The following is a 49,358-nucleotide window of genomic DNA, read 5'->3' as shown; positions in this document are numbered from 1 at the left end:
CGACAAGCCACACCCCACCCGGAGGTTCCCCTCACGTCAACAACCCCACGCTGCTACCAACGTCTTGGCCGGATACATCTAGGCGCTGGGCCCGACGGTTCGGACCCGTCCGGCTGGCGGTGATTGTGTTTCAGTCCTCGCTGGACGCGCGGCCTGCGAGCCAGGCCACCAGCCGAGGATCGGTCGACGTGAGCCGGTCCACTTCCTCATCCCCGGTGCACGTGATCAGCGCAATCGTGATCCGGTCCCCGGAGCGCCGCACGACGCGCCAGTGAGCGCCCGAGTCCGTCCAGCGCTCCAGCTTTTCGATCACGTCCATGTCGCATGACTATCACGGCGTTCTTCGGCTCCGCATCAGGTTCTCGCTCTGGGTTTGCTGTGCTGGCTGCCTCATCACTTGCGGGCGACGGGCTTCGTCGACAGCGCCGGCGCGCGCCCCGACCGTTCGGCGTCACCGGCGATTTGGCAGTGTGGAAGGCATGAGCGAAAAGACTGAGATCGTTGTGACCCGCACCATCGACGCCCCGGCGGAGGATCTGTTCGACGTCCTGACGCTGCCCGCCCGTCACAAGGAATTCGACGGTTCCGGAATGGTCGTCGCCGACGACCGCACCCAGCGACTGCTGGCCGTGGGGGACAAGTTCACGATGAACATGCATCACGAGTCCCAGGGCGGGGACTATCAGATGGAGAACCATGTCATCGCCTATGCGCACAACAAGCTGATCGGCTGGGCGCCGGCGCGACCGGGCGAGGAACCGGCGGGCTGGAAGTGGGTCTACATGCTCGAGGCCCGCGGGTCCGGTGCGACCGACGTGACGCTCACCTATGACTGGACGAACGTCACGGACAAGGAACTCATCCCGCTGTTCCCGGCAGTCCCCGAGAAGGCGCTTGAGGAGTCGCTCAACCTGCTCGCCGCCGCCGTGGCCTGAGTCGCACGCGCCGTCCCGAGGGCGCGCCAGCCTCCCTGATGCGGGGCCGTCGTCAGAAGCCGCATTTTCAGGCGCCCCCGTGACGACTGTTGCGATGAGACCCCTCAGGAATGCGGTTTGTGACGGTGCGCCCGAGCAGCCCGCGGTTCCGGAACGGCGCGGCTAGCCCCGGCGGGCAAGATCGATGAGGGTGTCCAGGTCGACGTGCTCGTTGATCGCCCGGCCGAGCCGATCCAGCATGGCTTCGCGGAGTTCGGCGAAGCCGGGTCCGGGTTGTGGCTGCCAGGCTGAGCCGAGGGTGACGGCGACCTGGGTGAGCCACGCGCGCCGGAAAGAGTCGTGCTCGAGGGCCCCGTGCCACAGGGTGCCCCACACGACGCCATCGGTGGCGCCGTCGAGGAAGGGCTCGGCCGTGGGTCCGAGCTCGACTCGCCCATGGTGGATCACATAGCCGCCGACCGAATGCCCGCGCCAGGTTCCGGTGGGGAGCCCGAGTGTCTTCTCGCTCCGGAACCGCACGACGCCGTCAACCAGGCCGAGGCCGTCGACTGAGCCGGTGCCGGACTCGACCTCGTCGTGGATCTCGCGGCAGAGCATCTGAAATCCGCCGCAGATGCCGAGCACCGGCCGCCCACGCCGGGCTCTCGCCACCAGCGCGTCCGCAAGACCGCGCTCCTGCAGCCACGTGAGATCCGACACGGTCGACCTGCTGCCCGGCACGATCACGAGGTCTGCGGTCGCGACGGCCATCGGGCTCGTCGTCACCGTGATCTCCACCCCCGGTTCGGCGGCCAGGGCGTCGACGTCGGTCGCGTTGGACACCCGGGGCAGCCGGATAACGGCGACGGTGAGCGGGGCGTCGAGACGAGCTGCGCGCTCGTCAGCCATCGGTCCTCCCTCAGCCACCGATCCCCGAGGAGGCCGGAGTCCGTCTCTGGGGGTCGCATCCACCCACCGATCGACCCGCAGGGCGTCCTCGCCGTCGAGCCAGACGTCGTCCAGCCATGGGATCACGCCCAGCCCCCGCATGCCGGTCCTGCGCGTGAGTTCCTCCAGTCCCGGCTCGAGGACCGACACGTCCCCGCGGAACTTGTTGATCACATAGCCCGCCAGCCGCGCCCTGTCGGTTTCGGAGACGATCGCCCACGTGCCGAAGAGCGACGCGAGAATCCCGCCACGGTCGATGTCCCCGACAACCACGACCGGCAGATCGAAACGCTCCGCGAGCCCGAAGTTCACGTAGTCACCGGCCCGCAGATTGATCTCCGCCGGCGAACCCGCGCCTTCACTGACGACGAGATCGAACTCGGCCGCGAGCTCCGAATAGGCAGCGAACGCCGACTGGGCCAGCCCGCGGCGCCCGGTCGCGTACTCCCCGGCCTCCAACGTCCCACCCGGCTGCCCGCGGAGCACCACGAACGACCGCCGGTCCGTCCCGGGCTTGAGCAGGACCGGATTCATCGCGGACGTCGGCGCCACCCGGGCGGCCCGGGCTTGCAGCCACTGAGCGCGCCCGATCTCGGCGAAGGTGCCGTCGGGCTCGGCGACCACCATCGAGTTGTTCGACATGTTCTGTGCCTTGAACGGCGCGACGCGTACACCCCTATCGGCGAGTGCCCGGCAGATTCCGGCCACGACCAGGGACTTGCCGGCATCCGAGGAAGTGCCGGCAAGCAGGATTCCGGTCATTCCGCGACCAACCGACGACGCGAGAGCGGGACCGCCCGAATTCCGTCCAACGTCACACGAGCGATGCTGCGCGCGAAGCAGGTAGCGGTGGGGGGTCGCGACATGCGCTCACGATAGCGAGCCGGCGACGACCTGTTCCCTGCTCTCCCGCCCACCAACTCGTGCAGGAGGTCGCACTCCCGGCTGCCTCCTCATCCGCGGCGTGCAAATGCGAGCCCCCCGTCTCACCGAGCGAGTTAGGGCAGCCTAACTTCTGCGCGAACCGGCGTACTCTGATCCCCAACAGACCAGAAAGGCGCCGTGTCCTTCGATTCGATTCTCGCGTTGCCGCTCGGTTGGGCGTACCTCACCCTCTTCGTCATCGTCATGCTCCGGGCGAACGCGACCTATTGGGTGGGGCGGCTCCTCGTCGCCGGCGGCCGGCGATCGCCCCGGATCGAACGGTTCGTCAACGGCCCGACGATGGCGAAAGCCAAGAAGTTCTCCGACCGCTGGGGTGTGCTCGCCGTGCCGTTGTCGTTCCTCACGATCGGGATCCAGACGGCTGTGAACCTGAGTGCGGGCGCGCTGCGGATGCCGCTCACCCGCTATCTGCCGGCGGTCACGCTCGGGTGCATGATGTGGGCGCTGGTCTATTCCACGATCGGGCTCGCCGCGATCCAGACGGTGTTCTTCGCGCTCGCGAGTTCGCCGTGGGCGTTGGTCGCTCTGGGGGTGACGGTTGCGGGGATTCTGGGCGTACGTGCGTTTCAGCGCCGCGCGGCTCGGGCGCGCACGGAGCGCCCCGAGGTCGAGTCAGTCGGCCACACCGGCGAGAGCTGACTTCAACACCGACGGCAACCCGATCCCGTCGAACGCCGTGCCGACGAGCCGGACCGGGTGCTCCGCGAGGCGCTCCCGGATGCCGGCCATGCGGGCGGCGTGGCCGACTTCTAGCTGCGGGTACGCCCCCGGCCACCGCGTCACCAACGTGTCCACCGGACGGTGGTTGAGCTCGATGATGTCCGCGAGTTCGCGATGCAGGCGCTTGGCGAGCGTCGCGTCGTCGACGAGGTCCAGGGCGTCGCTCCCGGCCCGGCCGGCGGAGGCGCGGACCAGGAACACCTCGTCGCTGTGGAGATGGGCCCACTTGCGGGAGAGAAAGGTGGCCGCTTTGAGAAGCCGCCCCGAGCCGGAGCGCAGGAGGAGGCCGTTGCCGTCGCGCAGTGCCGGGTTGTCGGCGGCCGCCGCGGGATAGGCGAACACGACCGTCGCCACGTCGGCGACCCGGCCGGCGGTGAGGTCCCCGGTGATGCCGGGAAGCGTCGGCTCGAGGAGCGCGGCGGCGACGTTCGCGGGCACGGCGAGCACGAGGCGCTCGGCGGCGAAGGTCCCGGAGTCGGTGGTGATGTCCCAGCCGCAGGGAGTACGCCGGACTCCCCGGACGGGGGCGTTCCGGTGAATCGTCAGGTTGGCGGCCAGGGCGTCGACGAGCGTCTCCAGGCCGGTCGCGAACGACGCGAAGGGCGGCAGCGGGCGGGCGCCGGGTCGGCTGGTTTCCTGGCCGGCGGACGACGGGCCGTGGGTCTTCTTCCTGACCAGCGAGCGGCCCGCCCGTGCCGCGGGCACCAGTTGCGGCGCGGTGGACACCAGGCTGAGCCGGTCGATGTCGCCCGCGTGGAGGTTGCCGAGCATAGGATCGACGAAGGTCTCGGCCACGGCTCGGCCGAAGCGGCGGGTGATGAAGTCGCCGACAGAGAGATCGCCGTCGATCTTCTTCCTGGCCAGCACCGGTTCGAGCCCCGCTCGAGCGAGGGCGAACGGATTGAGCAGCCCGGACTTCATCACCGGTTTGAGCTGCGTGGGGCCGCTGGGGCCGACGCCCGCCGGCAGCGGGACGAGCTTCTTGCCCTTCTGCAGCCAGGACGTCCCGGCCGTGGGGGCCACGAGCTGATCAGTGAGGCCCAGGTCGATGAGCAGGGGCTTCAGGTGCGGGCCGCCGAGGAACATGGCTTCCGCGCCCACGTCGACCGGGAGGCCGTGCCAGCCGATGGTCCGGACCTGGCCGCCGATGCGTTCGGTGGCTTCCAGGATCGTGACGTCGTGCCCCTGTTGGCTCAAGCTGCGGGCCGTTGCCAAACCCGCGAACCCTGCACCCACCACTACGACGTTCGTCACGGGCACCGAGCGTACAGACCTCGGCGGACTCACCGACCGTCGAACCGAAGCGGCGCTGCGCGCCGAGCCGGAAGTTTCCCTTCTTGGTGTCCACGCCGACTTATGGTCAGAAAACTCTGCCATGGTTCTGCCTTGTTAAGGCATGCCTGTGGATAACCGTCCCACGCGAGGTCGCGGACGGATTGACTTGTGGCGTGCGAAGGACATGTGACGGAGGACCCAGATGACGGCGACTGTGACGCGCCCCACCGCGGCCAGACCGGCTGGGGTGTCGGGGAGCGAACCGACTTCCGGGCGCCTGCGCGTGCGCAGGCAACCCAAGTGGATCGCCGCCGGTGTGCTGGCAATGTGCCTGGGCGGACTCGGTGCGGCTGTCCTGTGGGGCGAGGCGTCCGGCTCGGCCGATGTTCTGGTGCTCACCCGTGCGGTGTCGCGCGGTGAGATCGTTGCGGCGAGCGACTTCCGCGTGGCTCAGGTCGGTCAACTCGATGGTGCGTCGTCGGTGCGGGCCGCCGACCTCCCGACGCTCGCGGGGCAACAGGCCCTCGTCGACCTCGCCGAGGGCGCACTGCTGCCGGCAGGAAGCGTGGGACGTGCCGCGTTGGATCCCGGTGGCGTCCAGTTGGGTCTGCGGTTGGTGCCCGGGCGAGTCCCCCTGGGCGATCTTCCGGCCGGGACGGCGGTGCTCCTGGTGCCGCTGGAGGATCCCAGGACCAATCCCGGTGCGGAGACCGAACTGCCCCGCCCTGTCCGGGCGAGTGTCCTGACTCCACCGCGGACGGGGCCGGACGGGGTCGCGCAACTCCTCGACGTCCGGGTCGACACCGCGCAGGCACCGGTGGTTGCCATGCTCGCGGCGACGGATCGCATCGCGCTGGTGAAGGAAGGACGCTGATGCCGATCATCGTGCTGGCGTCGGCCGCGGGCGCGCCGGGAGTCACGACCACCGCGCTCGGGCTGGCGCGGTGCTGGCCGGGCGACACTCTTCTCGTGGACGCCGACAGGCAGCCGACCCAGGCGGTTCTCGCCGGCTTCCTCAACGGGGCCCCGGCGACCGGCCGCGGCCTGACCGGACTCGCCCGTGCCCATCGCGAGCGCCGGGCCATCGCCGAAGAGATTCGGCTCCACTGCGTCCCTCTGGGCGAGCAGGTGGAGGAGCGCAGGCTGTTCCTGCCCGGTTTCAGTCATCCTGGTTCCCCCGCCCTCTTCGGGCCCGTCTGGCAGGATCTGATGCATGCGCTGGCACAACTCCGTGATGCCGGTGTCACCGTCGTCGTCGATGCCGGCCGCATCGGAGAGGGCCTTCCCGCTCCGATGGTGGCGGAGGCCGACGCCGTCCTCGTGATCACCCGGACCAGCCTGCGAGCGCTGGCGGGCGTGCGTCTCCACCTCCCACACCTTCAGCAACGCATCGATTCCCTCGCGACGGGCACCCAGCTGGGCCTGACGCTGATCGGCGATGGTGAGCCGTATGGCGCGAAGGAAATCACCCGCCAGTTCGGCATTCCGGTCTGGGCGAGCGTGGCCAATCATCCACGCGCCGCGCGGGTGTGGTCGGAGGGCCGGTCCGAGGGCCGGGGATTCGCTCATAGTGCTCTGGTGCGCAGCATCCGGGCTGCTGCGATCGCGATCCGCAACCGGGTGAGCAGACCGGAACTCGAGCTCGCTCAACTCCGCCGCACGGAAACGGGCGCGCGATGAGTCGCCGCGGTGCCACCCCGGCGCCTCTCAGCCGGGTTGGGTTGTTCACGGCCCCGGTCGCCGACCGACACGCGGAGACGCCGCGCGCGCCCGGCGCCGCCCACGCCGCGCTCGTGCCGCCAGGCGAGGCCACGCTGTGGGTCGACGGCGTGGTGACCACGTTCTCTCCGGAGGAGTACGCGGCGAACCGGCAGCGCTCGATGGCCGACGCGGTGGCGAAGAACCTCGACTGGGCGCTGGTGGTCACACTGCGCCGCCGGGCCTCCGCCGAGATCAGCGACCGGTCGGAGCAGGCGCGGATCGAGGGCCGGTCCCTGTCCGAACAGGACCGGCGGCTCATGGGCCGGGCTGTGATCCGTCAGATCGTCCGGGCGCACGCTGAGCGTCTCAACGATGAGGGGGCAGAACTCTGGTCGATTGATCACGAAGAGGCATATGCGCGGGCGGTCGAGAACGCCATCTTCGGCTATGGCCGGCTGCAGCCGTTGTTCGAGTTGCCCGACGTGGAAAACATCGAGATCCACGGCTGGGACTCGGTCGTGGTGCAGCACGCTGATGGCACTAGGACCCAGCACGCACCTGTCGCCGATTCCGACGAAGAACTCGTTGAGGCGATCCGCTTCTTCGGCGAACAGGCCCGGCCTACCCGGCCGTTCGACGACGCCCACCCCACGATGACGCTTGCTCTCGGCGACCGCTTCCGGCTGCATGCCATCGGGTTCGGACTGGCCTATCGGCCGTCGGTGACTATCCGTCAGCACACGCTCGTGGATGTGACCCTGCCTGACCTGGTGGCGGGCGGGATGATGTCCGAGGAGGTCGGGCGCTATCTCCATGCCGCGATCAGGGCTCGCAAATCCATGGTCATCTCGGGTGATCAGGGCGCCGGAAAGACCACGCTCCTCCGAGCACTCATCGGGGCGATCCCGGATCATGAGCGCTTCGGGACCATCGAGACGGACTACGAGCTGTTGACCCATCTGCAGCCGAATCGCCGCAACATCCTCGCGTTGCAGGCCAAGGTGGGGTTGGGAGAGCGTCAGGACGGGCGACCGATCGGTGAATACACGGTGGCGGACCTCATCCCCGAGGCGTTGCGGCAGAACCTCACCCGTTTGGTGGTCGGAGAGGTGCGCGGGTCCGAGGCGGCCGCGATGTTCACGGCGATGCAGTCGGGCGCCGGGTCCCTGTCGACCACGCACTCCCATTCCGCATCGTCGACGATGGACCGACTTGCGTCCCGGGTTGCCCAGGACGGGTCGATCGACGTCGAGGAGGCCTATCGTCAGATCGCGCACAACATTGACTACCTCATTCACGTGACGCTCGTGGACGACACTTGGCGCGGTGGGACGCGGCGCCGGTTCATCTCCGAGATTCGACAACTCACAGGCAGCATCGAGAACGACCGACCCGTCACTCACGTCACCTACAGAGCTGAACCCACCGCTGTCGATCCCGCAGGCTTCAGGCCTGACCCACGCTCGTTGGCCGAGTTGACCCCGTTCTTCAGCACCTGGCCGGGACCGGAGCGATCGTGAGCACGCTCATAGCTGTCGCGACGGGGTCCCTGTTCGTCGGTGGGGTGGTGGCGTTCTCGTTCGGGCTGCGGCGCAGGCCGCTCCCTTCCGGCACTCACCGCACCGCCGAGACCCTCTCGGCCCGCTGGTCGCGGCTGACCCGCCGTCCGTCGGGCAGGCGTGGCCGCAACCGCGACCGCCTGCTTGTGCTCGGCGTGGTCATCGGTTTGCTGGGCTATCTGGCGACCGGATGGGCGCTGTTGTTGGCGCTCGCACCCGTGCTCATCCTCGCGTTGCCGTACCTCCTGGGTGACCCACCTAACGCCGAAGCCGACATGCTGTCGAGCCTCGACCGCTGGGTCCGCGCGATGGCGGCCAACCTGCAGACCGGCCAGTCGATCAGCGATGCATTGCGGCTCTCCGCGAAGAACCCGCCGCCGCTGTTGGCGGAGGAGGTACGCCTCCTTGTCGCCCGGATCGAACACCGCTGGCCCCTCCGGGACGCGTTGAAAGCCATGGGTGATGCGCTCGACACTCCGGATGCAGATGCGGTGCTCGCGGCATTGGCACTGGCAGCCCATCGCGGCGGCACCGGTGCGACGGCCACCTTGGACGCGCTCAGTGACTCGGTCCAGGAACGGCTCAGGGCCCTGCGGGAGATCGACGCCGAACGTGCCAAACCGAGGGTGGTCGTCCGGCAGGTCACGGTCATTAGCGTCGTCGTGTTCGGGCTCGCACTGTTGTTCGGTGGGGAGTTCTTCGCCCCCTATCGGAGCGGGATCGGACAGGTGATCCTGGCGGCGCTGCTGTGCATCTATTTCGCATCGCTGCTCGGAATGCGCAGGATCACCGCTCCGCCGCGTCGCCAGCGCATCCTGCAGGAGGCGGGGCGATGACGACTCAACTTCTGACCGGGCTGGTGCTGCTGAGCGGAATGTTCGTGATGGGTGGACTGGTGGCGGCGCTATATGGCGGGACCCGTGCACATCCGCGACTGGCCGACGGCCTCGGCGTCCTGGACGGAGTGGAAATTGACCCCCGCCGGGCCGACCTTCCCGTGGAGGCGACCTCGCGGAGCGAGAGGGCGGGGTTGTGGGCCTATCGTCGAACGCCCATTCCGCTCACTGCAAGCCAATCGCGGGTCCTGGAACTGCAGAACAAATCCATCGCGGAATTCTATGCCGACAAGCTGGTGATCGGACTCCTCGGGCTGCTCGTGCCCGGGCTCCTGGGCGGGGTCTTCCTGCCGATCGTCGGATTGTCTCCCGTGGTGCCCGTGATCGCCGCGCTGGCGGGTGGCGTGGTCGGTTGGTTCGTGCCCGACCTGCTGCTGCGGCGCGGTGAGGATCGAGCCCAAGTTGACGCCGCGGAAGCGATGTTCACCTACTTCGACCTCGTCACGCTCGAACGAATGGCGAACCTGTCTGCGACACAGTCACTGGAATCGGCCGCCTCGACCAGCGATCATCCGTTGTTCCTCAGCATCCGGGCAGCGCTGCTGCGGGCCCGTCTCGAACAGCATCCGCCGTTCGGCGAGTTGCGTGCCCTCGCGGACCGTCTCCGGCTGCCGCAGCTCGCCGATATCGCTGATGTGCTGCAGCTCGACGAAACCGGAGCGGCCGTCACCGGGACACTGCGAGCTCGCGTCCGTGAGCTTCGCGACGCCCACCTCACGGCCGCGCGGATCGCGGCCCACGAGGTGAGCGAGCGCATGACCGTCTTCATGGCTGTGCCAGCAATGGTGTTCGGCCTCATCTTCCTCGCACCGCCACTATTGCGCCTCATTGGTGGTTGAAACCTGTGGATAACCGTCCTGAGGCACCCCTCCGACAGACCAGAATCGAACCAACCCCAAAGGAGACACCGTGACCCGCTCTTTCCAGAATGTCCTTGGCCTGGTGCTGGCCTTCCTCCAGCTGTCCTCACGCCCACGCGACGAGCGGGGACTGAGCCAAAGCACCGAAAACGCGATCTTGCTGGCCGGCGCTGTCGCCGTCGCCGGGATCGTCATCGCCGTTATCACGGCGTTCGTCCAGGCAAACCTGCCCCAGTGATTGGCGGGGTCCGGTGCGGAATCGCGATGAACGCGGGCTGAGCGACTCCGTTCAGTGGGCGGTGCTCGTGCCCCTGACCATGCTGCTGCTCCTGGGGGCGCTCCAGGTCGGCATGCTGTGGCACGGTCGGAACACGGTGCATCACGCGGCGGCCGCCGCGGCTGAGGTCGAGTCGGCTTATCTCGCTGCGCCCGGCACCGGACACCAGTCCGCCGTGCGGATCGCTGCCGCCGGCGGTCTAACCGATGTCGCGGTCAGTGTGACGCGCGGATCCGGGCGCGTCGACGTGGAGGTCAGCGCGACCGTGCCGGTGCTCATCGATCTGGGTATGGGACGAGTCACCCAACGTGCCACCTCGCCGATCGAGGCAGTGCTGTGACCCGCCTGCGCGAGAGGTCCGAGCGCGGTGCGGCCTCGGTCGAGTTGGTTCTGCTCGCTCCCGTGGTGCTGTTGGTCGTGGCGATGATGGTGGGCGGCGCCCGCCTCTGGCTGGCCAGGGCGGCTGTCGCCGACGCGGCGCAAGCGGGATCCCGAGCAGCCACGCTCGAATACGGCGCGGGTCAGGCCAGCGTCAGCGGCGCCGCAGCCGCGCGCGAAGGACTGGTTGATATTCCGTGCGCGACGAATGCGGTCGAGATCGACGCGTCGGGCTTCGCCGTGGCCGTCGGACAGCCGGCCCGAGTGACTGCCACGGTCCGATGCGACGTGCCGCTGGCCGACCTCTTCGGACTGGGGCTGCCAGGAACAATCACCGTCGAGGCCACCACCGCCTCGGCGCTCGATACCTATCGGAGGCGTGAATGAGGGGCGTGTTTCGCTTCGTCCGCGGCCTGCTTGCGCTCGGTGTGTTGGCTGCCGCGGTCGTCGGCGCGCCGCTCCTGCTGCTCCGCATCGGCCAATGGCCGCGTGCCGGTGCTTTCCCGGAGATCTTCTTTTCGCCCGACAACGGGATGGTCCTGGTCTGGCTCCTGACCGCCCTCGGCTGGCTCAGCTGGGTCGGCTTCACGTTATCGGTCGGCCTCGAACTCGTGGGGCTCATCCGTGGCCGTCAACTCGGGCTCCGGGTGCCCGGCCTTTCGGGTCCGCGTGGCCCAGCGGCGGTGCTCCTGGTCTCGATCGCAGCGATGCTTCCCCTGGCTGCTCACGCCGAGCCACAGAATTCCGTTTCCTCACCCGAACCGAGCACGACCGTTGTCGGGAACTCCGCCAAGGACGAGCCAGCGACCGTCGCGGCGGTCGCCGATGGTGAGAGTCCCGAGTCGGGGACGTCCGACCACCGTTACACGGTCCAACGCGGTGATGATCTGTGGACGCTGGCCGAACGGTTCTACGGTGACGGCTTCGCCTGGACAAAGATCGCGGCGGCAAACCCGATCATCACGTCCCCCGATCTCCTTGACGTTGGCTGGGAGCTCTTGCTGCCGGGCATCCCCGATCAGAACCCGATGCCAGCTGATCCGCCGGAGACGGACGTGGAGACCGACGTGCCCGCAGCACCTCGGGATTCCGAAACCGTGGCACTCCACCCTGCTCCGACACCTGTCCCGACAGTTGCACCCGCGACGCCAACCGGGATGGCGCGGGTGGGCACCTCCCAACCCGCTGCCGTCGAGCGGGTGGCTGCCGAAGGCGTCGCGCAGGACATGATGGCACCCACAGACCGGATTGCGTACGCCACTGCTGGCATCTCTGCCCTCACGGCAGCGGCCCTTCTCGCGGTGCTCTCGACGCGGCGCGCCGTTCAACTGACTTCGAGGCCAGAGGGCCGCCGGATCGTCCACCCGACAGCCGCGGGCACGGGTTTCGAGGCAGCGCTCGGGCAGGCGCAGGACCTCGTGTCGTTGCGGACACTCGATCTCGCGCTCCGGGCACTCGGCCGGCACCAGCGGGACGCGGGTGAACCGTTGCCCGCGTTGCACAGTGTTCTTGTCGGTGATGACGGCATCTTGCTAGAAGTCGACCGGCCACTCAGCACTCTGCCAGCAGGATTTCGCAGTGAGGGCAGCTCGCTGCGGATTGCGGCTGCGAATCATGAGCTCCTGCTTGCGCGAGCCGGTTCCCTGCTGTCCGAGCCATCGCCCTATCCCGCGCTTGCGTGTGTGGGGGAGACGCCACGGGGTGAGCTGCACCTCCACGATCTCGAGTCGAGCGGTGTTCTTCTTCTGGAGGGTTCCGCAGAGCTCACCCGTGGCACCTTGAACTCCCTTCTGTTGGAGTTGTCGTGTTCTTGGTGGGGACGTGGGCAGACGGTGATCACGGTGGGATGTGATTCCGAACTCGCCCGAGCACTGGACGATCCTGCTCTCCACGCGTCCGACGACCTCGATGCCGTGCTGGACGACCTGCGCGCGGAATGGGCCTCACGACATCCGGTGCGAACGGACGCCCATCCCAGGGATCTCCGGGTGCGTCCGGAACTGGAGGAGGCGTGGCGACCCCGCATTCTCATGATCGACACGCCGATGACGGACACGCAGCGGACGAACCTGCTCGAACTCGTCGATGCTCAGCAGGTCGTGGCCGTCGTGACCGATTCGGTCATGGCAGGCGATCGTCTGATGCTCTCCGAGGGGCTTTCGCGACTCAGCTATCAGGCGCCTTTTCATGCTCAAGTGATGTCCGGCAGGACGCGCGATCATCTGCTGGATCTGCTGTCCGCGACCTCGTCCTTGCGGACCACATCGGCGCCCTGGTGGGCTGCTGATCCGGAGGCGGCCGAAGCGACTGCGCAGGTCGCCGATGAGGACGACACCCGGCCGCGTCGCGCATTTCCAAAAGAGGCCGTCCCGGCCCGGGCCATCGCGCCAACCCCTTTCCGCGGACCGGACTTCGGTCACGCGACCATCGTGTCCTTGGCAGCCCGGCGGGTCGCCACCAACCCCGAGGAGCCCGCCATGGATGCCTACGAGCCCGTTCTTCACCCCCTGGCCACCGATCAGCCCACCGTTCTCCTCGTCGGTCCCGTGGACCTTGTGGGAGCACGCGGCGAGCGGCCGACGCGCGCTGCGCGGCAGTGCATGGAGTACGCGGCCTGGTTGCTTGAGCACCCCGGCGCCACCGCAGCCATGATGGCCACGGAGCTTTTCGTCGCAGAAAGCACGCGGCGGTCCAACATGAGTCGGCTCCGCAGTTGGCTCGGCGCAGCGGATGACGGTGAGCGCTTCCTGCCGGAGGCCTATTCGGGCCGCATTCAGCTGCATGCCGCCGTGACGTCTGATTGGAACCGGATGCAGCTCCTGACGATCGGTGGCGTGAACCGTGCCGCCGAGGACAATCTGAGAGCCGTCCTGCAGTTGGTCCGTGGCGCCCCGCTCGCGGACGCGGCACCGGGGCAATGGCATTGGGCGGAAGAGCTCCGGACCGATATTTCCTCACTCATCCGTGACGTCGGCCTGGTCCTCAGCGACAGAGCCCTGGAGCGAAACGACCCGGATCTCGCGCGGTGGGCAGTCAACCGCTCGCTCGTGGCTGCGCCCGACGACGAGCGGCTCCTCGCGGCTCGCGTCCGGATCGAGCACCGAGTGGGCAACCGGAGTGAGGTCGAGCGTCTGGCGCTCAGGCTCGTCCGAAGTGCCCGCAAGCTCAATGTGGACCTGTCGGACGACACTGTCACGCTCCTGCAGGAGGTCATGGAGGGCGGGCCGCGTCAGCGACACGGGTGACCGCGCAGGGAGAACCCAGACACCCTCGCCGGGCCGGGGAAGCGCCGCAGTCGCGGTGTGGGTTCGACGCCCCGCGCCGACGCACTCACGCAGCTGTTGCGTCCCAGGCTTTGATGATCGCGATCAACTCCGGATGCCGTTCCTGACTGGGAGGCACGTGACTGTTCGCCACCTCGGCGTCGCGAGCGGGACCCGTCGAGGTCGAGGTGAACACCACCTGCGGATAGCCCGAACCGATCTCGACGCTCATGTCGCTCGCCCACCGCACGGCGCGCACGGCCTCCACCACAGGTCGCCAATCACTGGGATCCTCGACCTCGACGCTCAGCGTGGGGCGCCCAAAATTGTCATGCAGGACGATCGAGGTCCAGGCGATCCCGGAGTCGGTCAGAGCCTGATACTGCCGCGCGCGCTCCGCGAACTCCGCACCGGATGCCCGCACCCAGTTCGCAGGTCGCTCTTCGTGTTGGGTCACCCACCACGTGACGTCCGGGTGGCCGGTGGCCAGTGGGGTGAGTTCCCTGACGCGGTCCAACGCCGCCCACGTGTGGACCTTCCGCTGCCGGGAGTCGACCTCGAGCCTCTCCACGGCGGGGAGTCCGATGGTTTCACGTGCAACAACCCGGAGATCAGCACCCCCGGTGACGAGCACCTCGACCGGCCGGCCCGAATCCACGGTGACGATGGTGAGATCTGCGTCCTGGCGGGCCAGCACGGCCTGCGAAGGCTCGCTCGGGATATCGGCTGTCTCCACCTCGATCCGCAGGGGTCGCCCGGGGTCGTCGGCCGTGGCGATCCACGGCGTACCCGGCGGCAGATGCGACAACACCGCCCGCGCTCGATCCCGCAGTCCCGCCAGCGCCGCTCGACCCGGCGCACTGCGATAGGACAGCCGGACGGTCCCGCCGGGAGCGCCGGCGCAGGTCAACTTCAGGCCGACGAACTCCTTCCGCTCCAGGACCTCCGCGACATCGATCCGCTCGAGTTCGTTCCACGGATCGCAGCGGGCCAACTCCACCTCAGCCGCTGCCCCGATGGGTGCCCCGTCGTCCGGCCCGTGCTCCCCGAGCCGCACCCGTGCCTGTGGCCATGCCTCGTGCAGCCGAGTGAACATCCGCCAGCGCGCCCGGGTCCGCTCCTCCTGGGGCCAGGCGGTGAACACCAGTTCCGGTCCGTCGTCGAGTGGGCGGACCAGCGTCAACCGAGATCCGTTCGAACGCCTGGGCCAGGCCTCCACCAGCGCCGCCATGTCCCCGATCGTCGCTTCCGGCGTGAGCGTGGCGACGACGTGCCAGGTCCTGCGATCCCCCAACTTGCGCAGCGGCAACTCGGTCGAGCTGACCGATGCCACCACGTCCTGCGAGGCCAGCCAGCGCTCGTGGCCGCCGGGCCCACCGCAACCGCTGAACAGCAGAGCGAGTGCGGCGAGGAGAGCGAGCCAGCGGCGCCTGGGACGATTCATGCGGGGACACTAATAGCCCCTCGGCTCAACCGAAGCGGTCACCGGAGCAGCTGTCTCCACCGGCAAGCCGGCTACGGCGACGCGAAGGAGTTGCCCCAGGGCACGCGTCAAGCGCCCTGCCCCGCGGACACCCGCCGAGCGCTATTCCGACGGGTTGAGCAGCACCGACGTGCCCGGATAGTCCGAAGCAAAGGCGCTCGGCAGCGGAGCGACGAACACGTTCTCGGTCCGGGTCCGGGTGATCTTCCAGTCCCCGTCCTCCAACCGGAAGGCGTTGAACAGTCGGCTGGAGCGCAGCAGGCCGGTCCCGTCGGAGAACAGCCACGGCTGCATGTGGATCCACAGGCCCTCGGCCTCGTCGCCGTTGACGAAGATCTGCTCCGAGGTCAGATAGTGCGCGTTCAGCACGAGCGCCGGGTCGGACTTCTCGCCCCAGAAGCGGTTGAAGTGTGCGCGGATCGCCTCGTGTCCGACCGCACGCCCGAACTGGCCGTCGTAGTACTCGCCCACGCCTTCCCAGACCGCGTCTTCGGCATAAAGCTCCATGATCCTGTCGATCCGCTCGGCGTCGTCCTTGACGCCGGGTTCGGGGCAGGGGGTGTCGCACAGCATCATGTACCGCGCCTGCACCCGCCGGATCTCCGCCTCGGCCTCGAGGATTTCGATCCGGCGGATCAGCGCCGCGATATCGCCAGCTTCAGTCATGAAAGCGACGCTAGCCAGCCGGGCCAGGGCCGAACAGTGGAACTTCCCCATCCGGCACTGCGGGATCCCTTAGCTCAGAGGTTCCCCCGCCGCGCCTGGTCGCGCTCGATGGCCTCGAACAACGCCTTGAAGTTGCCCTCACCAAAGCCGGTCGCGCCATGGCGCTGGATGATCTCGAAGAACACCGTCGGACGGTCCATGACGGTCTCGGTGAAGATCTGCAGCAGATAGCCGCGCTCGTCGCGGTCGACCAGAATGTTCAGCCGCTCCAACTCCGCCCACGGCAGCTCGACGTCGGCGAGGCGCTGCTTGGCATCGGTGTAGTACGTCGCCGGCACCGTCATGAACCGCACCCCGCGGTCCCGCAGCGCCTGGACCGTCGCGACGATGTCGTCGGTCGCCATCGCGATGTGCTGGACGCCGGGGCCGTCATAGGCCTCGATGTACTCCTGGATCTGGCTCTTCTTCAAGCCGTCCGCCGGCTCGTTGATCGGCATCACGATGTCGTGGCCGTCCCACACCACGGTCGACATGAGCGCGGAGAACTCGGTCGAGATCTGGTCGTCGTCGAAGTGGGTGAGCTGCCGGAACCCCATGACCTGCTCGTAGAAGTCGACCCAGTCCGCCAGCCGGCCCTGCTCGACGTTGCCGACGACGTGGTCGACGAGCGTCAGCCCCACCTCCGGCCCGACCGGGTTCGGCAGCACGTCCGCGTCCGAATAACCCGGGGCCAGCGACGGCCCGTGATAGCCCGAGCGGTCGACGAACGTGTGCTGGGTTTCGCCATAGGTCGCGACCGTCGCGAGCGACAGGGTCCCGTGCTCGTCGGTCTCGGTCCAGGGTTCGCGGACCGAGCGTGCGCCGCGCGCGATCGCGAGTTCGTACGCCGCAGCGGCGTCGTCCACAAGCCATGCCAGGTCGTGCACACCGTCACCGTGGTGGGCCACGTGCTGGGTGATGGGGGAGTCCGCGGACAGTCCGCCGGTCACCACGAGCCGGATGCCGCCCTGCTCGAGGACGTGGCTCACCGAATCGCGGCGGCCGGTCTCGGGGCCGGCGTACCCGGTCGAACGGAACCCGAACGCCGACATCAGGAAGCCGGCGGTCGCGCGGGCGTTGCCGACCCACAGCTCGATGGAGTCCCAGCCGCGGATGTGGCTGGCCGGGGCGTCGGACAGGTTCTCGGCGGGGCGAGTGGCGAAGGTGGTCATCGGGAGGTCCTTTCCTGGGCGGCCCGGTGGGCGGGCCTCGTGTCGGTGAGCCGGGCGTACGCGTCGTCGTCGTAGCCCGCGAAGAAGCGATGGAGATCGTCGAGCAGCCGCTCGGTGCTGTCGGCGCGGAAGAGCACGGGCTGATAGCGCGTGATGTCGTAGTCGGTCGTCCCCATCTCGGCCAGATCGAACGGCCGGTGCTCGACGAGGTCGGGGTTCGCGTACGTATGCAGCTCCCCGAACGACGAAAGAATCCCGGCGCCGAACGCTTTGGGCACCCGGTCCTCGGTCACGACGCCGAACTCGAGCGTGAACCAGAAGACCTTCGAGAAGAACTGCAGCGCCTCGTCGGTCTCCGCGCGACGGGACGCCTTCCCGGCAGCCTCATAGAGATCGGCCAGCTCGGGATCGGCCAGCATGTTCGCGTGCCCGATGATCTCGTGCACGATGTCCGGCTCGGGGGTGTAGTGGGGGACGGAGTGGTGGCGGATGTACTGCGTCGACAGGAACCGCCGATCCGCCAGCGCGCCATAGAACGTCCGCGTGTCGACCAGCCCCGGCACCGGATCGATGTGGAACCCGGTCAGCGCGTGGACACGCTCGTCGACCTCGCGGAGCTGCGGGACACGGTCGGTGGGGAGGACGAGGGCGCGGGACCCGCGGAGGTACGCCCGGCACGCGCGCGACTCATGCAGCTCGCCCAGCTCGGCCTGGACGCGGGCCCAGACGGCGTGTTCCTCGGCGGTGTACTCGACGTCCGGGATCGCCTGCCCCGGCCGGTGCGCGGCGCCGACCCGGGCGATCGCGTCGCGGCGCGCTCGATAGGCGGGATCGCTGGCACCCGGGTGGTCCTCGGGCAGCGAGACGTCGTACGCCCCAGCAGGCCTGTGATCAGCAACGGTGCTCATGCTTCGAGTGTGACGCGGGCCACACGGAATGTCAGGATGGCAGGGAAAAGTCCGGATCTTTGGCCAGAAGCCCAGCAGAATCGGCCATTTTGTCCGGATCAGTCGAGGAGGAAGCCATGTCGTCCGGACGGATTGCCTTGGATGATGTCGACCGTCGGATCCTGCGCGAGCTGCAGGCCGACGGCCGGCTGTCGGTGAACGAGCTCGCGAGCCGGGCGAACGTCTCGCGGGCGACCGCGTACGCCCGACTCGATCGGTTGCGCCGCGAGGGGGCGATCACGGGCTACACGGTCGTCATCGACCCCGCTGCCGTCGGCCTCGGCGTGGCGGCGATCGTGCTGGTGAACGTCCGCCAGCGGACCTGGGAGGAGAGCGCGGCCGAGCTCGGCGGGCTGCCCGGTGTCGAGCGGGTCCTGCTGACGAGCGGCCAGTTCGACTTCGCGCTGCTGGTCCGAGTCGGGGACATCGCCGACCTGCGCGACGTGCTGCTCGGGCGACTCCAGACGATGCCGTTCGTCACCGGCAGCCAGACGATCTTCGTTCTCGATGAGCACGACAACGGCCTCGACCTGTCGCTCCTGGATTGATCGCCCGCGCACGCCGATCTCACGCCGATCTCACGCCACGCTCACGCCGTGGCGGTCTCCGGCTGCTCATCGTCCGCTGCCCGGTCCTGCTTGCCCGCCAACGGCCACAAGCCGAAGAAATCGCCGAAGAACGCGAGGAACGGGAAGGTCACGGCCAGCAATGCGTTCGCCAACCACAACTCGGCGGCGAAATCGTTCTCCGGCCCGGCCGCCATCGCGCCGCTGAGCACCGGCATCATCGCGCGATAGATGGCCGCGAGCACGAGGCCGACCACCGCGGCGAGGATCGCGTTCAGGACGCCCCTGGCCGGCTGTGCGATCTTGCCGAACAGCGAACCGCCGAGCATCTGCAGCACCACGATCGCGCCGAACAGGAACGGGATGGGCGCCGTGACGAGGAACGTCGGCGCGGGCAGTCCCGCGACGGAGGTCCCGAGCCAGAACACGAGCAACCCGATGCCGAAGCATGCCGCCGTCCAGACGAGGCCAATCACGGGCTGGCTCCGGAACGCCTTGATGCTGGTGATCGGCCACACGTCAAAGCACAGGAACAGGAACATCACGGCCAGTGCGGTGACCATGACGACCACCACGTCCCAGGCGTTGAAGAGCCCACCGGGATCGAGCGCCGCCCGATAGAAGGGCGCCTCGGCGGCGAAGCCGAAGTTGAAGAACACCTGGAAGATCACCGCGTTGATCACATAGGCCGTGATCAACAGGAGCGCACCACCGACGACCTTGTTCTTCATCAACGAGAACGGCCACCCGCCGAAGGCGATCGCGAGGAAAAACATCGTGACCACCGACGTGATGATCGTCATCACCGCCATGGGCACCGGCGGACTCATGCCACCGCCGCGCAGTTGCCAGTGGATCACGGTGACCACCGCGCCGACGAGCGCGGCGAGCACGAGATAGGTCACGCCCTTGCCCGGCTGGCCCAGGCGACCGAGCGCGGGCGGCTGCTCGCTCTGCCAGAACGCCCCGACCAGGATGGCGAACGGAATCGCTCCCATGAGGGCGAAGGACGCCCACCCCATGAACAGATCAGGACCCATCGCCAAAATCACGATCCACGAAACGACAATGATCGCCCCGGTCGCAACGACCCCCAATATCGGTTGCTTCATCCCGACCCCTCCCGCCAACGGCCGCTTCCGTTTCCGGCATCGTGTCAGCAGATGCCGACAATCGGCATGTTCGTTGGCGGCTCCCCCAACCAATCCCCGGCCGATCGGGCGTTGTGCACAGTGGCGTTCGGCCCCCCACCCTGTTTCCGGGGGCGCTTGAACAGGTGTGTTCCCCATCACATAATTGGACGATTGCCGGACATCGGGCAACCGCAGACCGACGATTGCCGGACACCGGACAAGCGCACACGGACAAGGGAGTCTCATGCCGGTCTATGCCCACCCAGGCAGTGACGATGCGATCGTCGAACTGCAGAGCCGATACGACCACTGGATCAACAACGAGTTCGTGCCCCCGGTGAAGGGGCAGTATTTCGAGAATCCCTCACCGGTCACCGGTCAGGTCTATTGCGAGGTCGCCCGCGGCACGGCTGAGGACATCGAGGCCGCTCTCGACGCCGCGCACGCAGCGGCACCGGCGTGGAACTCCACCTCACCCGCGGAACGCGCGGTCATCCTCAACAAGATCGCCGACCGGATCGAGGAGAATCTCGAAAAGATCGCGGTCATCGAGACCTGGGACAACGGCAAGGGCGTTCGTGAGCCGCTGAACGCCGATATCCCCTTGGCCATCGACCATTTCCGCTATTTCGCCGGCGCCATCCGTGCGCAGGAGGGCACGATCTCGCAGATCGACGAGAACACCGTGGCCTATCACTTCAACGAGCCCTTGGGCGTGGTCGGCCAGATCATCCCGTGGAACTTCCCGATCCTCATGGCGGTGTGGAAGCTCGCTCCTGCGCTCGCTGCCGGCAACTGTGTCGTCCTGAAGCCGGCCGAACAGACGCCGGTGTCGATCCTGGAATTGTTCAAGCTCATCGGCGATCTGCTGCCCCCCGGCGTGGTCAACATCGTCAATGGTTTCGGAGCCGAGGCCGGGCGCCCGCTCGCCTCGAGCGACCGGATCCGCAAGATCGCGTTCACCGGGGAAACGACGACGGGTCGCCTGATCATGCAGTACGCGTCGCAGAACCTCATCCCCGTCACGCTCGAACTCGGCGGGAAGAGCCCGAACATCTTCTTCTCCGACGTCATGGACGCGCACGACGACTTCCGCAACAAGGCACTCGAGGGCTTCGCGCTCTTCGCCTTCAACCAGGGCGAGGTGTGCACCTGCCCTTCCCGCGCGCTTGTCGCGACCCGGATCTATGACGAGTTCATGGAGTTGGCTGTCGATCGAGTGCGGAAGATCAAGCAGGGCGATCCCCTGGACACCGACACGCAGGTCGGCGCGCAGGCCAGCAACGACCAACTCCAGAAGATCCTGTCCTATCTCGAGATCGGCAAGGAAGAGGGCGCGAAGGTCCTCATCGGTGGCGAGCAGGCCACCCTCGAGGGCGCGCTGGCGGAGGGCTATTACGTCCAGCCGACCGTCTTCGAGGGCGACAACGCCATGCGCATCTTCCAGGAGGAGATCTTCGGTCCGGTCGTCGCGGTGACCAAGTTCAACGGGTTCGACGACGCGATGAAAATCGCGAACGAAACCTTGTACGGTCTCGGCGCAGGCGTCTGGTCCCGCAACATCAACACCGTCTATCGAGCAGGTCGCACGATCCAGGCCGGTCGAGTGTGGTGCAACAACTACCACGCCTATCCGGCCCACGCGGCCTTCGGCGGCTACAAGCAATCCGGCATCGGGCGCGAGAACCACCACATGATGCTGAGCCACTATCAGCAGACGAAGAACATGCTGGTGTCCTACTCCGAGGATGCGCTGGGGTTCTTCTGATGACCGAGCAGGGTACGCCGCAGCAGCCCGGTTGGGAGGCCCGCGCCTTGGTCACCGTGGCGGCTGCCGAGTTGCTGCGCAGCCTCCACGGCGACCACGGACCCCTGATGTTCCATCAGTCCGGCGGTTGCTGCGACGGGTCGGCGCCCATGTGCTATCCGGACGGGGACTTCATTATCGGCGACCGCGATGTCCTGCTCGGCCGGGTCGACGTGGGCGCCGGCGTCCCGCCGATTCCGGTCTGGATCTCCGGGAGTCAGTACGCGGCCTGGCGGCACACGCAACTCATCGTCGATGTCGTGCCCGGTCGCGGAGCGGGTTTCTCCTTGGAGGCCCCGACCGGACAAAGGTTCCTCACCCGGTCCCGGGTGATCCCGGGGGACCTGCTCCGCGAACTGCCCGAGCCGCTCACCGGCGCCGAGATCGAGGCCGGTGCCGAGCCGCCGGTGGCGTACCCACCCGTCGACCCGACGCAAGTCGCAGACAATGCTTGTGCCGTCCCGGGCGAGAATTGACCCGTGCAGCGATCTTCTGTCCCCAGGTTGGCGTTCTGCGTGACTTCCGGTCAGACCTTCTGCAAAGCACGGCCAGGGCCGACCGTGTGAGCCGGCAGGGCCCGGTCCGGCATCTCCCGGCCAGGCCTTTGTGTCGAGGGGACATACCGGCGTGCGAGCGCGCGCTCACCGCAGCTGCCCTGGTCATCCGGCCATTCCGTGCATTCCGCCGAGGCATTCCGTGCATTCCGCCGAGGCCATTCCGAGCATTCCGCCGAGGCGTTCCGCCCAGCCCCTGAGATGTACCCGTAGCAGCAGGTCCATCGCCACTTGGGGGATGGGCCCGGGCTGACGGGTACATCTCAGGGCGACACGCCCGGCGGCCGTGTGGAATGGCTCGGAACCACCCCGCAAGCCGGGGGTCGCGGACCTGCTCGGCAAGGCGGATCATGGTGTCCATGGATTTTGACGCGTACGCCCTCGCCAAGCCCGGCGCTTGGCCCGACGAACCCTGGGAGGGCGATCGGGTCGCCAAGGTCGGTGACAAGATCTTCGCTTTCCTGCCGGGTGAGCCGGGGAAGGCTGGCCGGACGATCGGCCTCAAGTGTGGGGCCACCCGCGAGGAAGCCGACGAGTGGTTGGCGCGCTATCCGGAGCGGGCGTCGGTGATGGCGTACATCGGTCGCCACGGCTGGAACACGATCGAACTGGACGGCATCCCGGACGACGAGATCAGCGAGGCGATCGACTATTCCTATGACCTCGTCGTCGCGAAACTGCCGAAGTCGAAGCGGCCCGTCACGGGTTGACCTGGCTGCGGAAAAGGTCGGTGGCTCGACCTACGATCGACCCATGAGCCGAATCCGACCGGGAATCGCGGCGGCGACCGCTGCGTTCGCACTCATCCTCACCGGATGTGGAGCACCGGGTCTCGCGCCGGGGCCGACCGAGCAGACGCCCGGTGCGCTGGGCGCGGCACCGACCCCGGACACGACGCGGTCGCCCGAAACACAGACCGCCCGACCCGCCACCGCCGCCGTCCCCGACTGGGCCGAGGTGGCCGCACGCGTTGCCCCCGGCGTGGTCGCGGTGAACGTGCAGGCCGGCAGCGCCGCAGGCCAGGGATCCGGCGTCGTCATCGATGACCAGGGCCACATCGTCACCAACCACCACGTCGTCGCTGCCGGAGGACGGGGCGGCGAGGTGACCGTGACGTTGGCCGACAACCGCGTCTATCCGGCGCGTGTCGTCGGCACCGACCCGGCGAGCGATCTCGCGGTGCTGATCGCCGAGGGCGCGGATCTCACTCCGGTCCCCATTGGGGACGACGACGAACTCCGGGTGGGGGACCCCGTGCTTGCCGTCGGAAATCCGCTCGGCCTGGCCGGGACCGTCACCTCCGGCATGGTGAGCGCGATGGACCGCCCGGTCACCACGACTCAGGGCGGCGGTGCCGGTGGCGGTGAGCCCGTGGTCACGAACGCGATCCAGACCGATGCGGCGATCAACCCCGGCAACTCGGGCGGTGCGCTGGTCAACAGTGCGGGTGAGCTGGTCGGCATCAACTCGTCGATCGCGACCATGGGGCAGCAGTCCGGCAACATCGGCATCGGTTTCGCGATCACCGCCACGCAGGTGCGCAACATCACCGACCAACTCATCGAGAACGGCGAGGCCCGACACTCCTTCCTCGGGGTCGCCGTCACCGACCTCGTTGCCCAGGTGGACGGCGACCGGGTGCGTGCCGCCGGCGTCGCGCGGGTCGACGAGGGTACGCCCGCGGCCCGGGCGGGACTCCAGCGGGGCGACGCGGTCACCGAGATCGACGGCGAGGACATCGACTCGGGGTTGGCGCTGACCGCCCAGGTCCGGGAGCGGCGTCCGGGCACCGAGGTGACTCTCGGTGTCGCCCGCGACGGCTCGCTCACCGAGGTGCGGGTCACCCTGGGCACGCGGCCCTGATCCGTCATGGAGTCGCTGGTTGTTCTGATCGGGGGGCTGTACGTCGTGTACGGCCTCTTCTCGCAACGACTCCAACGGTCGTGGGTGACCGGCCCGATCATTTTCACCACGGCCGGGCTGCTGGCGGGCTCGGTCGGGCTGGGGCTCTTCACCGCCCCGATCGAGAGCGGCGTGATCGGACACATCGCCGAGGTGACCCTGGCCATGGTGCTTTTCGGTGATGCTGCGCGCACCGACCTCACCAGCCTCCGCCACCCCCAGTTGGCGGTCCGGTCGCTCGCGCTGGGCCTGCCGCTGGTCATGGCCCTGGGAACGCTGGTCGCGTGGTTCATCCTCGGTGACGCCACCTGGCTGATCGCCGGACTGATCGCCGTCATCGTCGCCCCGACCGACGCCGCCCTCGGCAAGGCCGTGATCGACAACGAAAGCGTGCCCGGCCCGACGCGCGAGACCCTCAACGTCGAGAGCGGTCTCAACGACGGCCTGGCTGCGCCAATCTTCGCGGTGATGCTGGCGGCCGCGCTGGGTGACGATCCGCCCTCGCTCGCCGGACAACTGGCGATCGACGTCGGGCTCGGCCTGGTCATCGGTGTCACCGTCGGCGCCATCACCTTGTGGGGCATCCGTTGGGCGGACCGGCACGACTGGACGACCGGGGAGTGGGAACGCATCGTCGCCCTGGCGACCGCGCTGCTGTGCTGGGCCGGCGCCGAAGCCGTGGGCAGCAACGGGTTCATTGCCGCGTTCACGGCCGGCCTGGTGTGGGCGCGGCTGTCGAAGCGGTACGCCCGCGACCTCACCGATTTCCTCGAGGCCGAGGGGCAACTCGTGTCGTTGTGGGTCTGGTTCACCTTCGGCGCGCTGCTCGTGGGCCCGCTGCTGAGCGAGCTGACCTGGCGGGTCGTCATGTTCGCGGTGATCTCCCTCCTGGTCGTGCGCCCGCTGGCCTTCGTGGTCGCGAGCGCCTTCATGAAGGTGAGGTGGCCGACGGTCGCCTTCATTGGATGGTTCGGACCGCGGGGCCTCGCCTCGATCGTGTTCGGCATCGAAGCCATCGAGGCGTTGAACGGCCCGGACCGCACGATCGTCGCGTCGACCGTGACGCTGACCGTGCTGCTGAGCGTGTTCCTCCACGGCGTCACCGCGAAACCTCTTGCTGACCTCTACAGCCGCGCGTCGCCCACCGACGAGCAGGCCTCGGCACACCAGGATTAGGACGCCCGCGCGGAGACGGATAAAGTACGTCCTCGGTCCCCGTGTGGACCTGGCCGGACCCGACGATCGGGCCCGGTCGGCATATCGCCCTCCTGCCATGGGACAGACCCATGGCCGCTGAGACCAGAGGAGGTGGAGTACGCGACATGCGCAAGTACGAGATCATGGTCATCGTCACCCCCGAGATGGATGAGCGTCAGGTGACTCCCATGCTGGAGCGCTATCTGAAGATCATCACCGACGGTGGCGGCACCGTTGACGAGTTCGATTTCTGGGGCAAGCGTCGCCTGGCCTATGAGATCCAGAAGAAGCCCGAAGGCATCTACGCCGTCATCAACGTCACCGCGAAGCCCGACGATGTGAAGGAACTGGATCGTCAGTTCGGCATCAACGAGCAGATCATGCGGACCAAGGTCCTGCGTCCCGAGCTGCACGTCTGACGCACGATCCTCAAAGATCCACGCCCGGAAGCTTTTATGTCGGAGGCGGCTGACAGGCTTGTCCCAAGCTGAATCCGACGAAGACGTCAACGCGAACAACGGAGCACCCCATGGCTGGCGAAACCATCATCACCCTGGTCGGCAACCTGACCGGCGACCCCGAGCTGCGCTTCACCCCGTCGGGTGCAGCGGTGGCGAACTTCACCGTGGCGTCCACGCCGCGCAACTTCGATCGTCAGACCAACGAATGGCGCGACGGCGAAGCGATGTTCATCAACTGCTCGGTGTGGCGGCAGGCCGCTGAGAACGTGGCCGAGTCGCTGCAAAAGGGCATGCGGGTCGTCGTCCAGGGGCGCCTCAAGTCCCGGTCCTATGACACTCGCGAGGGCGAGCGCCGCACGGTCTTCGAGATCGATGTCGACGAGGTCGGCCCCTCGCTGAAATATGCGACCGCCAAGGTCACCAAGACCAGCGGTGGCGGCAGCCAGGGCTCCGGTGGGGGCTATGGCGGTGGCCAGCAGCAGGGCGGCGGCTATAGCGGCGGCCAGCAGCAGGGCGGCGGCTATGGCGGCGGCGGTGGCAACCGCGGTGGCCAGCAGCAGTCCGACCCGTGGCAGTCCTCCGGTGGCGGCGGTGGCAACCGCTCCCAGGGCGCGGATCCGTGGGCCCAGCCTCAGACCGACGAACCGCCGTTCTGAGCAGCCCGACAACACTCATTCACTAGGCACATTCCGGCGCAATCGCCGGGCACCTGCGGGGCGCCGCCCCGAGATCAAGGAACAGGAGCACCACAATGGCCGCACCATCGCGCAAGCCGATGAAGCCGAAGAAGGCCGTCCCGGTCAAGTCCACGCGAATCGACAAGGTCGATTACAAGGACATCAACACCCTGCGCAAGTTCATCTCCGAGCGTGGCAAGATCCGCGCTCGTCGCGTCACCGGCCTGTCCGTCCAGGACCAGCGTCGTGTCGCGACCGCGATCAAGAACGCGCGCGAAGTCGCCCTGCTGCCCTACGCCTCCACGGCTCGCTGAGAAAGGACACCGGCATGAAGCTCATTCTCACCGCCGCTGTGGACAACCTCGGCATCGCCGGGGACGTCGTCGAGGTCAAGGACGGCTATGGCCGCAACTATCTCCTGCCCCGCGGTTTCGCCATCCGGTGGACCCGTGGCGCGGAGAAGCAGATCGACGGCATCAAGCGGGCGCGCGACGCCCGTGAGGTGCGCAACCTCGACCACGCCAACGAGCTGCGCGATCAGCTCGAGGGTCTCCAGGTCCAGGTCGCCGTCAACGCCTCCGAGACCGGCAAGCTGTTCGGCGCCGTGACCTCCGCCTCGATCGCCAACGCGATCAAGAAGGCCGGTGGCCCGTCCGTCGACAAGCGTTCGGTCTCCGTGACCAAGCCGATCAAGGCGCTCGGCACCCACACTGTGGGCGTCAAGCTCCATGAGGCCGTCACCGCGCACCTTCCGCTGGAGGTCGTGGCAGAAGCCAAGTGATCGCCTGATCCAGCAACCACGGCGCCGCTCGGTCCCAACAGGGGACCGGGCGGCGCTGTCGTTCTCCGGCGGCCGCCCGCGACGAGATCTCCGCAGGCTTTATTGAGCAAGCGCTCAACAAACGCGCTATATTGAGCACATGCTCAACAATAGGGTGCGGTCATGACAACAACGAGACGGCAGACCAAGGACGCCCGTCGCGCCAGCCTTCTGCAGGCGGCGCTCGCGGAGTTCAACGAACGGGGATTCCACGGCGCATCCACCCGTTCGATCACCTCGGCAGCCGGCATCAGCTCGGGGCTGCTCTTCCACTACTTCGCCTCCAAGGAGGCCCTCTATGAGGAACTCATCGCCCTCGGATTCGCCGAGTTCGAGGCCGACGCGGACGCTGCGGTCGCCGATCCGCTCGGGTTCCTGCGCGGGGTGGCCGAGGGCGTGCTCGGCCTCCTGCGGCTGACCCCCGAAGCCTCGGCGATGTTCACCTTCATGGCACGCGCCGAGCGCCATCCGGGCATCAGCGCCCGCGCGGACGAACTGCTCACCCGGCACGACCTGCTGCCCGTGCTGGTGTCCTGCCTGGCAGCGGGACAGCAGGCGGACCTGATCCGTCCCGGGAATCCGCATGCACTGGCGCTCGCCTTCTGGAGTGCGCTGCAGGGGCTCGCGGAAGCCCTCGGCGCGCACCCCGACGCGCCCCTGCCCGAAGCCGACTGGCTGCTCGCGATCGTCGTCAATCCCGCGACCGAGCCCGACCGCGAACCAGGAGCATGAGATGAGAATCCGTCGCCGCAATCTCGCGATCTTCACCACCGTCACCCTGAGCAGCGGCTGGCTGGGCGTCATCCTCAACCGCGCCATGGGGGTCCCGCACGACCTCGACAGCCCCGGCGCGGGACTGTGGCTCGCCCTGCCCCTGGCCACCACGATCGCGCTGCGGTTCGCCGGCACGGGCTGGCGGCGATCCGGGTTCTCGCCCCGGCTGCCGGCAGCCGCGCGGTGGTACGTCGCCGGCGCCCTCGCTTTCCCCGTCGTCACCGCCGGTGCCATCGCGCTCGGGCGCCTCAGCGGCTGGACCGACACCGGCGCGCTGGACGTGCCCAGGCTCGCCGCTGCCTTCGCCCCGGCGCTGGCGATCAACCTGATCAAGAACGTCTTCGAGGAATCCGTCTGGCGCGGCTATCTGACCGAGGAACTCATCGAGGACGGGCGCAGCGACCTGGGCCTCTATCTGGCCGTCGGTGCGGTGTGGGCCCTGTGGCATCTGCCGTACTATCTGTTCTTCCTCGATGAGCAGACGATGCGAACCGTCATCGATCTGCCGCGCCTGCCCGGAGCGCTGGTCCTCAGCGTGACGATGCTCGGCTGGTCGGTGCTGTTCACCGAGCTCTATCGCCTCAGCGGCTCGATCTGGCCGTGCGTGCTGATGCACGCCGTCGAGGACGCCCTCGTCAATCCGCTCGTCCTGGACGGGCATCTCGCCTTCACCCCCGCGGGGTCGGTCCTGGTCTCGCCGATCAACGGCGTGCTCACGACCGTCGGCTATGTCGGCCTCGGCCTTGCCCTGCGAGCCCTGCGCAGACGAGGATGGGGGCACGGCCGGACCCGGGCCGGGCGCGGAACCCGTCAGCCCGCGAGGCCCTTGCGATAGTCGTCGCGCTCCATGAGGCGTGAGACGATATAACCGATCACGATCCCCCAGAACGCCGCCCCGATGTTGAAGATCGTCAGGCCCGAAATCGTGACGACGAAAGTGATCAGCGCGCTGAGGGTGAACGCTCCGCGGAACGACGTCACGAACGCCTGCTGCAGCGCGCGGAGCATGGCGATGCCGCCGAGCGAGAGGATGTACGCCGGCGGTGCGGCGAGCATCAGCGTCGTGAAACCGGGGGCGAAGAGCGCGAACAGAATCGACAAGATGCCGAAAGCGATCGCGGCGGTGTACTGCCGCCGCTTCTCGCCCGAGGCCGTCAGCAGCGCGTTGGTCGGGCCCGTGAGGCAGGTGGCAACGGCACCGAATGCCGCGGCAACGCCGGACGACACGCCACAGGCGACGGCGGTGACGTTCACCGGTGGCTTGTGGCCGGCCGCTTGCAGCACGGCCACGCCCTGCCCGTTCTGGACGACCAGCACCGTGATCGCCAGTGGCACGACAAGCTCCAGCATCGCCCCGACGGACCAGACCGGGGCCGTCCACACAGGAGCGGCGAACCAGGTCGGCACGCCACCCTCCAGCTGGAACTGTCCGCTCAACGCCACCGCGATCGCGCCCACGACAAGTGCACCGAGCACCGGTGGCAGGAACTTCCCCAAACGCGGGATGGCCGTGAGCAGCACGAAGGTGATGACCATCGGGGCCGCCACGACGGCGTTCTCCTCAACCGAGGTGATCAGGTCGGTACCGAACCTCAGAAAGACGCCGGCGACCATCGCCATGACGATCGGCATGGGGATGGCGGCCATCACCTTGCGGACCAGCCCGGTCACGCCGAGGACCAGGATCAGCAGGGCGGTGACGAAGAACGCGCCGATCACCTCCGGCCACGTCAGATGGCCCAGGGCCGGCCCGACGAGCACGACGCCGGGGATCGTGAACGCGAACCCCAGCGGCTGCCGATAAACGACCGACGCAATGATCGTCAGGATGCCGCCGCAGAGAAAGACGCCGAAGATCCACGACGCCAGCTCCGCAGAGCTCAATCCGCCTTGGGCGCCGACGCCCAGGATGATCGCGACCGGACCGGATGCGGCGAAGATCATGCCGATGAGTCCGTTGCTCGCATAGCCGATGCCGCTGTCGCGGACGATGTCGCGGGGCGACGCCGGCCGGACGCCGGGTCTCTCGAACAGTGGGGTCTTCTCGTCTTTCGCAACCGGTGGGGTCGTGGTCATGGAAGCTCCTTCTCGGGCTGAGAGCAAGCGGACTTCTATGTTTTCATCGTCGGCCAGGCGTACTAATCCATCAGACCTCAGCCCTGCCCAGCTGTCCCTGGGAAGGCCATACCCAGGAACAGCCCAAACAGCCTCCCGGTGTCCACCGTCACGACCGCAGTGGTGTGATGGAGGCAAGCTCGCGAAGGAGGGTCCATGTCCGAACGTCCAGTTGTCGTCGGTTGGGACGATAGCCCGGGAGCGGCGCCCGGGGTGCGGTGGGCCGCACGCACTGCGGCCCGGCTGGGCCGCGAGCTGCGGATCGTGCGCGTGGTCCGGACCGGACCCGATCCCCGCACCGATGCGTTCGCCGCTGCCCGCGAGCTGGTCGCGGAGGTGGCGCCGGGACTCACGATCGACACCAAGGTGATCAATGGTCATCCGATCGAGGCGCTGCGCGATGAGTCGGCGGAGGCGGAGATGGTTGTGGTGGGCACGCGGGGCCACTCGCGTCTCCATTCCACGCTTGTGGGTTCGGTCGGCGAGGGGCTCACCCAGCATGGGCTGGGCCCGATCGTCGTCGTGCGCGGTGACACCGAACGCGACGTCACGGCCCCAGTCGTGGTCGGCGTCGATGGCTCGAAGACCTCGTCGGCAGCGATCGGATTCGCGGCCCGGTTCGCGGAAGCCGTCGGCGCTTCCGTGTTGGGGGTGGCGGCTGCACCTGACCCACTGCGCTCGATCGCCCGCGAGATCGTGGTCAGCGACGAGCATTCCCTGAGCGTTCGGCAGGATGCCGAGCGGTTCCTGCACGAGGCGATGGCCGGCCTGCGGGCGGACCATCCCGATCTGGTGGTGGGCTCGACGGTGCTCGAACACGAGCCGGCGGACGCGCTGGTGCAGGCCGCGGACAACGCCCAGCTCATCGTGGTCGGCAGCCACGGCCGCGGTGGTTTCGCCGGCATGCTGCTGGGGTCGGTCAGCCGAACCGTCCTGCATCACGCCCCGTGCCCAGTCGCGGTGGTCCGACCCGACCGCTGAGCAGTGCAGTGCCATCCCGGAGTTCATCGCCGGCTTCGGCGTACTGACTGCCCGCACGACCTGACACGAAAGGACCGATTTATGGAACTCACTTATGACTCCACCAGCCGAATGGTGGCGACCCGGCGTTGGACCATCCACATCAACGAGGCCGGTCCCGCCGACGCACCTCCCGTGATCCTCCTGCACGGGTCGGGTCCGGGCGCGACCGGCTGGAGCAACTTCTCCAACAACATCCCGGTGCTCGCCGAGCACTATCGCGTGATCGCCGCCGACATGCCCGGCTGGGGCGAATCGGATCCGGTGAGTTGGTCCGAGCGCGACCATCCGGGCGCGGTCGCCGACCTGATGGACGCGCTCGAACTCGACAAGGCGTCGCTGATCGGCAACTCGATGGGCGGCGGCACCACGATCCGGTTCGGCTATGAGCACCCGGACCGCGTGCACAAGCTGATCACGATGGGTTCGTCTCACGGCGGGCCCGCCCTGTTCGGAGCCGGTGGGCTCACCGAGGGTCTGAAGATCCTCCAGAAGGGCTATCGCGAACCCACGTTCGACACGATGAAGCAGCTCGTCGACGTCATGACCTTCGACTCGGCGTTCGCCACCGACGAGCTGATCCAGGCCCGCGCCGACATGGTGGCCGCGCATCCGCAGCACAACGAGAACTTCCTGGCCGGGGTCGGCAAGCGCGCGATCGTCGAGCTCGACCACGCCAAGGTGCCCGGCATCACGGCGCCGACCCTGTTGTTCCACGGCCGTGACGACCGAGTGGTGCACTTCGAGAACAGCCTCCGGCTGGTTCAGCTCATCCCGGACGCCCGGCTGGTGCTCATCAACCGGTGCGGCCACTGGCTGCAGATCGAGCACGCGGACGAGTTCAACCGCCTCGTGCTCGAATTTCTCGCGAACGCCTGAGGGTCGCTCACGAAGTGAGCCGCAGAATCAACTTGCTGATGAACTGCTCACAGGCGACCAGCTGGTCGAGATCGATCCACTCGTTGGCCGCGTGGGCCTGGGCGATGTCGCCCGGCCCGCACACGATCGCCTCCATGCCGGCACCGGCGAACTGACCGGCCTCGGTGCCATAGGTGACCTTGTCGTCGGACGGGAGACCACCGAGCTCGCGGCCGAGGGAGATCGCCTCGGCGTCCCTCGGCGTGTCCAGACCGGGCACGGCCGCGAGCACCTCGAAGTCGACCGAGGCCGACTCGTCCTCGGCTTGCATCTGGGCTTCCAGGTCCCGTGCGTACGCCTCGTATTCCGCCATCGTCACGTGCGCGTTCACCGCTCCGATCGTGCGGAACTCCGAGTGCACGACGCACAGTTCGGGAACGGTGTTGGATGCGATGCCGCCCGACACCATGTTGCTGCCGGTCGTCGAATAGGGCAGCTCATAGGACTCGTCGAACGGTCCTTCGGCTTTCCACTCCTCGGCCCGGATGCGGACATAGCTGATGAACTTCGCCGCGTATTCGACCGCGTTCACTCCGGCTGAGGTGAGCGACGAGTGCGCCGCCTTGCCGTGAAAGGTGACGCGGGCGAGGTTGACCGACTTGTGGCCGGTGATCACCCGCATGCTCGACGGTTCGCCGATGATCGCGGCGCGCGGATTGAGCCCGAGGTTGGCGATGTCCTTGACGATCTGGTCGCCGCCGATGCATCCGATCTCCTCGTCATAGGACAGCGCGAGATGGATCGGCTCGGACAGCTCGGCGGCGAGCATGTCCGGCAGCAGCGCGACGGCCACGCCGATGAAACCCTTCATGTCGCAGGTGCCGCGCCCATAGAGGCGGCCGTCACGCACCTCGGGGGCGAACGGGTCCGAGTCCCACTTCTGCCCGTCGACCGGCACGACGTCGGTGTGCCCCGACAACACCACCCCACCGGAGGTGGAGCCATCGGCTGCCGGCACGGTGATCAACAGGTTCGCCTTTTCGGGATTGTCCGGACGCGGACAGATCTTCGGGTCCAGACCCAGCCGACGGGCTTCGTCCGCGATCAGGTGGATCACCGGCAGGTTCGACAGCCGGCTCGTCGAATCGATCGAGCAGAGGCGGACCACCCAGTCGAGGGAGCGCGGTTCAGTCGTGTGCGAGGTCATGGGTTCTGTTCTACCTCATCGCTCGGGACGGTCCGGGCGTCCCTGCGCCCCGACCTTCGATGGCGCAGCACAACGATCGTTTCGCTGCGCAGCACGAAATGTGACCCTGCGAATCCTGCCCCCTAGAATCGAACACGAGTCGGCGGCCCAGGGCCCGGAACGTCCGGATCGCGGTGAGGCGCCGAATGTGAATGGGAGCCAGCACCAAATGGACAGCACTCTTGCGTGGATCATCGTCCCCTTGATCGTCGGTTTCGGGTGGGTCTTCTTCACCCCGATCATCATGAACCTGACCGAGGATCGCTGACGCGCGACCGCACAGCCAATCCTCACGGCCGACCCTTTGCGGGTCGGCCTTTTTGTTTGTGCGTGACACTTTGCGGGCTTCCGGCTTGAATAGGGGCCAGTCGACAAGGGGGTCGAGCCGTGGGTCACCACATCGCTGTCGTGGGTGCCGGTCCGAGTGGCATCTATGCAGTCCAGGCGCTGTTGAGCTCGGAGAGCGTCGCTCGGGTGGACGTGCTGGAGTCGCTGCCGGCCCCGTACGGTCTGCTGCGTTACGGCGTCGCGCCGGATCACCCCAAGACCAAGACCATTTCCCGGGCGCTGGCGCGGGCGTTCGACGACCCGCGCGTTCGTTTCTTCGGCAACGTTCACGTCGGCCAGGACGTGACCCGCGCGGATCTGCTGGCGCACTACGACGCGATCGTGTACGCAACCGGCGCTCGCTATGACCGCGATCTGGGTATTCCCGGCGAGGAGCTTGCCGGGAGTCTGGGGGCGGCGCACTTCGTGGCGTGGTACACGGGGCATCCCGACGTCCTCAAACCTGCGGAGCTGGATGGCACGGCGACCCTCGTGGTGGTCGGCGCGGGGAATGTTGCCCTCGATGTCTCCCGCATCTCCCTCCAACCCATCAAGCTGCTCGAGGGGACCGACATGCCCCGCGACGTGGTGGAGGAATTCGGCGACGGCGAGGTGGGCGAGGTCCATCTGCTGTGCCGACGGGGGCCGGAGAACGTCAAGTTCACCCGGGTCGAGTTGGCGGAACTGCTGGAACTGCCCGACACCAGGATCGTCATCCATGCGACCGACGACGACCTGGCCGCCGACCCCGACCACCCCCGCGAAGTGGCGACCAACCTCCGTCTGTTCCGGGAGGCGAAGGCCCGCTGGGACAACGTGACGGCCGGAGCCACCGGCGCGCGCAAGACCATGCACTTCCACTTCTGGACGGTCGCGACCCACATCCAGGGCACCGATCAGGTGACAGGGGTCGACACCCGGACCAGTCCACCGGGTCGTGAACCCACCGAGGGACACATCGAGGCCCAAGGGGTGATCCGGGCCATCGGCTATCGGGGCGAGCCCATTCCCGGTCTGCCCTTCGATCCCAACGCGTGTCTCATCCCCAACGACGCCGGCGCGGTGTCCGGCACCGACGGGCGCGAATATGTGACCGGGTGGATCAAGCGGGGTCCGACCGGTGTGATCGGGACCAACAAGGGGGATGCCGCGGAGACCGTGGCGACGCTGTTGGCGACCCTGGCGGACCCGGCCAAGCACGCCGCGCCCGGTGGCCCCAGCACCCGCCCCGACATCTCCGATGCCCTCGCCCGCGCCGAGATGCAACCCGTGGACTGGACCCAGTGGCGCCGCATCCAGGAAGCCGAGGATGCGCTGGGTGCCGAACACGGTGCGGCAACCATCAAGCTGGCCGAGCGCGAGGAGATGCTCCGGGCGGCCTTCGGCGCGGAATAGGTCGCAACCTCCACGCCGATCAGAACGCCGGGTCAGAACGCCGGATCAGACCGTGCCCAGCCGCATCCAGCTTGTTCCCCTCGCCCGCAGCCACAGCGCGATCCCGCGTCCCAACATCGAGATGCCATAGACCGCCCACAGCCACACGAGCGACTTTCCGGTGAGGTCGACCCAGATGGCAAAGGGCAAGTACGCCAGCGTCACGATCGTGCCGGCCACCGCGAGATAGCGGGCGTCCCCGGCGCCGATGAGCACCCCGTCGAGCACGAACACCAGCCCGTTCAGCGGCAGGAGCACAGCGACCACGATCAGCACCGTCGCGACGAGGTCGCGGACCGCCGGATCCGGGGTGAACACCCACGGGATCCACACGCGTGCGACCAGGAAGATCGCGCACAGGATCGCCCCGAACCACACTCCCCAGCGAACCATCATCCCGACGAGTTCCCGCACGGTCCGCGCGTCCCCGGCGCCCAGATAGCGGCCGACGATCGCCTGAGCGGCGATGGCGATCGCATCCAGGGCGAAGGCCAGGAAGAGCCATAGCGAGTTCACCACCTGATGTGCCGCCAGCCCCGTGGGGCCCAAGTGCGTCGCCACTACGGTCGTGGCGGTGATCGAGGCCTGCAGCGCTGCAGTCCGGAGGATCAACCAGACGCCGGACCGGGCAGCGGCGAGGATGCCGCCGGGCGAGAAGCGTACGGCCGCGCCTTCCCGCCGCGCGCCGCGCGCCACCACGGTCACCAGGATCCCGGCCGCACCCGCCTGGGCGACCACCGTGCCGAGCGCGGCGCCGGCGATGCCCAACCCGACGCCATAGACCAGCAGAAAGTTGAGCGCGATATTCGCGAGATTGAGCGCGATCGCCACCTTGAGGGGGGTCTTGGTGTCCTGCAGTCCGCGGAGTACGCCAGTCGATGCGAGCATCACCAACAGGAACGGGAAACCCAGTGACGCGATCCGCAGATACATCGCCGCCTGTGCTGCCACCTCCGGCGTCGGCCCATAGAGTCCGATCACCGGCCCGTGCAGCACCTGCAACAGCACGGTGATCCCGAGCCCGATCAACGCGCCGAGGATGATGCCGTCGATGCCACCGGTCAGCGCCCCGGGTCGATCCCCTGCACCGAGCCGCCGGGCCACGGTCGCGGTGGTGCCATAGGCGAGGAAGATGCACAGTCCGGCGAGGACCCCGATGATGTTCCCGGCGATGCCCAGGCCCGCCAATTGGGTGGTGCCCAGGTGCCCGATGATCGCCGAGTCCGCCATCAGCAGCAGCGGCTCTGACACCAGCGTCGCGAACGCCGGGATCGCCAGCGCCAACACCTCGCGGCGGTGGCTGGCGGGAGTCGGTGGCTGGCTCACGGGGCTCACCCTAGAGCGGCGAGCGCGCGGGAAGGCGACGCGCCTCAATCCTCCTTGGCGATCGCCTCCAGCTGACGCTCCCGCAGCCGCCACACCATGGGCGTGAGGATGAGTTGCATCGCCAACTCCATCTTTCCGCCCGGGCACACGATCGTGTTCGGGCGGGACATGAAGGAGTCGTGGAGCATCGACAACAGATAGGGGAAGTCGATGCCGTGCGGGTTGTTGAACCGGATGACAAGCATCGACTCGTCCGCAGTCGGGACGGTCCGGGCAATGAACGGGTTCGACGTGTCCACCACCGGCACGCGCTGGAAGTTCACATGGGTCTTGGAAAACTGCGGACACATGTAGTGCACGTAGTCGTTCATCCGCCGCAGGATCGTCTCGGTGACGGCTTCGGTCGTGTAGCCCCGCGCCGACCGGTCCCGATGCAGCTTCTGGATCCACTCCAGGTTGATGACCGGCACCACCCCGATGATCAGGTCGGCGTGCCGGGCGAGATCGACACCGTCGGTGACGACCGCGCCGTGCAGGCCCTCATAGAAGAGCAGATCGGTGCCGTCGGGGATGTCCTCCCAGGGCGTGAAGGTGCCGGGCGGCTGGTTGTAGGGCTCGGCCTCGATCTCGTCGTGGAGATATTTGCGGGTCCGCCCGGTGCCCGTCTGCCCATAGCTGTCGAACAGAGCGTCGAGTTCCGGAAAGAGGTTCGCCTCCGGTCCGAAGTGGCTGAGCATCGTGTGCTCGTCGTGCGCGCGGGCCATCTCGGCCTTCATCTCGGCCCTGTCCCACCGGTGGAACGAGTCGCCCTCGACCTGGTGCGCCTTCAGCCCCTCGCGGTGGAAGATCTGCTGGAACGTGCGGCTGACCGTGGTCGTGCCGGCTCCGGACGAACCGGTGGCGACGATGATCGGATGGCGCTGGGACATGGGCGTACTCCTGGGGCAAGGGCTTCGAGACGCGCTGCGCGCTCCTCAGCCGTCGGGGTGTGAAGGAGCCGTGTGCTCCTCAGTCATCGGGATGCGAATCGGGTCAGGCCGAGCGGAAGAGACCGCGGGACCCATACAGGGGGATGTCACGGCCGGAACACTCGTCGTTGCCGGAGCAGGGGTCGTCGCGGTGATATTCCTCGATCCGCTCCACCTCGGCCGCATCACCGAAGATCAACCCCACCCGCTGGTGGATGTCTGTCGGCTCGACGTCGAGGATGCGGCACCGTCCGGTGGACGCGCGCCCGCCCGCCTGCTCGATCAGCCACGCCAGCGGGTTGGCCTCATAGAGGAGCCGCAGGCGCCCGCCCTGGGCGGCGTTCTTGCGGTCCTGGGGATAGAGGTACACCCCACCACGCATCAGGATCCGATGCGCCTCGCCGACGCAGGCGGCGATCCAGCGCATGTTGAAGTTGGCCTTGCGCGGGCCGGTCGTGCCGGCGAGACATTCCTCGACATAGCGCCGCACGCCCGGTTCCCAGTGCCGGCTGTTCGACGCGTTGATCGCGAACTCGTTCGGCGACGCCGGGATGCGAATGTCGGGATGGGTGAGGATGAACTCCCCGAGGGTGGGATCGAGGGTGAACCCGTGCACTCCGGTGCCCACCGAGAGGACGAAAATGGTCGCCGGCCCATAGACCGCATAGCCGGCCGCGATCTGACGCGAACCGGGCTGGAGGAAGTCCTCGGCGGTCGCATGCTCGCCGGGCCGGGGCGCGCGAAGCACTGAGAACACGGTGCCGACGGTCAGGTTGACGTCGATGTTGCCGGACCCGTCGAGGGGGTCGAAGCAGAGCAGATATTTCCCCCGTTGGTAGCTCTCCGGAATCCGATAGGGCTCCGCGAGTTCCTCCGACACGATGCCGGCCGTCTGGCCGCCCCACTCGGTCGAGCGCAACAGGATGTCGTTGGCGTCCGCATCGAGGCGGTGCTGGGGCTCGCCCTGGATGTTGGTCGCGCCATAGCTCGCGCCACCGATGAATTGGTTCTGCGCCACCCGGACGGCGATCCGCTTGACCGCGAGGGCCACCTCGAGGATGAGGCTGTTGAGATCGCCGACAGCCTCAGGGTGGTGACGGCGCGTCTCGATGAGGAACTGCGACAGCGTGGACTTCTCGGGCAACATCGGCCTGCCTCCGTGGGGGATGGACGTGGCGGGGGTTTCAAGGAAAACCGAGGCTCGCGTACTCCCACATCCCCCAGCCGGGTGAATTCCCGGACATGCCCACTCACCCTGACCAGGGGTGATTAGGGTGAGCTCATGACGCCGATTCGGGCCGTCCTGGTCGACGACCACGAAATGGTGCTGTATGGCCTGCAGGCGATGCTGACCCACTTCCCCCAGGACGTGAGCGTGGTCGCGACGGCCACGTCGACCACCGACGCGAAGACGGTCGTGGCCGATCACGAGCCCGACCTGGTGCTGTGTGACGTGCGGATCGGGCGCGGCAGTGGCATTGATCTCGTCGCCGACTGGCACCGGGAACGGCCTGAGCTGAAGGTCGTGCTGCTCACGGCCTATGAGGACGAGCACCACGTGTTCCAGGCGCTGCGGGCGGGTGCGGCGGGATACATCCTCAAGCGCATCGACGCCCACGAGCTCGTCCGCCACCTGCACCGGGTGATGGAGGGCGATGTCGTGATCGACCCGGCGCTGGCGGGACGGGTGGCCATGTCGGCGGCGCGGATCAACGCGGGCGAGGTCTGGCCCGGGGCGGATCGCGGGCTGACGCAACGGGAGTCCGAGGTGCTGACCCTCCTCGTCGACGGATTGTCGAACAAGGCCATCGCCCGCCAACTCGTGATCAGCGACGACACCGTGAAGACCCACATCCGTGGGCTCTATCGGAAACTCGAGGTGTCCGATCGGGGATCGGCGGTGGCCGTTGCGCTGCGCGAAGGTCTGTGTCGATGAGGGTTCGATGAACCAGGCGTTGGTGGGGTTGTTGACGGGCTCGGGTACGCCGGTCTGGTCGGTGGTTGCGCGCGAGTGGGCGCGCGCGTTGTCCGCCGCGGGCGCGATCCTCTTCCTGTTCGACGGCACCGAGTTGCGGGTCGGAGGTGCCTTCCCGGGTCGGGCTGTCGCGGAGAAGCGGCTGATCGTGCCGGCGGGCCAGGGGCTCGTCGGTCAGGTCGCGATCATCGGGCACGCGATCCACATGGCCGCGGACTCTCCGCGGTCGCCGGATCTGCGGTTGCTGCTGGGTCTTGGCGAGACTGGATCGGTCGCGCGGTTGTGCCTGCCGGCGCGGTCGCTGGACGGGCAGACGATGGCGGTCGTCGCGGTGCACCGCGCGGAACCGTTCTCGGGCGAGGACCTCGGGCGGTGGCAGCCGATCGCGGACCTCATGGGCCTGCGACTCGCGGCGGAGAACCTCCGGGATGCGGTCGATGCGCATCACGGTGAACGGGACCGGTTGATCGCCGCAGCGATCTCCGCCCAGGAGGCGGAGCGTCGGCGGATCGCTTTCGATCTGCATGACGGCGTGACCACGGCACTCGCGTCGATGTCGTTCCACCTGAACGCGGCCGAACTGTCCCTGGGGCAGGTCGCCGCGGGTGGCGAGGTGGGCCAGGTGGCCGCACAGATCGCGGCGGCGCGGTCGCTGCTCGACCTTGCGTACGCCCAAACCCGCGCCGCCATCACCGGTCTCCACTCCTTGGTGCTCGACGACCATGGCCTGGTGGCCGCGGTGGAGACGTTGGTGGAGACGGCGCCGGGACTGGAGATCGAGCTCGTCGCCGACGACGAGGAGGCCTTCGCCGATGTGTCGAACCATGCTGCGGCGGCGCTCTTCAGAATCGCGCAGGAGACGATCTCGAACGCCGTGCGGCATGCTCAAGCATCGCGGGTCGAGGTCTCGCTGCTCCGGAGCGAAGGCGCGGTGGTGCTGGCCACCCGCGACGACGGCGTCGGTTTCGATCCCCGTGCCGCCGGGGCGGAGACTTCGCGCGGTATCGCCTCCGCCGAGGTCGACGATGCCGACAGCGGGGAGGACCGGCGGTTCAACCCGGGCCAGGTCGACCATTTCGGGCTGTCCTCGATCGCCGAGCGGTGTGCCCTGATCGGCGCGTCGCTGCAGATCGATTCCAACCCCGGGCGGGGGACCTCGGTCACCGTCGAGCTCCCCATGCCACAGCAGTAGGGCCCGCGGTCGGTCTCGACCGGGAGCCCGGCCAGGAGCTGGACCGGCAGCCCGATCAAGAGGCTGATCACGCCACGCGGGTTCGGCAGCGCCCGGTTGGGCGCGGCCGCGCGGGAGTGGAGGCTGACCACGCGTACGCGAGTTGTTCGGCAGTCGACGTCGCTGCATGGCTTCGCCCCCGTGGTTGCCGTCGAGGTCGCTGCATGGGGCTTTGCCCTGTGGTTGCCGCTGACCTCGCTGCATGGCGCTTTGCCCCTGTGGTTGCCGTCGAGGTCGCTGCATGGGGCTTTGCCCTGTGGTTGCCGTCGAGGTCGCTGCATGGCGCTTTGCCCCTGTGGTTGCCGTCGACGTCGCTGCATGGCGCTTTGCCCCTGTGGCTGCCGCCGACCTCGCTGCATGGCGCTTTGCCCCTGTGGTTGCCGCCGACCTCGCTGCATGGCGCGTCACTCTGCATCCTGACTGCGACTTAGTGACACGCATGCGTGTCGGAGAGTGGACTTGGTGATGCAGGGTGAGATCCCGTGTTGCGAGGTGGAGGGTGACGTCAGCGAGTGGAGAGTGAGGTCAGCGGGCGGAGAATTGTGTCAGCCAGGTGGAGGGCCATGTCACCGAGGTGGGCGTGATGGCAGCCAGTGGAGGGCCCTGTCACCGAGACGGAGGAGGCTGGTACCCATGGGCTCGACCAGTTCCATGCGCGGCCACAGGTCATGGGGGGCATGGGAGCCGATCGGAGTTGTCCGGGACTTGGACGGGCCCGGACAACACGCTGGACCACACTTGGCGGATGCGGACAACATTGCGCCGGTACTTGCCTGTGCATAACCCCGGATGAGCCCCACCCGCGGCGGGCGTACTCCGGTCGACTGTTCGCATGCAGCGGTTTCAGGACTTCTTGGCGAATGGCGTCACGCCCTCCGAGGTGCGGCGACAGGTCAAAGCCGGCGAGCTGATCAAGCTCCGGCGAGGCGCGTTCGCCGACCCCAACCGGCTGGCCACACCTGAGGATCTGCACGTGGAGTTGATTGCAGCAACCCTCTCCGAGGTGTCACCGCATTCGGTGCTCAGCCATACCTCGGCGGCCGTGTTGCACGGTCTCCCGGTGCCTCTCGACCAGCTCAAGAAGGTCCATGTCACCAGAACGGGAACGGGTTGTGGACGGGCGGGCACGCACACGCACCGGCACACGGCGAAGCTCCCCGACGGCGCGACCGTCGAGGTGCGGGGGTGGGCGGCGACGTCGGTTCCCCGCACGGTGGTGGGCGGCGACGTCGGTTCCCCGCACGGTGGTGGATTGTGCACGCCTGCTGCCGTACGCCGACGCCGTCGCAGTCGTCGACGCCGCACTCCGACAGGGCATTGACCGTGATGCGCTGATCGAGGAACTCGACCTCGGCCGTCGGCGCCCGGGGAACGTGCTCGCCCGGCAGGCCGTGAACTTCGGTGATGCCCGCGCCGAAAGTGCAGGGGAATCTCGCTCCCGCGTCGTGATCGCACAGCTCGGTTTGCCCATGCCGGATCTGCAGCGAGAGTTCTTCAACCACAAGGGCGAGGTTGAGGCGCGCGTGGATTTCGACTGGGAGGACTACGGAATGTGTGGGGAGTTCGACGGCGAGGCCAAATACGGCCGGCTGCGCCGCGCCGAGCTCTCCGTCGAAGAGGTGGTGCTCTTCGAGAAGCAGCGGGAGGAGCGTCTGCGTGAGCACGGCCGGTGGACCGTCCGCTGGGTCAACGCCACGGTGAAGCAGCCGGAGCTATTGCGTCGAGTGATCGAGAACGGCTTTCGCAATGCTGCGGCGACGTCGCGACGTCGTTGGCGTTGAGCCGCGACCGTCTGCCTCGCAGGTACTGCGCCGGCTGTCCAGCGTCGTTGGCGTTGAGCCGTGACCGTCTGCCTCGCAGGTACTGCGCCGGGCTGTCCAGCGTCGTTGGCGTTGAGCCGTTGCCGTCCTGTCTCGTTGGCCCGAGCCGCTACCGTCGAACAGCAGCGGCAAATGGGGTGGCGATCAGGTCAAGATTGCCCCACCGGGCCGATTGCGTGCTGCCTTGGCCCGACCTCGCAACATGTTTCATCACTCTGCATCACCAGATGCACTTTCCGACACGCATGCGTGTCACTAGGTCAGGGTCGTGATGCAAGGTCACGACTCAGGTTGCAGGGTCGGTGTACCCCGCGTCGTCGAGTTGTGCTGGGTCGCGCCTGCACGCGCGCGGGGCGCGCCGCGCATCAGGGTGCAGGGTCCGAGTGGCTCCCGCGTTGTCCACCAGCGCCGGGTGGTGCCTCAGGGTGCAGGTCCGAGTGGCTCCCGCGTCGCCCACCAACGCCGGGCCGCGCATCAGGGTGCAGGGTCGGAGTGGCTCCCGCGTTGTCCACCAGCGCCGGGTGGTGCCTCAGGGTGCAGGGTCGGAGTGGCCCCCGCGTTGTCCACCGACGCCGGGCCGCGACCCATGGTGCAGGGTCCGAGTCAACACCGCGTCGCCCACCAACGCCGGGTCGGTGACGTGTCGGATGAACAACTCCGCCGCCCGCGACGCCGTCGCGCCGGTGCACAGGTGCCATGGGCGATCGAGGGGGCTGCCCGGCACATCGAGGACGATCAGGTCACCCGCCGCCAGATCTCGGGCGACCGCGTCCGAATGGACCAGGGTTACGCCCAGCCCCTCCCGGGCTCCCGCGACGCAGGCCCCCTGGGTGCCCAGAGTGAGCGTCGGCGGTGCCGGATCGAACCCCGCCAGCAGCGCCTCGGCGGTCTGCCTGGTTCCTGAACCCCGCTCACGGAGCAGCCAGGTGGTGCCGTTGGTGGATGACTGGCCGGCAGCGATCGGGGCATCAGCCGCGCCGTCGCCATCCGGATGCGCTCCCGTGACGTCGCGCCCGGCGCCGACGACGACCAGGGAGTTCGCCCGCGTTGCGCGGCTCACGAATCCCGATCCCTGCGGCGGTCGTCCGGCGAGGACGACGTCGAGCTCGTGATGCCCCAACGCTGCGAACAGCTCATCTCTCGGTGCCACGGACAACACCAACTCCACCCGTGGGTGTGCCCGTGTGAATGAGGCGATCAAGCGTGGCAACAGCGTCTCGGCCGCGGTCGTCACGATGCCGACCCGCAACCGGCCCCGGTCGGCATCCCGCACCGCAGCCTGCGCCTCGTCGACGAGCCCGAGCAGGGCCCGCGCGTACCCTCCGAAAACCCGTCCCGCCTCCGTCGGCACGATCCCGCGCCCGGCCCGGGTGAAGAGCTTTGTCCCGAGTTCCTGCTCGAGCACGCTGATCGACGCCGAGACCGCAGGCGGACTCACCATCAGCAGATCGGCGGCGGCCGTGATGCTGCCCTCCTCGAGCACGAGGCAGAAAGCGTGGAGGCGCGACCATGTGAGGGCGGAGGGGAGGTCGGCAGGCTTGGGTACGCGATGGTGATGCTCTTCAGCACGCCCGTTCTCCACCATCGTTCCCCCTCGAGACGCTCTCCGCCTTCACCCAATCCACCAGATCACTTAAGCGATCAGTGAATGTTCTGAACTATATCTTCCATTGTCGTTTGATCCGTTGGCCTGCACTCTGATCACGTCTCCCAAACACAGAAGGGCGCGAGGACGATGGCGAACAACGAGAACGGGCCGGGCCGCTGGGATCCGGGTGTGCAGAGCTACGCCGGGATGGGCTATTGGAATCCCGACTATGTGCCGAAGGACACCGACGTGCTCGCGGTGTTCAGGGTCACCCCGCAGGACGGTGTCGATCCCATCGAGGCAGCGGCCGCGGTGGCCGGTGAGTCGTCCACCGCCACGTGGACCGTCGTCTGGACCGACCGGCTGACCGCCAACGATCACTATCAGGCCAAGGCCTATCGCTGCGAGGAAGTCCCGGGGCGACCGGGGGAATACTTCGCGTACATCGCCTATGACATCGACCTCTTCGAAGAGGGCTCGATCGCCAACCTGACCTCCTCGATCATCGGCAACGTGTTCGGGTTCAAGCCGCTGAAGGCGCTGCGCCTGGAGGACATGCGGATCCCCGAGATCTATGTGAAGACCTTCCAGGGTCCGGCGCACGGCATCGTGATGGAGCGCGAGCATCTGAACAAATACGGTCGCCCGCTGCTCGGTGCGACCGTCAAGCCGAAGCTCGGCCTCTCGGCGCGCAACTACGGCCGCGTGATCTACGAGGCCTGCAAGGGCGGCCTCGACTTCACCAAGGACGACGAGAACATCAACTCCCAGCCGTTCATGCGCTGGCGTGATCGCTTCCTGTTCTCGATGGAGGCCGTCAACAAGGCCACGGCGGAGACCGGTGAGCTCAAGGGCCACTACCTGAACATCACCGCGGCGACGATGGAGGACATGTACGAACGCGCGGAGTTCGCCAAGGACCTCGGCAGCTGCATCGTGATGATCGACCTGACGATCGGCTACACCGCGATCCAGTCGATCTGCAAGTGGGCCCGCAACAACGGCGTCCTCATGCATCTGCACCGTGCGGGCCACTCGACCTATACCCGCCAGAAGACGCACGGCGTGAGCTTCCGCGTGATCGCGAAGTGGGTGCGTCTCATGGGTGTCGACCATGTCCACGCCGGCACGGTCGTCGGCAAGCTGGAGGGCGACCCGGCCACCACCCGCGGCTTCTATGACACCCTCCGCCTCGACCGTGTCCCGGCCAACCCCGAGCACGGGATCTTCTTCGACCAGAACTGGGCGTCCATGCCCGGCGTCATGCCGGTCGCGTCGGGCGGCATCCACGCCGGCCAGATGCACCAGCTCCTCGACCTGTTCGGTGACGACGTGATCCTGCAGTTCGGTGGCGGCACGATCGGCCACCCGCTCGGCATCGCCGCCGGTGCCGAGGCCAACCGCGTCGCCGCCGAGGTCATGGTGAAGGCGCGCAATGAGGGCCGGGACATCCTCGCCGAGGGCCCCGAAATCCTGCGCACCGCCGCCAAGTCGAACCGCCCGCTCGACGTGGCGCTGTCCACCTGGGGCGACATCACGTTCGACTACACCTCGACCGACGCCCCCGACGTCCTGCCCACCCCGACCCCGACCGCCTGAGCCGGCCGAGACCCCGAAAGGAACCGACATGGCCACCCTGCGCTATGGAACCTTCGCCCACCTGCCGCCGCTCACCGACGAGGAGATCGCCCTGCAGGTCAAGTACGCCCTCGACAACAAGTGGCCGGTCTCGGTGGAATACACCGACGATCCCCATCCGCGCAATGTCTATTGGGAGATGTGGGGGCTGCCGCTGTTCGATCTCGACGAGCCGGACGGCGTCATGCTCGAGATCAACGAATGCCGCAACGCGTTCCCCAACCACTATGTGCGCGTCAACGCCTATGACGCCTCGCTCGGCCGCCAGACCACTGCGCTGTCCTTCCTCGTGCAGCGCCCGGCAGACGAGCCCGGCTTCGGGCTGACCCGGACCGAGCTCGGCGGCCGCGCCCAGTCCTATGGATTCCATTCGTACGCCACCACCCGACCGGCCGATCACCGCTATGCCGACGGCGGGAACGGCTCCAACGGAGCCGGCGGGTCGTGAGCCAGCGTTCCGGTTTCGGCTTCTATCGGCCGGGCACTCCCTCCGCCGCGTCTCCCACCGCGGCGGAGGGACCGTCCGGCTCCCCGGACAAAGCAGCGGACCCGAGCACCGCCGAACCCGCGTACCTTCCCGACGACGCCCACATCGATCTCGCCCACGACGAGGTCGCCACCCGGGTCCACGAAACCCTCGCCCGGCTGGACGACGAGCTGATCGGGCTGGCGTCGGTGAAGCAGCGGGTGCGCGAGATCGCCTCCCTGCTGCTCGTGGATCGGGCTCGGGAACGCTTCGGGCTGACGACCTCCAAACCGACCCTGCACATGAGCTTCACCGGAGGCCCGGGGACGGGCAAGACGACGGTTGCCCTGCGGATGGCGGAGATCCTGCACGCGCTCGGCTATCTGCGGACACCGAAGGTCCACGCCGTCACCCGTGACGATCTCGTCGGCCAGTTCATCGGCCAGACCGCGCCCAAGACCAAGGAGGCCATCGCGAAGGCCGCGGGCGGGGTGCTGTTCATCGATGAGGCGTACGCGCTGTTCCGCGCGGAGAACGAACGCGACTATGGCCAGGAGGCCATCGAGATCCTCCTGACCGAGATGGAGAACGAGCGGGGGAGTCTGGTGGTGATCTTCGCGGGGTACGCCGACCGCATGGGCGACCTCTTCGCCGCGAATCCGGGCCTGTCCTCCCGGGTGCCCCACCACATCGCGTTCGGGGACTATTCCCAGGACGAGCTCATGCAGATCGCTGAACAGATGGTGACCAAGGAGAATTTCAGCTTCGACGCCGCATCGCGGGAGTCCTTCGCGGACTATTTGACGATCCGCATGACCAAGCCGAACTTCTCCAACGCGCGCAGCGTCCGCAACGCCATCGAGCGCACACGGCTGCGCCAGGCCAGGCGACTTGTCGCCCTGGAGCGCCCACTCACCAAATCGGACCTCACGACGCTGACCGCCGAGGACGTGCGCGGCAGCAGCCACTTCGACGGCGCGGAGAGGGCTGCGGCCGAGAGCTAGGCATGCTGCTTGTCAGCGGAGGCGGCTAGCGTTCGGTCATGGATATCGCAGCGATTGATCGCTCTGCTCTGGCCGATGCTGTCGACACGGCCCGGACCGCCTATGCCGCCTTCGAGGCCGAGGGCCTGAAGCTGGACATCACCCGGGGCAAGCCGTCGGCGGCACAACTCGACCTTTCGGAGCCGATGCTGACAGCGCTCCAGCCGGGCGATCACACCGCCGACGGGGTGGATGTCCGCAACTACGGGCCACCTGCGCCGGGACTGGTGGAACTCCGCGAGATCTTTGCGCCCCTGCTAGGGGTCCCGGTCGATCAACTCGTGGCGCGCGACAACGCGAGCTTGTCGCTCATGCACCAGTGCATGGCGATGTCGTTCTTCCACGCGCTCCCGGGCGGCGCTGCGTCCTGGGCAGGGGAGCAGGTGAAGTTCCTCGCGCCCGCACCCGGCTATGACCGGCACTTCTCCGTGGCGGCCGAGCTCGGGGTTGAGCTCGTCACGGTCCCGATGACCACCGAGGGCCCCGACATGGACGTCGTCGAGGAACTCGTTCGCGCCGACGCCGGCATCAAGGGCATCTGGTGCGTGCCCAAATATTCCAACCCGACCGGAGCCACTTATTCCGACGAGGTCGTCCGGCGTCTGGCCGCGATGCCGAGCGCAGCCGACGACTTCCGGCTCTATTGGGACAACGCCTATGCCATCCACCACCTCGGCGATGAGCGCGATGAACTGCTCGACATCCTCACCGCTTGCGCAGAGGCCGGACATCCCGACCGTCCGTTCGTCTTCGGCTCGACCTCGAAGGTGACCTTCGCCGGCGGCGGAGTGTCGTTCTTCGGCTCCTCGCCGGCCAATGTGGAGTGGTTTCTGGCGCGGGACTTCGTCCGTGCCATCGGCCCCGACAAGGTCAATCAACTCCGGCACGTCCGCTTCTTCGGCGACACCGCCGGTGTGGAGGCCCACATGCGCCGACATGCCGAGATCATCGCCCCCAAGTTCGCTGCGGTCCGGGCGGCGCTCGACGAGGATCTCGGTGGCCTCGGCATCGCGGAATGGACGGACCCCAAGGGCGGTTATTTCGTCTCGCTCGACACCGTGCCGGGCACCGCAAAGCGGATCGTCGAGCTGGCGAAGGCTGTCGGCGTCGCGCTCACGCCGGCGGGCGCGACCTATCCCTACGGCAACGATCCCGAGGACGCGAACCTCCGGATCGCGCCCACGCTCCCGCCGTTGGACGAGGTCCAGCGGGCGATGCATGTGTTGACCACCTGCGTCGTGTTGGCGACGGGGGAGCGGCTGCTCTGATCCGCGCGCGCCAGGACCACGGTTGTCCCCAGCTTGTGGATAACCACGGGGATAACTCACACGCGTGTAACTAACCGTTTCCCGGTCGCGCGTCACCGGTCGTGTTGATAGAGATCGCGCTGGTCCATGATCGCGATGAGGGAGTCGGCGTACGCGGGGTCGGTGGCGTACCCGGCCCGCTGCAGCGCCCGCGCGAACGCAGCCGGGTCGCCGTTGACCGTGAACGCCGGGCGATAACGGGAGTTGGACACCAGGAAGTTCCCGTAGTCGAGGACCGAGTCCCGCATGGATGCGTACGACCGGAAACGGTCTGTGATCTGCACCCTGCGGCCGTTCTCCCACTCCCCGGTCTCCAGGTCCTGACACTCGAACGGGACCGGTCCCGGGGACTGGTTGTGGCACTTCACACCGAAATAGTTGTTGCCCGGCGCTGACCGGCCCCAGCCGGTCTCCTGGACCGCCTGGGCCATCGCGACCGAGGCGGGCACGCCGAAACGCTCCCTGCCCTCCTTGGCGAACGGAGCGATCGTGGCCAGGAACTGGTCGGCCTCCGTCACCGCCGGGCCGTTGTTCGGGCCGACGAACAGTGCCCGCCAGGTTTCCCGGTCGACGATGCCGGTGCCGTCGAGGTCGGCGGACTTCTGGAACCCTGCCACTGCCTCCTCGGTCGCGGTGTCGAAGTTGTCGTGGACCGGGACCCGATTGCCCTGGAGGTGCAGCAGGGTCTGCACGGCGCGCACGCGCAGGCCGCGATCCCCCTCCCGGGCGTCCTCGGCGGCCAGCCGATCGAACGTGCGCTGGTCGACCACGCCGCTGATGTCGATCCCCGACCGTGCCTGGAAGCCCCGCACCGCACCATGGGTCTGGTGGGCGAACGTGCCGGTGACGTTGACGTCGATCCCGTGTGCGTTGAGCAGCCACTGCACGGCCGTGACCCGCAGACCGGTGGCTCCCGGACCGAGTCGCGCAGCATTCTGCTGTTGACAGGAGGCGACATTGAGGGCCAGCGTTAGCAATAGCAGCGCCGAGATCAGCAACAGGGCCAGACGGATCTGGGGTTGACGCATGAGCTGATTGCCTCTCGAAGGAGCGGGGTGCTCA

The 49,358-nt window shown here is 67.8% G+C and carries 49 protein-coding genes; 34 read left to right on the top strand and 15 right to left on the bottom strand.

Annotated elements, in window-relative coordinates; genetic code table 11:
- Positions 1-130: 130 nt before the first annotated feature.
- The gene (locus ACQ260_RS15115) at positions 131-319 is read right to left on the bottom strand and encodes a hypothetical protein (protein WP_432560287.1); all 189 of its coding nucleotides are present in this window, start codon (positions 317-319) and stop codon (positions 131-133) included.
- A gap of 160 nt (positions 320-479) precedes the next feature.
- On the opposite strand from ACQ260_RS15115, the gene ACQ260_RS15110 reads away from it, so the two are divergent.
- Positions 480-935 carry an SRPBCC family protein gene (locus ACQ260_RS15110; protein WP_432560286.1) on the top strand — a complete coding sequence of 152 codons (456 nt, stop codon included), beginning with the start codon at positions 480-482 and terminating at the stop codon, positions 933-935.
- A gap of 162 nt (positions 936-1,097) precedes the next feature.
- On the opposite strand, the gene ACQ260_RS15105 is transcribed toward ACQ260_RS15110, so the two are convergent.
- Entirely contained in the window at positions 1,098-2,624 is a 1,527-nt protein-coding gene (locus ACQ260_RS15105; RefSeq protein WP_432560285.1) for a cobyric acid synthase, read from the bottom strand.
- 300 nt (positions 2,625-2,924) lie between these two features.
- Between ACQ260_RS15105 and ACQ260_RS15100 the strand changes: the two genes are divergently transcribed.
- Positions 2,925-3,446, top strand: a complete 522-nt coding sequence (locus tag ACQ260_RS15100; RefSeq protein WP_432560284.1) for a DedA family protein — start codon at positions 2,925-2,927, stop codon at positions 3,444-3,446.
- On the opposite strand, the gene hemG is transcribed toward ACQ260_RS15100, so the two are convergent.
- On the bottom strand, positions 3,420-4,781 hold the full coding sequence (gene hemG / locus ACQ260_RS15095; protein WP_432560283.1) for a protoporphyrinogen oxidase: 1,362 nt from the start codon (positions 4,779-4,781) through the stop codon (positions 3,420-3,422). The genes ACQ260_RS15100 and hemG overlap by 27 nt on opposite strands.
- A gap of 223 nt (positions 4,782-5,004) precedes the next feature.
- On the opposite strand from hemG, the gene ACQ260_RS15090 reads away from it, so the two are divergent.
- The 9 genes from ACQ260_RS15090 to ACQ260_RS15050 all read left to right on the top strand — a co-directional run bounded on the left by ACQ260_RS15090 (position 5,005) and on the right by ACQ260_RS15050 (position 13,718).
- On the top strand, positions 5,005-5,676 hold the full coding sequence (locus ACQ260_RS15090; RefSeq protein ID WP_432560282.1) for an SAF domain-containing protein: 672 nt from the start codon (positions 5,005-5,007) through the stop codon (positions 5,674-5,676).
- On the top strand, positions 5,676-6,482 hold the full coding sequence (locus tag ACQ260_RS15085; protein WP_432560281.1) for a CpaE/TadZ family protein: 807 nt from the start codon (positions 5,676-5,678) through the stop codon (positions 6,480-6,482). Before ACQ260_RS15090 ends, ACQ260_RS15085 begins: the two co-directional genes overlap by 1 nt.
- Positions 6,479-8,023, top strand: a complete 1,545-nt coding sequence (locus tag ACQ260_RS15080) for a TadA family conjugal transfer-associated ATPase (RefSeq protein WP_432560280.1) — start codon at positions 6,479-6,481, stop codon at positions 8,021-8,023. The genes ACQ260_RS15085 and ACQ260_RS15080 overlap by 4 nt, the downstream gene beginning before the upstream one ends.
- A complete protein-coding gene (locus tag ACQ260_RS15075; RefSeq protein WP_432560279.1) occupies positions 8,020-8,898 on the top strand; it encodes a type II secretion system F family protein in 879 nt (292 codons plus the stop codon). The genes ACQ260_RS15080 and ACQ260_RS15075 overlap by 4 nt, the downstream gene beginning before the upstream one ends.
- The gene (locus tag ACQ260_RS15070; RefSeq protein ID WP_432560278.1) at positions 8,895-9,797 is read left to right on the top strand and encodes a type II secretion system F family protein; all 903 of its coding nucleotides are present in this window, start codon (positions 8,895-8,897) and stop codon (positions 9,795-9,797) included. The genes ACQ260_RS15075 and ACQ260_RS15070 overlap by 4 nt, the downstream gene beginning before the upstream one ends.
- 70 nt (positions 9,798-9,867) lie before the next feature.
- Positions 9,868-10,056: a hypothetical protein gene (locus tag ACQ260_RS15065; protein ID WP_432560295.1), complete on the top strand. Its 189-nt coding sequence runs from the start codon at positions 9,868-9,870 to the stop codon at positions 10,054-10,056.
- A 13-nt stretch (positions 10,057-10,069) separates the two neighbouring features.
- A complete protein-coding gene (locus ACQ260_RS15060) occupies positions 10,070-10,435 on the top strand; it encodes a TadE/TadG family type IV pilus assembly protein (RefSeq protein WP_432560277.1) in 366 nt (121 codons plus the stop codon).
- Positions 10,432-10,860 carry a TadE/TadG family type IV pilus assembly protein gene (locus ACQ260_RS15055; RefSeq protein WP_432560276.1) on the top strand — a complete coding sequence of 143 codons (429 nt, stop codon included), beginning with the start codon at positions 10,432-10,434 and terminating at the stop codon, positions 10,858-10,860. Before ACQ260_RS15060 ends, ACQ260_RS15055 begins: the two co-directional genes overlap by 4 nt.
- 5 nt (positions 10,861-10,865) lie before the next feature.
- Complete coding sequence (locus tag ACQ260_RS15050) at positions 10,866-13,718, top strand: LysM peptidoglycan-binding domain-containing protein (protein ID WP_432560275.1); 2,853 nt, start codon at positions 10,866-10,868, stop codon at positions 13,716-13,718.
- Positions 13,719-13,803: 85 nt separating this feature from the next.
- Here the strand turns inward: ACQ260_RS15050 and ACQ260_RS15045 are convergent, their stop codons facing one another.
- From ACQ260_RS15045 to ACQ260_RS15030, 4 genes are all read right to left on the bottom strand, one after another.
- A complete protein-coding gene (locus ACQ260_RS15045) occupies positions 13,804-15,180 on the bottom strand; it encodes a hypothetical protein (RefSeq protein ID WP_432560274.1) in 1,377 nt (458 codons plus the stop codon).
- Between the two features lie 141 nt (positions 15,181-15,321).
- Positions 15,322-15,885 carry a nuclear transport factor 2 family protein gene (locus ACQ260_RS15040; protein WP_432560273.1) on the bottom strand — a complete coding sequence of 188 codons (564 nt, stop codon included), beginning with the start codon at positions 15,883-15,885 and terminating at the stop codon, positions 15,322-15,324.
- A gap of 74 nt (positions 15,886-15,959) precedes the next feature.
- Positions 15,960-17,096 carry a 4-hydroxyphenylpyruvate dioxygenase gene (gene hppD / locus ACQ260_RS15035; protein ID WP_432560272.1) on the bottom strand — a complete coding sequence of 379 codons (1,137 nt, stop codon included), beginning with the start codon at positions 17,094-17,096 and terminating at the stop codon, positions 15,960-15,962.
- Positions 17,093-18,004, bottom strand: coding sequence for a phenylalanine 4-monooxygenase (locus tag ACQ260_RS15030; RefSeq protein WP_432560271.1), 912 nt, complete (start codon positions 18,002-18,004; stop codon positions 17,093-17,095). Before ACQ260_RS15030 ends, hppD begins: the two co-directional genes overlap by 4 nt.
- A 116-nt stretch (positions 18,005-18,120) precedes the next feature.
- On the opposite strand from ACQ260_RS15030, the gene ACQ260_RS15025 reads away from it, so the two are divergent.
- On the top strand, positions 18,121-18,591 hold the full coding sequence (locus ACQ260_RS15025) for an Lrp/AsnC family transcriptional regulator (protein WP_432560270.1): 471 nt from the start codon (positions 18,121-18,123) through the stop codon (positions 18,589-18,591).
- A 41-nt stretch (positions 18,592-18,632) separates the two neighbouring features.
- On the opposite strand, the gene ACQ260_RS15020 is transcribed toward ACQ260_RS15025, so the two are convergent.
- Positions 18,633-19,721, bottom strand: a complete 1,089-nt coding sequence (locus tag ACQ260_RS15020) for a hypothetical protein (RefSeq protein WP_432560269.1) — start codon at positions 19,719-19,721, stop codon at positions 18,633-18,635.
- A gap of 265 nt (positions 19,722-19,986) precedes the next feature.
- Between ACQ260_RS15020 and exaC the strand changes: the two genes are divergently transcribed.
- From exaC to ACQ260_RS14965, 11 genes are all read left to right on the top strand, one after another.
- The gene (gene exaC, locus ACQ260_RS15015; protein WP_432560268.1) at positions 19,987-21,510 is read left to right on the top strand and encodes an acetaldehyde dehydrogenase ExaC; all 1,524 of its coding nucleotides are present in this window, start codon (positions 19,987-19,989) and stop codon (positions 21,508-21,510) included.
- On the top strand, positions 21,510-22,025 hold the full coding sequence (locus ACQ260_RS15010) for a DUF779 domain-containing protein (protein ID WP_432560267.1): 516 nt from the start codon (positions 21,510-21,512) through the stop codon (positions 22,023-22,025). Before exaC ends, ACQ260_RS15010 begins: the two co-directional genes overlap by 1 nt.
- Before the next feature lie 437 nt (positions 22,026-22,462).
- Positions 22,463-22,813 (top strand): MmcQ/YjbR family DNA-binding protein, encoded by a 351-nt coding sequence (locus ACQ260_RS15005; RefSeq protein WP_432560266.1) that lies wholly within the window; start codon positions 22,463-22,465, stop codon positions 22,811-22,813.
- A gap of 43 nt (positions 22,814-22,856) precedes the next feature.
- Complete coding sequence (locus ACQ260_RS15000) at positions 22,857-23,966, top strand: S1C family serine protease (protein ID WP_432560265.1); 1,110 nt, start codon at positions 22,857-22,859, stop codon at positions 23,964-23,966.
- A gap of 6 nt (positions 23,967-23,972) precedes the next feature.
- Entirely contained in the window at positions 23,973-25,181 is a 1,209-nt protein-coding gene (locus ACQ260_RS14995) for a cation:proton antiporter (RefSeq protein WP_432560264.1), read from the top strand.
- A 146-nt stretch (positions 25,182-25,327) separates the two neighbouring features.
- Positions 25,328-25,621, top strand: a complete 294-nt coding sequence (gene rpsF, locus ACQ260_RS14990) for a 30S ribosomal protein S6 (protein ID WP_432560293.1) — start codon at positions 25,328-25,330, stop codon at positions 25,619-25,621.
- A 110-nt stretch (positions 25,622-25,731) separates the two neighbouring features.
- Positions 25,732-26,319: a single-stranded DNA-binding protein gene (locus ACQ260_RS14985; RefSeq protein ID WP_432560263.1), complete on the top strand. Its 588-nt coding sequence runs from the start codon at positions 25,732-25,734 to the stop codon at positions 26,317-26,319.
- Between the two features lie 95 nt (positions 26,320-26,414).
- A complete protein-coding gene (gene rpsR, locus ACQ260_RS14980) occupies positions 26,415-26,654 on the top strand; it encodes a 30S ribosomal protein S18 (protein WP_432560262.1) in 240 nt (79 codons plus the stop codon).
- Between the two features lie 14 nt (positions 26,655-26,668).
- Positions 26,669-27,121, top strand: a complete 453-nt coding sequence (rplI, locus tag ACQ260_RS14975) for a 50S ribosomal protein L9 (RefSeq protein ID WP_432560261.1) — start codon at positions 26,669-26,671, stop codon at positions 27,119-27,121.
- A 162-nt stretch (positions 27,122-27,283) separates the two neighbouring features.
- Positions 27,284-27,892, top strand: a complete 609-nt coding sequence (locus ACQ260_RS14970) for a TetR/AcrR family transcriptional regulator (RefSeq protein WP_432560260.1) — start codon at positions 27,284-27,286, stop codon at positions 27,890-27,892.
- A gap of 1 nt (position 27,893) precedes the next feature.
- Entirely contained in the window at positions 27,894-28,769 is an 876-nt protein-coding gene (locus tag ACQ260_RS14965) for a CPBP family glutamic-type intramembrane protease (RefSeq protein WP_432560259.1), read from the top strand.
- Here the strand turns inward: ACQ260_RS14965 and ACQ260_RS14960 are convergent.
- Positions 28,745-30,010 (bottom strand): benzoate/H(+) symporter BenE family transporter, encoded by a 1,266-nt coding sequence (locus ACQ260_RS14960; protein ID WP_432560258.1) that lies wholly within the window; start codon positions 30,008-30,010, stop codon positions 28,745-28,747. The two genes, ACQ260_RS14965 and ACQ260_RS14960, sit on opposite strands and share 25 nt — an antisense overlap.
- Positions 30,011-30,205: 195 nt before the next feature.
- Between ACQ260_RS14960 and ACQ260_RS14955 the strand changes: the two genes are divergently transcribed.
- Together ACQ260_RS14955 and ACQ260_RS14950 are read left to right on the top strand one after the other, a co-directional pair.
- Entirely contained in the window at positions 30,206-31,030 is an 825-nt protein-coding gene (locus ACQ260_RS14955; RefSeq protein WP_432560257.1) for a universal stress protein, read from the top strand.
- A gap of 81 nt (positions 31,031-31,111) precedes the next feature.
- Positions 31,112-31,948: an alpha/beta fold hydrolase gene (locus tag ACQ260_RS14950; protein WP_432560256.1), complete on the top strand. Its 837-nt coding sequence runs from the start codon at positions 31,112-31,114 to the stop codon at positions 31,946-31,948.
- A gap of 7 nt (positions 31,949-31,955) precedes the next feature.
- Here ACQ260_RS14950 and argE read toward each other — a convergent pair whose 3' ends face one another.
- Complete coding sequence (gene argE, locus ACQ260_RS14945; RefSeq protein WP_432560255.1) at positions 31,956-33,134, bottom strand: acetylornithine deacetylase; 1,179 nt, start codon at positions 33,132-33,134, stop codon at positions 31,956-31,958.
- A 426-nt stretch (positions 33,135-33,560) separates the two neighbouring features.
- Between argE and ACQ260_RS14940 the strand changes: the two genes are divergently transcribed.
- Positions 33,561-34,895 carry an FAD-dependent oxidoreductase gene (locus ACQ260_RS14940; protein ID WP_432560254.1) on the top strand — a complete coding sequence of 445 codons (1,335 nt, stop codon included), beginning with the start codon at positions 33,561-33,563 and terminating at the stop codon, positions 34,893-34,895.
- 45 nt (positions 34,896-34,940) lie between these two features.
- On the opposite strand, the gene ACQ260_RS14935 is transcribed toward ACQ260_RS14940, so the two are convergent.
- The 3 genes from ACQ260_RS14935 to ACQ260_RS14925 form a co-directional block, all read right to left on the bottom strand.
- Positions 34,941-36,260, bottom strand: a complete 1,320-nt coding sequence (locus tag ACQ260_RS14935) for an MATE family efflux transporter (RefSeq protein ID WP_432560253.1) — start codon at positions 36,258-36,260, stop codon at positions 34,941-34,943.
- Between the two features lie 44 nt (positions 36,261-36,304).
- On the bottom strand, positions 36,305-37,189 hold the full coding sequence (locus ACQ260_RS14930) for a phosphoribulokinase (protein ID WP_432560252.1): 885 nt from the start codon (positions 37,187-37,189) through the stop codon (positions 36,305-36,307).
- A gap of 103 nt (positions 37,190-37,292) precedes the next feature.
- Positions 37,293-38,375, bottom strand: coding sequence for a class 1 fructose-bisphosphatase (locus ACQ260_RS14925; RefSeq protein ID WP_432560251.1), 1,083 nt, complete (start codon positions 38,373-38,375; stop codon positions 37,293-37,295).
- Positions 38,376-38,510: 135 nt separating this feature from the next.
- Here ACQ260_RS14925 and ACQ260_RS14920 point away from each other — a divergent pair, with 135 nt between their 5' ends.
- The 4 genes from ACQ260_RS14920 to ACQ260_RS14905 all read left to right on the top strand — a co-directional run bounded on the left by ACQ260_RS14920 (position 38,511) and on the right by ACQ260_RS14905 (position 42,215).
- Positions 38,511-39,164, top strand: coding sequence for a response regulator (locus ACQ260_RS14920; protein WP_432560250.1), 654 nt, complete (start codon positions 38,511-38,513; stop codon positions 39,162-39,164).
- A 7-nt stretch (positions 39,165-39,171) separates the two neighbouring features.
- On the top strand, positions 39,172-40,395 hold the full coding sequence (locus ACQ260_RS14915; protein WP_432560249.1) for a sensor histidine kinase: 1,224 nt from the start codon (positions 39,172-39,174) through the stop codon (positions 40,393-40,395).
- Between the two features lie 871 nt (positions 40,396-41,266).
- Positions 41,267-41,755 (top strand): hypothetical protein, encoded by a 489-nt coding sequence (locus ACQ260_RS14910; protein WP_432560248.1) that lies wholly within the window; start codon positions 41,267-41,269, stop codon positions 41,753-41,755.
- Positions 41,682-42,215: a hypothetical protein gene (locus ACQ260_RS14905; RefSeq protein ID WP_432560247.1), complete on the top strand. Its 534-nt coding sequence runs from the start codon at positions 41,682-41,684 to the stop codon at positions 42,213-42,215. The genes ACQ260_RS14910 and ACQ260_RS14905 overlap by 74 nt, the downstream gene beginning before the upstream one ends.
- A 568-nt stretch (positions 42,216-42,783) precedes the next feature.
- Here the strand turns inward: ACQ260_RS14905 and ACQ260_RS14900 are convergent.
- Entirely contained in the window at positions 42,784-43,839 is a 1,056-nt protein-coding gene (locus tag ACQ260_RS14900) for a LysR family transcriptional regulator (protein ID WP_432560246.1), read from the bottom strand.
- A gap of 150 nt (positions 43,840-43,989) precedes the next feature.
- Between ACQ260_RS14900 and ACQ260_RS14895 the strand changes: the two genes are divergently transcribed.
- The 4 genes from ACQ260_RS14895 to ACQ260_RS14880 are packed head-to-tail and all read left to right on the top strand — an operon-like array spanning position 43,990 to position 48,257.
- Complete coding sequence (locus ACQ260_RS14895; protein WP_432560245.1) at positions 43,990-45,441, top strand: form I ribulose bisphosphate carboxylase large subunit; 1,452 nt, start codon at positions 43,990-43,992, stop codon at positions 45,439-45,441.
- A 28-nt stretch (positions 45,442-45,469) separates the two neighbouring features.
- Entirely contained in the window at positions 45,470-45,928 is a 459-nt protein-coding gene (locus ACQ260_RS14890; RefSeq protein WP_432560244.1) for a ribulose bisphosphate carboxylase small subunit, read from the top strand.
- Entirely contained in the window at positions 45,925-46,950 is a 1,026-nt protein-coding gene (locus tag ACQ260_RS14885; RefSeq protein WP_432560243.1) for an AAA family ATPase, read from the top strand. The genes ACQ260_RS14890 and ACQ260_RS14885 overlap by 4 nt, the downstream gene beginning before the upstream one ends.
- Before the next feature lie 38 nt (positions 46,951-46,988).
- Positions 46,989-48,257, top strand: a complete 1,269-nt coding sequence (locus ACQ260_RS14880; protein WP_432560242.1) for an aspartate aminotransferase type Ic — start codon at positions 46,989-46,991, stop codon at positions 48,255-48,257.
- 92 nt (positions 48,258-48,349) lie between these two features.
- Here the strand turns inward: ACQ260_RS14880 and ACQ260_RS14875 are convergent, their stop codons facing one another.
- Positions 48,350-49,324: a glucosaminidase domain-containing protein gene (locus tag ACQ260_RS14875; protein ID WP_432560241.1), complete on the bottom strand. Its 975-nt coding sequence runs from the start codon at positions 49,322-49,324 to the stop codon at positions 48,350-48,352.
- Positions 49,325-49,358 lie beyond the last annotated feature (34 nt).

The organism is Ammonicoccus luteus (assembly GCF_050880385.1).
Classification (GTDB): domain Bacteria; phylum Actinomycetota; class Actinomycetes; order Propionibacteriales; family Propionibacteriaceae; genus Enemella.
Note: the sequence above shows the minus strand (reverse complement) of the source record. Positions and strands in the feature narration are given on the sequence as shown.

What these genes read in the sequence shown, in the direction of transcription:
- ACQ260_RS15115 (WP_432560287.1), bottom strand. Translation starts at nt 319, where the DNA reads ATGGACGTGATCGAAAAGCTGGAGCGCTGGACGGACTCGGGCGCTCAC.
- ACQ260_RS15110 (WP_432560286.1), top strand. Translation starts at nt 480, where the DNA reads ATGAGCGAAAAGACTGAGATCGTTGTGACCCGCACCATCGACGCCCCG.
- ACQ260_RS15105 (WP_432560285.1), bottom strand. Translation starts at nt 2,624, where the DNA reads ATGACCGGAATCCTGCTTGCCGGCACTTCCTCGGATGCCGGCAAGTCC.
- ACQ260_RS15090 (WP_432560282.1), top strand. Translation starts at nt 5,005, where the DNA reads ATGACGGCGACTGTGACGCGCCCCACCGCGGCCAGACCGGCTGGGGTG.
- ACQ260_RS15085 (WP_432560281.1), top strand. Translation starts at nt 5,676, where the DNA reads ATGCCGATCATCGTGCTGGCGTCGGCCGCGGGCGCGCCGGGAGTCACG.
- ACQ260_RS15080 (WP_432560280.1), top strand. Translation starts at nt 6,479, where the DNA reads ATGAGTCGCCGCGGTGCCACCCCGGCGCCTCTCAGCCGGGTTGGGTTG.
- ACQ260_RS15070 (WP_432560278.1), top strand. Translation starts at nt 8,895, where the DNA reads ATGACGACTCAACTTCTGACCGGGCTGGTGCTGCTGAGCGGAATGTTC.
- ACQ260_RS15045 (WP_432560274.1), bottom strand. Translation starts at nt 15,180, where the DNA reads ATGAATCGTCCCAGGCGCCGCTGGCTCGCTCTCCTCGCCGCACTCGCT.
- ACQ260_RS15040 (WP_432560273.1), bottom strand. Translation starts at nt 15,885, where the DNA reads ATGACTGAAGCTGGCGATATCGCGGCGCTGATCCGCCGGATCGAAATC.
- hppD (WP_432560272.1), bottom strand. Translation starts at nt 17,096, where the DNA reads ATGACCACCTTCGCCACTCGCCCCGCCGAGAACCTGTCCGACGCCCCG.
- ACQ260_RS15030 (WP_432560271.1), bottom strand. Translation starts at nt 18,004, where the DNA reads ATGAGCACCGTTGCTGATCACAGGCCTGCTGGGGCGTACGACGTCTCG.
- ACQ260_RS15025 (WP_432560270.1), top strand. Translation starts at nt 18,121, where the DNA reads ATGTCGTCCGGACGGATTGCCTTGGATGATGTCGACCGTCGGATCCTG.
- ACQ260_RS15020 (WP_432560269.1), bottom strand. Translation starts at nt 19,721, where the DNA reads ATGAAGCAACCGATATTGGGGGTCGTTGCGACCGGGGCGATCATTGTC.
- exaC (WP_432560268.1), top strand. Translation starts at nt 19,987, where the DNA reads ATGCCGGTCTATGCCCACCCAGGCAGTGACGATGCGATCGTCGAACTG.
- ACQ260_RS15010 (WP_432560267.1), top strand. Translation starts at nt 21,510, where the DNA reads ATGACCGAGCAGGGTACGCCGCAGCAGCCCGGTTGGGAGGCCCGCGCC.
- ACQ260_RS15005 (WP_432560266.1), top strand. Translation starts at nt 22,463, where the DNA reads ATGGATTTTGACGCGTACGCCCTCGCCAAGCCCGGCGCTTGGCCCGAC.
- ACQ260_RS15000 (WP_432560265.1), top strand. Translation starts at nt 22,857, where the DNA reads ATGAGCCGAATCCGACCGGGAATCGCGGCGGCGACCGCTGCGTTCGCA.
- ACQ260_RS14995 (WP_432560264.1), top strand. Translation starts at nt 23,973, where the DNA reads ATGGAGTCGCTGGTTGTTCTGATCGGGGGGCTGTACGTCGTGTACGGC.
- rpsF (WP_432560293.1), top strand. Translation starts at nt 25,328, where the DNA reads ATGCGCAAGTACGAGATCATGGTCATCGTCACCCCCGAGATGGATGAG.
- ACQ260_RS14985 (WP_432560263.1), top strand. Translation starts at nt 25,732, where the DNA reads ATGGCTGGCGAAACCATCATCACCCTGGTCGGCAACCTGACCGGCGAC.
- rpsR (WP_432560262.1), top strand. Translation starts at nt 26,415, where the DNA reads ATGGCCGCACCATCGCGCAAGCCGATGAAGCCGAAGAAGGCCGTCCCG.
- rplI (WP_432560261.1), top strand. Translation starts at nt 26,669, where the DNA reads ATGAAGCTCATTCTCACCGCCGCTGTGGACAACCTCGGCATCGCCGGG.
- ACQ260_RS14970 (WP_432560260.1), top strand. Translation starts at nt 27,284, where the DNA reads ATGACAACAACGAGACGGCAGACCAAGGACGCCCGTCGCGCCAGCCTT.
- ACQ260_RS14965 (WP_432560259.1), top strand. Translation starts at nt 27,894, where the DNA reads ATGAGAATCCGTCGCCGCAATCTCGCGATCTTCACCACCGTCACCCTG.
- ACQ260_RS14960 (WP_432560258.1), bottom strand. Translation starts at nt 30,010, where the DNA reads ATGACCACGACCCCACCGGTTGCGAAAGACGAGAAGACCCCACTGTTC.
- ACQ260_RS14955 (WP_432560257.1), top strand. Translation starts at nt 30,206, where the DNA reads ATGTCCGAACGTCCAGTTGTCGTCGGTTGGGACGATAGCCCGGGAGCG.
- ACQ260_RS14950 (WP_432560256.1), top strand. Translation starts at nt 31,112, where the DNA reads ATGGAACTCACTTATGACTCCACCAGCCGAATGGTGGCGACCCGGCGT.
- argE (WP_432560255.1), bottom strand. Translation starts at nt 33,134, where the DNA reads ATGACCTCGCACACGACTGAACCGCGCTCCCTCGACTGGGTGGTCCGC.
- ACQ260_RS14930 (WP_432560252.1), bottom strand. Translation starts at nt 37,189, where the DNA reads ATGTCCCAGCGCCATCCGATCATCGTCGCCACCGGTTCGTCCGGAGCC.
- ACQ260_RS14925 (WP_432560251.1), bottom strand. Translation starts at nt 38,375, where the DNA reads ATGTTGCCCGAGAAGTCCACGCTGTCGCAGTTCCTCATCGAGACGCGC.
- ACQ260_RS14920 (WP_432560250.1), top strand. Translation starts at nt 38,511, where the DNA reads ATGACGCCGATTCGGGCCGTCCTGGTCGACGACCACGAAATGGTGCTG.
- ACQ260_RS14915 (WP_432560249.1), top strand. Translation starts at nt 39,172, where the DNA reads ATGAACCAGGCGTTGGTGGGGTTGTTGACGGGCTCGGGTACGCCGGTC.
- ACQ260_RS14910 (WP_432560248.1), top strand. Translation starts at nt 41,267, where the DNA reads ATGCAGCGGTTTCAGGACTTCTTGGCGAATGGCGTCACGCCCTCCGAG.
- ACQ260_RS14900 (WP_432560246.1), bottom strand. Translation starts at nt 43,839, where the DNA reads ATGGTGGAGAACGGGCGTGCTGAAGAGCATCACCATCGCGTACCCAAG.
- ACQ260_RS14895 (WP_432560245.1), top strand. Translation starts at nt 43,990, where the DNA reads ATGGCGAACAACGAGAACGGGCCGGGCCGCTGGGATCCGGGTGTGCAG.
- ACQ260_RS14890 (WP_432560244.1), top strand. Translation starts at nt 45,470, where the DNA reads ATGGCCACCCTGCGCTATGGAACCTTCGCCCACCTGCCGCCGCTCACC.
- ACQ260_RS14880 (WP_432560242.1), top strand. Translation starts at nt 46,989, where the DNA reads ATGGATATCGCAGCGATTGATCGCTCTGCTCTGGCCGATGCTGTCGAC.
- ACQ260_RS14875 (WP_432560241.1), bottom strand. Translation starts at nt 49,324, where the DNA reads ATGCGTCAACCCCAGATCCGTCTGGCCCTGTTGCTGATCTCGGCGCTG.